52 protein-coding genes and 4 pseudogenes (1 of these 56 only partly in view) are annotated in these 56,214 nt (G+C 71.7%); 25 read left to right on the top strand and 31 right to left on the bottom strand.

Annotation, left to right across the window (positions count from 1 at the left end):
• From ACZ418_RS18925 to ACZ418_RS18910, 4 genes are all read left to right on the top strand, one after another.
• On the top strand, positions 1-1,729 hold the 3' portion of the coding sequence (locus tag ACZ418_RS18925) for a glycosyl hydrolase family 95 catalytic domain-containing protein (RefSeq protein WP_468363862.1). The gene continues 698 nt to the left of window position 1, outside the view; the window shows 1,729 of its 2,427 coding nt (coding positions 699-2,427); its start codon lies off the left edge, out of view; the stop codon is at positions 1,727-1,729.
• A gap of 98 nt (positions 1,730-1,827) precedes the next feature.
• A complete protein-coding gene (locus tag ACZ418_RS18920; protein ID WP_468363859.1) occupies positions 1,828-3,048 on the top strand; it encodes an SGNH/GDSL hydrolase family protein in 1,221 nt (406 codons plus the stop codon).
• 60 nt (positions 3,049-3,108) lie between these two features.
• Complete coding sequence (locus ACZ418_RS18915) at positions 3,109-3,456, top strand: hypothetical protein (protein WP_468363856.1); 348 nt, start codon at positions 3,109-3,111, stop codon at positions 3,454-3,456.
• A 99-nt stretch (positions 3,457-3,555) separates the two neighbouring features.
• Positions 3,556-3,855 carry a hypothetical protein gene (locus ACZ418_RS18910; protein ID WP_468363854.1) on the top strand — a complete coding sequence of 100 codons (300 nt, stop codon included), beginning with the start codon at positions 3,556-3,558 and terminating at the stop codon, positions 3,853-3,855.
• Between the two features lie 65 nt (positions 3,856-3,920).
• Here ACZ418_RS18910 and ACZ418_RS18905 read toward each other — a convergent pair.
• The 4 genes and pseudogenes from ACZ418_RS18905 to ACZ418_RS18890 form a co-directional block, all read right to left on the bottom strand.
• Positions 3,921-4,493, bottom strand: a pseudogene (locus ACZ418_RS18905) (class I SAM-dependent methyltransferase); the annotation flags it as partial.
• A 98-nt stretch (positions 4,494-4,591) separates the two neighbouring features.
• Entirely contained in the window at positions 4,592-5,644 is a 1,053-nt protein-coding gene (locus ACZ418_RS18900) for an XdhC family protein (protein ID WP_468363851.1), read from the bottom strand.
• Between the two features lie 22 nt (positions 5,645-5,666).
• Positions 5,667-6,710, bottom strand: coding sequence for a D-erythronate dehydrogenase (gene denD / locus ACZ418_RS18895; RefSeq protein ID WP_468363849.1), 1,044 nt, complete (start codon positions 6,708-6,710; stop codon positions 5,667-5,669).
• 215 nt (positions 6,711-6,925) lie between these two features.
• Positions 6,926-7,747, bottom strand: a complete 822-nt coding sequence (locus ACZ418_RS18890; protein WP_468363846.1) for a class I SAM-dependent methyltransferase — start codon at positions 7,745-7,747, stop codon at positions 6,926-6,928.
• A 73-nt stretch (positions 7,748-7,820) separates the two neighbouring features.
• Here ACZ418_RS18890 and ACZ418_RS18885 point away from each other — a divergent pair, with 73 nt between their 5' ends.
• Positions 7,821-8,411, top strand: a complete 591-nt coding sequence (locus tag ACZ418_RS18885; protein WP_468363844.1) for a TetR/AcrR family transcriptional regulator — start codon at positions 7,821-7,823, stop codon at positions 8,409-8,411.
• A 229-nt stretch (positions 8,412-8,640) separates the two neighbouring features.
• On the opposite strand, the gene ACZ418_RS18880 is transcribed toward ACZ418_RS18885, so the two are convergent.
• Positions 8,641-8,913 (bottom strand): hypothetical protein, encoded by a 273-nt coding sequence (locus ACZ418_RS18880; RefSeq protein WP_468363841.1) that lies wholly within the window; start codon positions 8,911-8,913, stop codon positions 8,641-8,643.
• A gap of 395 nt (positions 8,914-9,308) precedes the next feature.
• Between ACZ418_RS18880 and pyrF the strand changes: the two genes are divergently transcribed.
• From pyrF to ppk2, 7 genes are all read left to right on the top strand, one after another.
• Positions 9,309-9,998, top strand: coding sequence for an orotidine-5'-phosphate decarboxylase (gene pyrF / locus ACZ418_RS18875; RefSeq protein WP_468364394.1), 690 nt, complete (start codon positions 9,309-9,311; stop codon positions 9,996-9,998).
• A gap of 397 nt (positions 9,999-10,395) precedes the next feature.
• On the top strand, positions 10,396-11,364 hold the full coding sequence (locus ACZ418_RS18870) for a cyclase family protein (RefSeq protein ID WP_468363838.1): 969 nt from the start codon (positions 10,396-10,398) through the stop codon (positions 11,362-11,364).
• A gap of 81 nt (positions 11,365-11,445) precedes the next feature.
• Positions 11,446-14,289 (top strand): ATP-binding SpoIIE family protein phosphatase, encoded by a 2,844-nt coding sequence (locus ACZ418_RS18865; protein ID WP_468363836.1) that lies wholly within the window; start codon positions 11,446-11,448, stop codon positions 14,287-14,289.
• A gap of 125 nt (positions 14,290-14,414) precedes the next feature.
• The gene (locus tag ACZ418_RS18860; protein ID WP_468363833.1) at positions 14,415-15,962 is read left to right on the top strand and encodes a sugar ABC transporter ATP-binding protein; all 1,548 of its coding nucleotides are present in this window, start codon (positions 14,415-14,417) and stop codon (positions 15,960-15,962) included.
• A complete protein-coding gene (locus ACZ418_RS18855; RefSeq protein ID WP_468363831.1) occupies positions 15,959-17,050 on the top strand; it encodes an ABC transporter permease in 1,092 nt (363 codons plus the stop codon). Before ACZ418_RS18860 ends, ACZ418_RS18855 begins: the two co-directional genes overlap by 4 nt.
• 67 nt (positions 17,051-17,117) lie before the next feature.
• The gene (locus tag ACZ418_RS18850) at positions 17,118-18,281 is read left to right on the top strand and encodes a substrate-binding domain-containing protein (RefSeq protein ID WP_468363828.1); all 1,164 of its coding nucleotides are present in this window, start codon (positions 17,118-17,120) and stop codon (positions 18,279-18,281) included.
• 52 nt (positions 18,282-18,333) lie between these two features.
• Positions 18,334-19,137 carry a polyphosphate kinase 2 gene (gene ppk2, locus ACZ418_RS18845; RefSeq protein WP_468363825.1) on the top strand — a complete coding sequence of 268 codons (804 nt, stop codon included), beginning with the start codon at positions 18,334-18,336 and terminating at the stop codon, positions 19,135-19,137.
• 51 nt (positions 19,138-19,188) lie between these two features.
• Here the strand turns inward: ppk2 and ACZ418_RS18840 are convergent, their stop codons facing one another.
• The 4 genes from ACZ418_RS18840 to ACZ418_RS18825 all read right to left on the bottom strand — a co-directional run bounded on the left by ACZ418_RS18840 (position 19,189) and on the right by ACZ418_RS18825 (position 23,707).
• On the bottom strand, positions 19,189-21,573 hold the full coding sequence (locus ACZ418_RS18840; protein ID WP_468363822.1) for a phosphoketolase family protein: 2,385 nt from the start codon (positions 21,571-21,573) through the stop codon (positions 19,189-19,191).
• 183 nt (positions 21,574-21,756) lie between these two features.
• Positions 21,757-22,704, bottom strand: a complete 948-nt coding sequence (locus ACZ418_RS18835; protein WP_468363819.1) for a DNA-3-methyladenine glycosylase family protein — start codon at positions 22,702-22,704, stop codon at positions 21,757-21,759.
• A gap of 56 nt (positions 22,705-22,760) precedes the next feature.
• Positions 22,761-23,429: a hypothetical protein gene (locus tag ACZ418_RS18830; protein ID WP_468363817.1), complete on the bottom strand. Its 669-nt coding sequence runs from the start codon at positions 23,427-23,429 to the stop codon at positions 22,761-22,763.
• A complete protein-coding gene (locus tag ACZ418_RS18825) occupies positions 23,426-23,707 on the bottom strand; it encodes an SHOCT domain-containing protein (protein ID WP_468363814.1) in 282 nt (93 codons plus the stop codon). The genes ACZ418_RS18830 and ACZ418_RS18825 overlap by 4 nt, the downstream gene beginning before the upstream one ends.
• Positions 23,708-23,928: 221 nt before the next feature.
• On the opposite strand from ACZ418_RS18825, the gene ACZ418_RS18820 reads away from it, so the two are divergent.
• Genes ACZ418_RS18820 through ACZ418_RS18810 form a run of 3 tightly spaced genes read left to right on the top strand, consistent with a single transcriptional unit; the run spans position 23,929 to position 26,484 of the window.
• Positions 23,929-25,293: a rhodanese-like domain-containing protein gene (locus tag ACZ418_RS18820; protein WP_468363812.1), complete on the top strand. Its 1,365-nt coding sequence runs from the start codon at positions 23,929-23,931 to the stop codon at positions 25,291-25,293.
• A gap of 55 nt (positions 25,294-25,348) precedes the next feature.
• Positions 25,349-25,738, top strand: a complete 390-nt coding sequence (locus ACZ418_RS18815; protein ID WP_468363809.1) for a rhodanese-like domain-containing protein — start codon at positions 25,349-25,351, stop codon at positions 25,736-25,738.
• Positions 25,735-26,484: a sulfite exporter TauE/SafE family protein gene (locus ACZ418_RS18810; protein WP_468363806.1), complete on the top strand. Its 750-nt coding sequence runs from the start codon at positions 25,735-25,737 to the stop codon at positions 26,482-26,484. The genes ACZ418_RS18815 and ACZ418_RS18810 overlap by 4 nt, the downstream gene beginning before the upstream one ends.
• Positions 26,485-26,502: 18 nt before the next feature.
• On the opposite strand, the gene ACZ418_RS18805 is transcribed toward ACZ418_RS18810, so the two are convergent.
• Complete coding sequence (locus tag ACZ418_RS18805; RefSeq protein WP_076084014.1) at positions 26,503-26,790, bottom strand: metal-sensitive transcriptional regulator; 288 nt, start codon at positions 26,788-26,790, stop codon at positions 26,503-26,505.
• A gap of 81 nt (positions 26,791-26,871) precedes the next feature.
• On the opposite strand from ACZ418_RS18805, the gene ACZ418_RS18800 reads away from it, so the two are divergent.
• On the top strand, positions 26,872-27,453 hold the full coding sequence (locus ACZ418_RS18800; RefSeq protein ID WP_468363802.1) for a rhodanese-like domain-containing protein: 582 nt from the start codon (positions 26,872-26,874) through the stop codon (positions 27,451-27,453).
• Between the two features lie 70 nt (positions 27,454-27,523).
• On the opposite strand, the gene ACZ418_RS18795 is transcribed toward ACZ418_RS18800, so the two are convergent.
• Entirely contained in the window at positions 27,524-27,817 is a 294-nt protein-coding gene (locus tag ACZ418_RS18795; RefSeq protein ID WP_468363799.1) for a hypothetical protein, read from the bottom strand.
• 177 nt (positions 27,818-27,994) lie between these two features.
• On the bottom strand, positions 27,995-28,183 hold the full coding sequence (locus ACZ418_RS18790; RefSeq protein ID WP_468363796.1) for a hypothetical protein: 189 nt from the start codon (positions 28,181-28,183) through the stop codon (positions 27,995-27,997).
• A 243-nt stretch (positions 28,184-28,426) separates the two neighbouring features.
• Between ACZ418_RS18790 and ACZ418_RS18785 the strand changes: the two genes are divergently transcribed.
• Positions 28,427-28,870: a universal stress protein gene (locus ACZ418_RS18785; protein ID WP_468363794.1), complete on the top strand. Its 444-nt coding sequence runs from the start codon at positions 28,427-28,429 to the stop codon at positions 28,868-28,870.
• Between the two features lie 47 nt (positions 28,871-28,917).
• Here the strand turns inward: ACZ418_RS18785 and ACZ418_RS18780 are convergent, their stop codons facing one another.
• Both ACZ418_RS18780 and ACZ418_RS18775 read right to left on the bottom strand, forming a co-directional pair.
• Complete coding sequence (locus ACZ418_RS18780; RefSeq protein WP_468363791.1) at positions 28,918-29,919, bottom strand: Acg family FMN-binding oxidoreductase; 1,002 nt, start codon at positions 29,917-29,919, stop codon at positions 28,918-28,920.
• Between the two features lie 351 nt (positions 29,920-30,270).
• On the bottom strand, positions 30,271-31,152 hold the full coding sequence (locus tag ACZ418_RS18775; RefSeq protein ID WP_468363789.1) for a universal stress protein: 882 nt from the start codon (positions 31,150-31,152) through the stop codon (positions 30,271-30,273).
• Positions 31,153-31,458: 306 nt separating this feature from the next.
• Here ACZ418_RS18775 and ACZ418_RS18770 point away from each other — a divergent pair, with 306 nt between their 5' ends.
• Positions 31,459-31,863 (top strand): Hsp20/alpha crystallin family protein, encoded by a 405-nt coding sequence (locus tag ACZ418_RS18770; protein ID WP_468363786.1) that lies wholly within the window; start codon positions 31,459-31,461, stop codon positions 31,861-31,863.
• Positions 31,864-31,978: 115 nt separating this feature from the next.
• On the opposite strand, the gene ACZ418_RS18765 is transcribed toward ACZ418_RS18770, so the two are convergent.
• The gene (locus ACZ418_RS18765; RefSeq protein WP_468363783.1) at positions 31,979-32,680 is read right to left on the bottom strand and encodes a response regulator; all 702 of its coding nucleotides are present in this window, start codon (positions 32,678-32,680) and stop codon (positions 31,979-31,981) included.
• A gap of 6 nt (positions 32,681-32,686) precedes the next feature.
• A complete protein-coding gene (locus ACZ418_RS18760) occupies positions 32,687-33,352 on the bottom strand; it encodes a CBS domain-containing protein (RefSeq protein WP_468363781.1) in 666 nt (221 codons plus the stop codon).
• A 232-nt stretch (positions 33,353-33,584) separates the two neighbouring features.
• Between ACZ418_RS18760 and ACZ418_RS18755 the strand changes: the two genes are divergently transcribed.
• Both ACZ418_RS18755 and ACZ418_RS18750 read left to right on the top strand, forming a co-directional pair.
• Complete coding sequence (locus tag ACZ418_RS18755; protein WP_468363778.1) at positions 33,585-34,490, top strand: universal stress protein; 906 nt, start codon at positions 33,585-33,587, stop codon at positions 34,488-34,490.
• A 24-nt stretch (positions 34,491-34,514) separates the two neighbouring features.
• On the top strand, positions 34,515-35,399 hold the full coding sequence (locus ACZ418_RS18750; protein ID WP_468364392.1) for a universal stress protein: 885 nt from the start codon (positions 34,515-34,517) through the stop codon (positions 35,397-35,399).
• A 128-nt stretch (positions 35,400-35,527) separates the two neighbouring features.
• On the opposite strand, the gene ACZ418_RS18745 is transcribed toward ACZ418_RS18750, so the two are convergent.
• Entirely contained in the window at positions 35,528-35,917 is a 390-nt protein-coding gene (locus tag ACZ418_RS18745; protein ID WP_468363775.1) for an STAS domain-containing protein, read from the bottom strand.
• Between the two features lie 196 nt (positions 35,918-36,113).
• Between ACZ418_RS18745 and ACZ418_RS18740 the strand changes: the two genes are divergently transcribed.
• The 3 genes from ACZ418_RS18740 to ACZ418_RS18730 all read left to right on the top strand — a co-directional run bounded on the left by ACZ418_RS18740 (position 36,114) and on the right by ACZ418_RS18730 (position 39,952).
• Positions 36,114-37,184 carry a zinc-dependent alcohol dehydrogenase family protein gene (locus ACZ418_RS18740; protein WP_468363773.1) on the top strand — a complete coding sequence of 357 codons (1,071 nt, stop codon included), beginning with the start codon at positions 36,114-36,116 and terminating at the stop codon, positions 37,182-37,184.
• A gap of 204 nt (positions 37,185-37,388) precedes the next feature.
• On the top strand, positions 37,389-39,107 hold the full coding sequence (locus ACZ418_RS18735) for a sensor histidine kinase (protein ID WP_468363770.1): 1,719 nt from the start codon (positions 37,389-37,391) through the stop codon (positions 39,105-39,107).
• A gap of 143 nt (positions 39,108-39,250) precedes the next feature.
• Entirely contained in the window at positions 39,251-39,952 is a 702-nt protein-coding gene (locus ACZ418_RS18730) for a CBS domain-containing protein (protein ID WP_468363767.1), read from the top strand.
• 54 nt (positions 39,953-40,006) lie between these two features.
• On the opposite strand, the gene ACZ418_RS18725 is transcribed toward ACZ418_RS18730, so the two are convergent.
• The 11 genes and pseudogenes from ACZ418_RS18725 to ACZ418_RS18675 all read right to left on the bottom strand — a co-directional run bounded on the left by ACZ418_RS18725 (position 40,007) and on the right by ACZ418_RS18675 (position 51,908).
• Positions 40,007-40,660: a CBS domain-containing protein gene (locus ACZ418_RS18725; protein ID WP_468363765.1), complete on the bottom strand. Its 654-nt coding sequence runs from the start codon at positions 40,658-40,660 to the stop codon at positions 40,007-40,009.
• A gap of 24 nt (positions 40,661-40,684) precedes the next feature.
• Positions 40,685-41,140, bottom strand: a complete 456-nt coding sequence (locus ACZ418_RS18720; protein ID WP_468363762.1) for a cyclic nucleotide-binding domain-containing protein — start codon at positions 41,138-41,140, stop codon at positions 40,685-40,687.
• Between the two features lie 152 nt (positions 41,141-41,292).
• Positions 41,293-42,636 (bottom strand): D-inositol-3-phosphate glycosyltransferase, encoded by a 1,344-nt coding sequence (gene mshA, locus ACZ418_RS18715; protein ID WP_468363759.1) that lies wholly within the window; start codon positions 42,634-42,636, stop codon positions 41,293-41,295.
• Positions 42,637-42,743: 107 nt separating this feature from the next.
• Positions 42,744-44,126: an L-serine ammonia-lyase gene (locus tag ACZ418_RS18710; RefSeq protein ID WP_468363756.1), complete on the bottom strand. Its 1,383-nt coding sequence runs from the start codon at positions 44,124-44,126 to the stop codon at positions 42,744-42,746.
• Positions 44,127-44,242: 116 nt separating this feature from the next.
• On the bottom strand, positions 44,243-45,424 hold the full coding sequence (locus ACZ418_RS18705; protein WP_468363754.1) for an NAD(P)/FAD-dependent oxidoreductase: 1,182 nt from the start codon (positions 45,422-45,424) through the stop codon (positions 44,243-44,245).
• Positions 45,425-45,594: 170 nt separating this feature from the next.
• Complete coding sequence (locus ACZ418_RS18700; protein WP_468363751.1) at positions 45,595-48,390, bottom strand: SpoIIE family protein phosphatase; 2,796 nt, start codon at positions 48,388-48,390, stop codon at positions 45,595-45,597.
• Between the two features lie 115 nt (positions 48,391-48,505).
• Positions 48,506-49,639: an aromatic ring-hydroxylating oxygenase subunit alpha gene (locus ACZ418_RS18695; protein ID WP_468364389.1), complete on the bottom strand. Its 1,134-nt coding sequence runs from the start codon at positions 49,637-49,639 to the stop codon at positions 48,506-48,508.
• 20 nt (positions 49,640-49,659) lie between these two features.
• Positions 49,660-49,866: pseudogene (locus ACZ418_RS18690) on the bottom strand (FAD-dependent oxidoreductase); the annotation flags it as partial.
• Positions 49,865-50,209: pseudogene (locus ACZ418_RS18685) on the bottom strand (FAD-dependent oxidoreductase); the annotation flags it as partial. The pseudogenes ACZ418_RS18685 and ACZ418_RS18690, both read right to left, overlap by 2 nt.
• A complete protein-coding gene (locus tag ACZ418_RS18680) occupies positions 50,206-50,826 on the bottom strand; it encodes an MBL fold metallo-hydrolase (protein ID WP_468363748.1) in 621 nt (206 codons plus the stop codon). The gene ACZ418_RS18680 and the pseudogene ACZ418_RS18685, both read right to left, overlap by 4 nt.
• Positions 50,823-51,908: an S-(hydroxymethyl)mycothiol dehydrogenase gene (locus ACZ418_RS18675; RefSeq protein WP_468363745.1), complete on the bottom strand. Its 1,086-nt coding sequence runs from the start codon at positions 51,906-51,908 to the stop codon at positions 50,823-50,825. Before ACZ418_RS18675 ends, ACZ418_RS18680 begins: the two co-directional genes overlap by 4 nt.
• A gap of 555 nt (positions 51,909-52,463) precedes the next feature.
• Here ACZ418_RS18675 and purU point away from each other — a divergent pair.
• Both purU and ACZ418_RS18665 read left to right on the top strand, forming a co-directional pair.
• A complete protein-coding gene (gene purU, locus ACZ418_RS18670; protein WP_468363742.1) occupies positions 52,464-53,336 on the top strand; it encodes a formyltetrahydrofolate deformylase in 873 nt (290 codons plus the stop codon).
• Positions 53,337-53,460: 124 nt separating this feature from the next.
• Positions 53,461-54,258, top strand: a complete 798-nt coding sequence (locus ACZ418_RS18665; protein ID WP_468363740.1) for an IclR family transcriptional regulator — start codon at positions 53,461-53,463, stop codon at positions 54,256-54,258.
• Positions 54,259-54,289: 31 nt separating this feature from the next.
• Here the strand turns inward: ACZ418_RS18665 and folP are convergent, their stop codons facing one another.
• From folP to ACZ418_RS18650, 3 genes and pseudogenes are all read right to left on the bottom strand, one after another.
• Positions 54,290-55,129 carry a dihydropteroate synthase gene (folP, locus tag ACZ418_RS18660; protein WP_468363737.1) on the bottom strand — a complete coding sequence of 280 codons (840 nt, stop codon included), beginning with the start codon at positions 55,127-55,129 and terminating at the stop codon, positions 54,290-54,292.
• Positions 55,130-55,322: 193 nt separating this feature from the next.
• Entirely contained in the window at positions 55,323-55,703 is a 381-nt protein-coding gene (locus tag ACZ418_RS18655; RefSeq protein WP_468364386.1) for a bifunctional 3-phenylpropionate/cinnamic acid dioxygenase ferredoxin subunit, read from the bottom strand.
• A gap of 175 nt (positions 55,704-55,878) precedes the next feature.
• Positions 55,879-56,091, bottom strand: a pseudogene (locus tag ACZ418_RS18650) (chorismate-binding protein); the annotation flags it as partial.
• Positions 56,092-56,214 lie beyond the last annotated feature (123 nt).

Here is a 56,214-nt window from a genome sequence, read left to right as displayed (position 1 = left end):
GCTCAAGTACGGCGCCGCCGTCACGGCTCGCAGCAGCAGCGGCACGGTCACCGTCGACGGTACGTCGATCTCCTTCAGCGGCTGCAAGGACCTCACCGTCGTGGTCAGCGGCGGCACCAACTACGCGCCGGACGCGGCCGCCGAGTTCCGTGACCCTGCCCTCGATCCGGAGCGCCTGGCCCGGACCAAGGTCATGAACGCGGCCGGTCACTCCGCCGGCACACTGCTGCACACCCATGTCGCCGACTTCCGCCCGGTGTTCGAGCAGTTGGACATCGACCTCGGCACGTCGTCCGCCGCACAGCGCAGGCTGGACACCTGGCAACGGGTGCAGGCCCGCTACCGGGACGACGTCCCCGACCCCGAACTCGAGGCCGCCTACCTGCAGTTCGGCCGCTACCTGATGATATCCGGGTCGCGGGGCACGCTGCCGATGGGCCTGCAGGGCCCATGGCTGGACGGCAACGACCCGGACTGGATGGGCGACTACCACACCGACATCAACCTCCAGATGAACTACTGGATGGCCGACCGCGCCGGCCTGTCCGACTGCTTCGACGCCTTCGCGGACTACTGCCTGGCGCAGCTGCCCTCCTGGACGGACGTCACACAGCGGCTGTTCAACAGCCCGGCCAACAGATACCGCAACTCCAGCGGGAAGCTCGCCGGCTGGACCGTGGCCATCTCCACCAACCCCTACGGCGGTGGCGGCTGGTGGTGGCATCCGGCCGGCAACGCCTGGCTGTGCCAAAGCCTGTTCGAGCACTACGAGTACACCCAGGACCGGGCCTACCTCCAGAAGATCTACCCCCTCATCAAGGGTGCCGTGGAGTTCTGGGAGGCCCGTCTCATCACCACGACCGTCACCGACGCCTCCGGAGCCTCGCGGGAGGTCCTGGTCGCCGACAGCGACTGGTCGCCCGAACAGGGGCCGCTGGACGCCAAGGGCATCACCTACGCCCAGGAACTGGTGTGGAACCTCTTCGGCAACTACCACACCGCGACCCAGGTGCTCGGCAGGGACATCTCCTACAGCGCGACCATCGACGGCTTGCGCGGGCGCCTGTACCTGCCCGTGGTCAGCCCCGAGACCGGCTGGCTGGAGGAGTGGATGTCGCCGGACAACCTCGGCGAGACCACACACCGGCACCTGTCTCCGCTCATCGGCCTCTTCCCCGGCGACCGGATCCGCCCGGACGACTCCACCCCGAAGGACATCCTCGCCGGCGCGACGGCCCTCCTGACCGCGCGTGGCATGAACAGCTACGGCTGGTCCAACGCCTGGCGCAGCCTGTGCTGGTCGCGGCTGAAGAACGCGGAGAACGCCTACCGGCTCGTCGTCAACAACCTCAAGCCGTCGGTGAACGGCAGCAACGGCACCGCGCCGAACCTCTTCGACATCATGGACATGGGACAAGGCCGTGGCATCTTCCAGATAGACGCGAACTTCGGCACGCCCTCCGCGATCATCGAGATGCTGCTCTACTCGCGGCCGGGTCACGTCGAGTTGCTGCCCGCGCTGCCGGCCGCATGGGCGGCATCGGGCTCGGTGTCCGGCGTCGGAGTCCGCGGCGGCTTCGTGGCCGACCTCGGATGGAAGAACGGCAAGGTCACACAGGTGACGCTCAGGAGCGTCGGCGGCCGGGACACGACCGTGTTCGCGGGCGGCGCCTCGCGAAGGATCAGCCTCAAGCCCGGTGAGTCCGTCACGCTGGGCACCTTCGGCTGACGGTGCGGACCACGAGAAGAGTGGAGAGAACGACGATGACCCCGGAGAACGGAAGCACGGCGGCGGGTCGCCGACCGCATCGTAGAACCCTGCTGTCCGTGTTCGCAGCGATAACCGGCTTGGCCCTGACGGCAGTTCCGCTGAGCACCGCTCATGTGGCAAGCGCCGCCACGTCCGCGTCCCCGGCCAAGGGCACACGGGTCAGCGCCTGGTCGCCCAGCATGACGACCGGCGGCCCGTCCTTCACCGACCAGACCATCCGAATGGTGGTGCACAGCAGCGTCTCGGGCTCGGGCGCCCGCATCACCCTGTCCAACCGGTACAGCACCACCCCGCTCGACGTCAGCACTGTCGACCTGGCCGTCCAGGCGAGCGGTGGCGAGGCGACGCGCGGCACCACGCGGAACATCACCTTCGGCGGATCCCGCCACCTCACGATCCCCGCCGGCGAAGAGGCGGTCAGCGACATCGTCCCCATCTCGGTCGGCGCCGGGGAGAACCTGCTCGTCAGCCTCTACCTGCCCGGTACGACGGGGATGTCGACCTGGCACTCCGACGCGTTCGACACCACCTACCTCGCCTCCGGAAACCACACCGGTGACGACAGCGCCGCCGCGTTCGGCACCACCACGACCTCCTGGTACTACCTCGCAGGGCTGGACGTCGTGGCATCGACCGCGCGGGGCACCGTCGTCGCCTTCGGTGACTCCATCACGGACGGCTACCACTCCTCGACCGGCACCTACAGCCGATGGCCCGACTTCCTCGGACGCCGGTTGGGCGCCGGCCCGGGTCCGCAGAGGCTGAGCGTCGTCAACGCCGGCATAGGCGGCAACCGGGTCCTCACGGACGTCCCGAACCTGTGGCAGGGCGTCAGCGCTCTCAAGCGGTTCGGGCACGACGCCCTGGGCCGGCCGGGCGTCAAGGACGTGATCCTCTTCGAGGGCATCAACGACATCGGCAACAACGCAGGCCCCGACGGCCGGCCGCTGACCGCCCAGGACCTCGTCAACGGCTATCGCACCCTGATCGACGAGGCCCATGCCGCCCACGTCGGCGTCATCGGCGCGACCCTCATGCCGGACGAGGGCAACGGGTACTACACACCTGCCGCCGAGGCGATCCGCCAGAGCGTCAACCAGTGGATCCGCACCGGCGGCGCCTTCGACGGCGTCATCGACTTCGACCGGACCATGCGTGACCCCGCGAACCCGGCCGCCCTCAACCCGGCGTACGACTCGGGCGACCACATCCACCCCGACGACGAGGGCATGAAGGCCATGGCCGACGCGATAGACCTGCGTCTGCTGCGCGCCTGACACCTGTCAGCGGTTGAGAATTCGGGTGTCTTGGCGGTGAGGCCGTGCGAGCATCGGCGGATGATCGACAATGCGGAGCTGTCCGGAGCCGACCTGATCGGGAAGCGACTGCTGAAGGTGACCACGGCTTGGCATCACCACTCCGACGGGGCGTCGTCGCTGGTGCATCTGTGGCTTCATCTGGAGGAGCTGGGCCCGGTTCTGTTCCACACGCCGTCGACCGGCTTGTCGCTGTTCATCCACGAGCCGCACGGACCGTACTCGCTGGAGGAGCACGGCAGCGTCTCAGTGGTCGACGATTCGCCGGATGTTCCGGTGACCCGGTTCGTAGGACAGTCGATCCGCTCGGTTCGGGAGATCGGCTACGGCGACGACCGGGTCGACTTCACGGCCGGCCTCACGCTCTAGTTCCCCGGCGGGAGCATCCGTCTGCTCGGTCTCGACGACGACCTCCTCATCGCCCACGATCAGCACCTGGGTGCTGTCGAGGCCCACCTGCACGAGGACGTGACTCTCGCGCGGGTGGTACAGACCTGCTCGGGCAACCCGTCGCAGTGGGATGCCTGGACGACGAGGGGTCAGTACCTGTACCTGCGGTACCGGCACGGCGAAGGGACCGTCGAGCAGCACCCGAGCGAAGACACGGACACCTGGGACGGTGAGAAGTCGAGGCTCTGGACCAGCTGGGACGACGGAACCGATGGCGGCTCGATCGAACTCGACGGCTTCCTCGCCATGGCCGGCCTGCGGCTGGCGCCGGACGCCGAGGTCCGCACCACATCGTCGAAGAGCGACGGGAGAACCTGAGGTTACCTGGAACTGGACCTCGTCCGGGAGCAACGGACCCTCGTGACCGCAGTCGTGCCCGACGGTCACCGACGCCGCGACACGCCCAGATCGATGAGGTAGCGCTTGGTCACCCGGCCGCCGTACCGCCGGTCGATCAGCGCCGCGATGCAGTCCAACAGTCCGGTTCTGGCGGCATCCGGAAGAGCACGGTGGCCGGAGTAGGTGCGCAGGAGCTCGAGATAGTCCCCCGTGGTGTAGGTGAGCTCCCGCTCGTAGCGGCGGAACACGGTGGGGCCGAACCGGCCGCTGCGCACCACCGCATGGTCCGAGCCGTCGATGTCGGCGGCCGCGGGAGGCCGCAGCCCGGGCGGCGTCCCGGGGTCGAAACGCTCGTAGCAGCGCTGGACCTCCACGAAGAACTCCTAGGTTCCGCCCCGCACATGCTGGGTGCGCACCACGGCGAGCGCGCCACCGGGACGCAGCGCGTCGGCGGCCTTGGCCATCCGGACCGCCGGGTCGATCCAGTGGAACGCCGTCGCCGAGACGACCGCGTCGAACGGCTCGTCAGGCAGCGGCCACTTCTCGAACTCGGCCGTCACCACCTCCACCGCCCCGGCCCCGGCCAGGTTGCGGCGGGCGAGCGCGGCCCGCAGGGCCGGTTCGGCGCGGTGCCCGAGGACTTCCCCGCGTGCGGTCGTCGGTCCGCCCGTGACGACCAGGGTCACCATGTCGTCCACCGTCTCCCGAACCCTGGTCAGGGGTTGATCGGACCGGCGCCCTCGCGCACCACGCGGACCTCGCTGCCGTCGAGGGTGGCGAGTACCTCGGCGCAGATGGCCAGTGCCGTCTCGGCCGGGGTGCGCGCGCCCAGGTCGAGGCCGATGGGGCCGTGGATGCGCCCGAGGAGTTCCTCGTCCAGTCCGGCCTTGGCGAGATCCGCGGCACGGCGGGCCTGGGTATGGCGCGAGCCCAGCGCACCGACGTACGGGATGCCGGTGGTCAGCGCGGCGGACAGCACGGGGACGTCGACGTCCGGTTCATGGCTGAGGACGACCAAGCAGGCGGCGGCCGGACGCCGCCCGAGCAGCCGTACGGAGTTCTCGGCGGCGGACTCCACCGTGGCGTGCCAGTCCAGCAGGCGGGCCTGCGCGGCGAGCAGCTCGGCGAGTTCGCCGCCTCCCACGATGACCAGGTGGGGTACGGCCGGGAACGTCTCGATGAGGACGAGTCCGTCGTCCATCGAGCGGATGTCCCGGCCGGCGCGGCGGCGGCTGAGCAGTTCCCGAGCACGTTCGACGGCCTCGGCGGGCCCGTCACCACCTTCCGGCGCGGGTGTCGCCACGGTGCTGGTCACCCGCGTCCGCGCCTCGTCCAGCCGGGTGATCAGCGCGGCGTCGGCTCCCTCAGCCAGCAGGTCCCACCAGCGGGCGGGGACCGTGTGCAGGGACTGCAGCAGCACTTCGGCCCGGCCACCGCAGGTCAGGCCCGCCCGCTCCACCTCGTCGTCGTGGACGGACACCTCGCGTACGCCCGCGGTGTGGTCCGCGGGCAGGGCAGCGGCCTCCGCCGCCAGGTACGCGTCGAACGCACCGCGGTAGAGCGTGCCGTGGCAGTGCCCGTCCTGGTCGATCAGGAGGGCGTCAGCGGGGCGCCGGGGACCGAAGCCCCGTTCGGTGAGGGGGCGGGCGAGGACGCCGGCACGTCCCTGAGCCGCCCACTGCCCTGCTGTCTCGGCCAGTTCACGCATGATCGCGACCCTCCTCGTGGTGGGGTCGGCACCGGGGACCGTCTGGTTCAGCGTCGGCACCGTGACCGGAATTCTTGCATGATCACCAATCTCGGCGCGGTACCTGCCAGGAGGGAAGGCCGACGCGGACGGCGTCGGCGTGCTCGGCGATGTAGTCCTGTACGACCGACCGGAAGCCCGGGTCGGGCTCAAGACCGAGTGCGGCGGCGCGTCTGTTGTCGAAGACGGCGGGCCATGAGGCGACGATGGCTTCGACGGCCGGGTCGGGCGTGATGGTCACGAGGTCGGCGACGGCATCGCCGGCCATCTGCCGCAGGGTGGCGAGCATGTCGGCGACCGAGACCGTGAGCGCGGGAAGGTTGACCGGCGCCGTGCCGTCGAGCCGACCGGGCCCGGTGCCACGCTCGGCCTCGGCGATACGGAGCAGTCCGTGGACCGTGCGGCCTGGTGAGGACAGGGCCACCCGTAGGCCGGGGCGCACCGGGCAGGTCGCCGGGAGTCCCGCCAGCGGTTCGCGGATGATGCCGGACAGGAAGCCGGATGCGGCGGCGTTCGGTTTCCCGGGCCGTACCGAGACGGTCATCAGGCGGGCGATGCGTCCGTCGAGGAAGCCGTGGCGGGTGTAGTCGGCGATCAGGTGCTCGCAGATGAGCTTCTGGGTTCCGTAACTCGACTGCGGCAGCGGCAGGGTCGATTCATCGACCACCGGGGGCAGGGGCAGCTCGGGCCCGCCGCCGTAGACGGCGAGGCTGCTGGAGAACACCACCCTCGGCAACGGGCCGCCGGTGGCCGTCTGTGCCCGGGCCGCGTCGAGCAGGGCGCGGGTCGTGTCCACGTTGGCGCGCATGCCGAGGTCGACGTCGGCCTCGCACTCGGCCGACACCGCGGCGGCGAGATGGAAGAGCACATCGACCGGCTCAGCGAACACGTCGTCCAGCCGGCCCATGAGGTCGCCGTGCACAACGTCCACGAGGGGGTCGGTCGCCGGTGGTGAGCCGGGCTGTACGGTGCGGTCGGCGAGCACCAGTCGTTCGATCGGTGCGCCGCCGAACGTCCGCGTCCGCAGCAGCGCGGTGGCCAGCCTGTGCCCCAGGAAGCCGAATCCACCGGTGATGACGACCCTCACGTGACGACTCCTCGGTAGTGGCCCGGCCGGCCGAGCCCCTCATGGTGATCTGCCGCGCCGACCATCGCCGGCCGGCCATCCGCGCGGTGCGTGCCGGGGTCGGGAAACCCGCTCGGCACGGCGCCTCTGTACTGTCTGCCCGTCCACGCCCAGCCGCAAGGGCGTCCGGTCGACCGTACGGGCGGCTTCCGCCCTGCGGCGGGCCCGAGCGGCCTTCAGCCGGAGCGGACGCTGGTGAGCACCAGTGCGGTGTAGTGCATGGTGAAGGCGCCGCCCATCGAGTCGACGGCGTCGCCGATGCCGGTGAGGAGCGCGTCCAGCCGGTCCGGCGGGAGTTGACCGTGGCCGCCGAAGGTCGGCACCTGGTCCAGCCAGTCGTCGCGGGTGTAGTCGCGGTCCCAGCCGAAGTGCCACTGCGCGGGCTCGTCGAACGCGCCCGACTGCGCGAGCCCGTCGGACGCCCTGGCGACCACACCGGCGTAGCTCTCCGGACCGGCCATCGCCAGCCGGTAGACGGGTGAGTCGGGCAACACCCGGGCGTAGACCGCGCCGAACGCCTCGGCCACGTCGGGGGCGGGCTGGAATGCGTTCCAGAAGAGCGCGAGCCGGCCACCGGGCCGCAGTGTGCGGGCCGCCTTGACGGCGCCGGCCACCGGGTCGATCCAGTGCCAGGCCGTCCCGGCGATCAGGGTGTCGAAGCTCCGATCGGCCGGGTCCCAGTCCTCGAACCTGGCGACCTCGACCTCAAGGCCCTTGCGGCGGGCGAACTCGGCCATGCGTGGGTCGGGTTCGACCCCGAGGACGGTGCAGCCCGCGGTCTGGAACGCCAGCCCGGCGATGCCGGTGCCCGCGCCCACGTCGAGGACGTCGCGGCCGGGGCTGGTGGCGATGATGCGCTCCACCAGGGCGTCCGGGTAGCGGGGCCGGGTCCGGTCGTAGCGTTCGGCGTCCTCGCCGTACGACTCGGCTACTTTGCGCTGTGCGTGTGCGTGGTTCTCGGCGAGACGCCCTTGGCGCTCGGGAGGTAGAGTGGGCATGCGCCCACCCTAAGTGGGCGCATGCCCACTCGCAACGGGGTGAACTTGAATCGACGAAGGATCGAGGTGTGCCGTGCCGACTGGTATCGCTCTGCGTGACGCGCGTGAGCAACTGTTCGCCGCCGCGGAGCGCGTACTGCTCCGGGACGGGGCGAACGCGCTGACCAGCCGCGCGGTCACCACCGAGGCGGGAGTCGCCAAAGGTCTGCTGCACCGGCACTTCGCGGACTTCGACGACTTTCTGACCCAGTTCGTGCTCGACCGCATCGGCCGGATCGAGATCCAGGCCGCCGCGCTGCGGGACTCCGCCGGCACCGGCAGCGTCGTCTTCCATCTGACCCACGCATTGACCGACCTGTTCGGGTCGATCGCCCTGAGAATCGTCGGCCTGGTCATCTCCCGCGACGCCGTACGTACACGACTGCGCGAACTCACCGGAGGTGGCGTGCCGGTACTGAGGGAGGCCACTCTCATGATCTCCTCCTACCTCGACGCCGAGCGCGAACTGGGCCGGATCGCGGCCGACGCCGACATCGACACGCTCGCCCCCACCCTGATCGGGGCCGCCCACCTGCTGTTCGCCGACCGGGAAGGCACATCGCCGGCGCCCGCAGATGTCGAGAAGGTCGTCACCACGGTCATCGCGGACACCATGACGTGCTGAATCCGGTCGCTCGAGCGGCCACGGGTTGGAGGCCGCTGTCGCGGGAGCACGGCAACTGGCACTGCCACGCGTCACCATGCCGGCGGAGGAGTACCGCCGCGCCGTACTGACCGCGGAGCTCGCATGGCTCGACGCGGTCACCTCCGATCTCCGCTCCGGCGCGCTCACCTGGGACTTCGAAACCCTGACAGCGCCGGCACGGGCCACGTCCCGAGGCGGCCGTCAGCCGTCACGGTGCGTCTCCGTCCCAGTCGAAGTGGCGGGGGTCGCCGGGGCGTGGGGCGTACGTCGCCCGGCCGCCGGCACCGAACTGCCCCAGCTCGGTGCGGAGGGCCGCGCCGGTGCCGAGCTCGGCCTGTGTCCAGCCGGTTATGTCGAGCAGGAGCCCGTCCAACGGCCCGCCGACCAGTTCGGCGTACCGGCGTCCCGGCCGCGGGCCCGCTTGGTCGTGATCCTGACCGTAGACCCGGCCGCGCAGCAGTTGTTCATCGTTCCTGTCCATATGGCCAGCCTTGCAGCCACCACTGACATCGCCATGCGCCGGACTCGATGGGGGACGGACGCCGACGCACCTCCCCCGCCCCGCGCGCCGAGCGGCTCACGCTTGGGCTGGGCGCCGGACCGCAGAGCACCATGATGTGACGCTCCATCGTCTCCTGCAGCCGACCGGCATCGAGGCAGGACGGGCGCAGCCGGAGCGTCAGATCCGTCACCACGCTGACCCCGACACCGGCCTCATGTCCCTGGTCTCGGCGAGGGAGACCCTGTGCCGGCCGGACAGGGTTCCGCTGGGAGCGGCGATCGGGAACCGCTCCCTGGAGCCCTGGTACCGACCGCTGAAAGCCGTGCAGAGTGGAGGAGGGGGCCACCGGTGGCAGGCACAATGGCGGCGTGGACATGCGCAACCGGATCATCGTCGCCCTGGACTGCGACAACCGTGCCGCCGCCGAGCGCATCGTCGATCAGCTCGGCGACGAGTGCCGCTTCTACAAGGTCGGCCTGGAGTTGCTCACCGCGGCCGGTCCCGACTTCGTCAAGCGCCTTGTCGCGCAGGGCAAGGAGGTCTTCCTGGACCTCAAGTTGTTCGAGATCCCCAACTCGGTCGCCGGTGCGGTCCGCGCCGCGGGGGCTCTGGGCGTCTCCGTGGTGACGGTGCACGCCATGGGTGGCCTGGGCGTCATGACCGCCGCTGTCGACGCCGCCCGTGCCTTCCCCGGACTGCGGATTCTCGCGCTGACCGTGGTCACCAGCATGACCGACGAGGACCTCACCGACATCGGGATCGAAGGCTCGACCGAGCAGCAGGTGCTCAGACTGGCCCGGCTCGCGGGCAAGGCCGGCTGTCACGGGCTGATCGCCTCGCCTCAGGACGTCACGGCCCTGCGCAGCACACTGGGGTCCGATCTCCTGATCATCACTCCGGGAGTCACTCTGCCCGGCGACTCCCCGGCCGAGCACGCCCGCCCCGGAACCCCACGCGCCGCCATCGCCGCCGGCGCCTCGCACGTCATCGTGGGGCGCACGGTCACACGCGCCCCCGATCCGGCAGCCGCGTTCCGTCTCGTCCGCACCAGCGTCATCCCGTAACCCCTGGGCAGAGCATTTGACGGCAGGCTGCCACGCTGAACCGACTGGTGGGACGAGGCGGACGTCGCACCCGTGTTCCCGGTCCGGTCCCCGACGGCTGGGACGACCAGCCCTGCTCCTACCTGCTGTTCGGCCCTCCGTACGACGGCCTGGCCGCCGAGGCACGCGCACGCGGCTGGCGTGCGGCCCACCTGCCCGGCGCATTCAACACGACCACGTCCGGACGAGCCCCAGACACAGGCCTTCGAGGACAGGCCGACGGACTTGTGAGCCAGCGATTCGGTGCGGGTCGTGCCAAGCTGGGAATCCGGTCGACGGGCACGCGCGGCAGTATCCCGGCCGTCGGAGCGGTGCCCCGTTGCCGGGGCCGCGTCGACGCTGGGAGCGGTGAGTACGAATGAGCCCGAGTTCCGCGAACGGCCCGGATCCCGGGCCGACCGGTGCCGGCAACGGGCCTGCCGTCTCCCGTCGGGAGTTCGACGCGCTCTTCGAGGCGGTCCGCACATGGGGCCGCTGGACCCCGGCCGACCGCGGTGCCTGGAACCGGGTGACCGCGGAGCATGTGCGGCGGGCCACGGCCGCGGTGCGGTCCGGGCAGGTCGTCCCGCTGGCGCTGCCCTGGAACACTCTGCCCGGCCCCGACAACCCCAGGCCCGCTCTGCACCACATGACCGATCTCGGTGACGTCCAGAGCCCGGAACCCTCCACCCACAAGGACTTCATCGCCGCCGACTACCACGGCAAGGCCGTCTCCCATCTCGACGCCCTGTGCCACGTGGCCTATCGGGGGCAGCTCTACGACGGGCGGACGGCAAAGGACTTCGTCGGCGCGGGAGGTGCCCGGTTCGGAGCGGTGTCGGCGCTCGGTCCCCTCGTCACGAGGGGAGTTCTCCTCGACCTCCCCGCCGTCCTGGGGGTCCGCTGGCTGGAGCCTGGGCAGGCGGCGCACGCGAAGGACGTCATCACCGCGGAGAAGGCACTCGGTGTGAGGATCGGCGAGGGCGACGCGGTGCTGTTGCGCTCCGGGCACGTCCGCCGCCGCAGGGAGCTCGGTGCCTGGGACTCCGACTCGGCAAGCGCGGGCCTCCACGTGGACGCCGTACCGCTGCTGGCCGAGCGCGGCATCGCGCTGCTCGGCGGCGACGGCGACAGTGACGTACGCCCCTCACCCGTCGAGGGCGTGCACTCGCCCGTCCATGCCCTGGTCGTCGCCGCGATGGGCGTGCCGCTGCTGGACAACCTGGATCTGGAGGCCCTGTCGGCCGCGACGGCGGAGGCAGGGCGGCATGAGTTCCTGCTCGTCGTGGCGCCGCTGAACGTCCCGGGCGGGACGGGCTCGCCCGTCACTCCGGTCGCCGTCCTGTGACCATACGCACCTGATGTCCGTATTCTCATCGATGTCATATTGTTTGGAAGACGGACTCTGCGGGCGCGAGTGAGGCGAAGCATGGTTCGGCCCAGCGGAAGAGCGATACCGGCAGCGCGTGCGACAGACGGCACGGGGCCCGCCCGTTCCCGTGAGCATTTCCTGGCGGGTGAGCCGGTCGAGGCCTGCGTGCGCGCCGCCATCTCGAACTCGTGGCAGCGCTGCCGGGCGCTCGGGCTCTCGCCCGACCAGTCCAGCCCTCCCTTCCGGGCCGACTTCGAGCGTGATCCCCGTATCGTCCGAGCGGCCGTGCCGGTGCTCGACCGGCTGCAGTCCTGGTTCGCCGGCAGCAAGATGAACATCTCCGTCGCCGACGCGAGCGGGACGGTCCTTCTGCGCCGCTTCGGAGAGGCGTCCCTGGCCAGAAGCCTCCCGGAGTTCCAGCGCGAGCCCGGATTCGTGTTCGCCGAGCAGTACGCCGGCACCAACGGCATCGGTCTCGCCCTGGCGGAGCGACAGCTCATCCAGGTCTACGGCGCGGAGCACTTCGCGGAGCGCTCCCAGGGAAACGCCTGCCGCGCGCTTCCCGTCCGCGACCCGGTCAGCGGCCGCATCGAGGGCGTGCTGTGCCTCGGCTATCCACGCAGCGCCGAGGACCCGGCGCTGGCCACCGTGCTACGCAGGGCGGCCCGCGCCATCGAGAGGCGGCTGCTGGCACAGAGTTCCGAACGTGAGCGCGCCCTGCTGCGGGCGTACCTGGGCACCACGGCCGAAACCGCCGCCGGCCCTCATCACAGCGTCCGGGTCGGCGATCTGGCCCTCGGGCTGCACCCCCATGACCGAGCGATCCTCATGGAAAAGGCCGTCGAGCTGATCTCCTGCGCGCAGCTGGCCGCTGTCCGCGTTCCCCTGTCCGACGGCCGGTGCGTCGCACTGGTGAGCCGTCCGATGCAGAGTGCCACCGGGGTGGAGGGCTTCGCCATCGAGGCCATCCTGCCCGGCCCCTCACCGCACGAGCCCCTCACCGTCCCGCGGTCGGCCGAGAAGCCACAGCGCCACCCCGCCGAAGCCGCCGCCACCGCCGTCCCGCCGTCCGGGGCCGTTCCCCGCGTCACGGCGCCCGGCCTCGTGCCGGGCCGGGCCGACACGCCCGGCAGAGGCGGAACGGGGGGCGGGCCCGGCGACACGGCGGGCGGTCACCCCGGCTCCACGCCCCCGGCGAGGGGGCTCGTGCTGGTGGGTGAGCCGCACGTGGGGCGGTACGCCCTCGCCGCGCGCCGCCGCCTGGAGTTGCTGACCGACGCGAGCACGCGCATAGGCACCACCCTGGACGTGCGCCGTACCGCCCAGGAGCTCGCCGACACAGCGGTACCGCGACTGGCCGACTACGTCACGATCGACCTGCCCGAGGCCGTACTGCGCGGTGAAGAGGCCGCCGACCCCCTCACCGACCTGTGCCGAACGGTGGTCCACGGCATCCGCGACGACTGTCCGTTCCACCCGGTCGGCAAAAGCGTCGACTACGGCCCGACGACTCCGCAACTGCGCTGTCTGACCAGCGGCCAGGCCGTGCTGGAACCGGACCTGAAGACCGCCGCGGGCTGGCTCGCCCACGACCCCGAGCGCACCGAGGAGCTGCTGGCCCACGTCCACTCGCTCATCGCGGTCCCCCTGGTCGCCCGCGGCGTCGTCCTGGGCGTGGCCGCCTTCTACCGCGGGCAGGATCCCGCGCCCTTCGGTGACGACGACCGTTCCCTCGCCCATGACCTCGCCACCCGCGCCGCCCTGTCCATCGACAACGCCCGGCGTTACACGCGCGAGCGCACCATGGTGCTGGCCCTGCAGCGCAGCCTGCTCCCGCAGGGTCAGCCCGACCAGGACGCCGTCGAGGTGGCGCACCGCTACCTGCCCGCGGAGTCCGACGTGGGCGGGGACTGGTACGACGTCATACCCCTCTCCGGCACCCGAGTCGGCCTCCTGGTCGGCGACGTCGTCGGCCACGGCATGCTCTCCGCCGCCACGATGGGCCGGCTGCGCACCGCCGCACGCAGCTTCGCCGAACTCGACTTCCCCCCGGACGAAGTCCTCACCCACCTCGACAACCTGGTGGGACGCCTCGACCGGGAGGACCCCGACGCAGGGGAATCGGGCATCATCGGCGCGACCTGCCTGTACGCCGTGTACGACCCGACCACACAGCAGTGCGCCATGGCCCGCGCCGGTCATCCTCCCCCGGCCCTGGTCCGCCCCGACGGCACGGTGTCCTTCCCCGATCTGCCCGCCGGGCCCCCGCTGGGCCTGGGAGGCCTGCCGTTCGAAGCCGCCGAGGTCGACCTCCCCGAGGGCAGCGGGCTGGTGCTCTACACCGACGGGCTCATCGAGGACCGGAACCGCGACGTCGACGTGGTCCTCGACCGGCTGCGCGGCACCCTGGCCCATCCGGAACGCACACCCGAGGAGATCTGCAAGGCGGTCCTGGACACGGTGGCGCCGGCCCACCCCCATGACGACATCGCCCTGCTCGTCGCCCGTACCCGCGCTCTGGACCCTCATCGGATCGCCACCCGGGACCTGCCCGCCGACCCTTCCCTCGTCAGCGAGGTCCGCGCCTGGGCCCTGCGGCAGCTGGCCGACTGGGGGCTCGAGGAGACCTCCTTCGCCGCGGAACTGGTGCTGAGCGAACTGGTCACCAACGCCATCCGCCATGGCTCCGGGCCCATCCGCGTACGTCTGCTGCGCGACCGTACCCTGATCTGCGAGATCTCCGACACCAGCAACACCGCTCCGCACCTGCGCCGGGCAGCCACCACCGACGAGGGCGGCCGGGGACTGTTCCTCGTGGCCCAGCTGGCACAGAGCTGGGGTACGCGCTACATCCGGCAGGGCAAGGTCATCTGGGCCGAATGGGAACTCGACGGCGCCTGAGGCCACCGGCGCGGCTGACCCGTTGGTGTCACAGCAGGCGGCAAATCCGGAATACCGCGATGTGCTCGACTAGCATCACTGCGAAAGTCGGGAAGCAATCGCCATGCCGACCCCCGGAGATGTCCGTGCACGACCCTCCCGACACCTCTGCGAACGCGGTCAGGGCCTTCGAGGCCGACCCCCTGGTCCGCATCCGCGGGCTGGTCAAGCGGTTCGGCGGGACCCTCGCACTGGACGGGGTGGACCTCGACGTCCGGGCCGGCAGCGTTCTCGCCCTGCTCGGCCCCAACGGTGCCGGGAAGTCCACGCTCATCAGGGTGCTGGCGGGCGTCCACCACGCCGATGCGGGCCGGATCACGGTGGACGGGCATCCGCTCGGCAGTCACAGCGCCTCCCGCAGCATGTCCTTCATCCACCAGGACCTCGGGCTCGTGGAGTGGATGACGATCGCCGAGAACTTCGCCCTGACCATCGGATATGCGCGGCGCGCCGGACTGATCTCCTGGCAGCGGACCCGGGAGCAGTGCGCCGACGCTCTGGGAACCGTCGCCGGACACCTCGATCCCGACACGCCGATCGCCCGGCTCGGCCCCGCAGAACGCTCGCTGGTCGCCATCGCCCGCGCCCTGGCGGCCCGCGCGAAGCTCGTCGTCCTCGACGAGCCGACCGCCCGTCTTCCCGCCGCGGACTGTGCCCGGCTCTTCCGCGTCCTGCACGCCCTGCGCGACCGGGGGCACGGCATCCTCTACGTCACTCATCGCCTGGACGAGGTGTACAAGGTCGCGGACGCCTTCGCCGTCCTGCGCGACGGCCGGCTCGTCAGCCACGGCCCGCTTGCGGGCCACAGCCCCGCCCGGCTGATGCACGACATCGTCGGCGAGGAACCGACCCGCCATCGCCCCGTTGCCGGCCCCGCGGGCGGCCCCGCCGTCCTCGTCCTCGACGGCGCACGGACCGCCGGCACCGGAGCGGTCACCCTCGAACTGAGGGCCGGGGAGGTCCTGGGCCTGGTCGGCCTCTCGGGCGCCGGGCACATGGACCTGGGCCGCGCTCTCGCGGGCGCGCGGCCTCTCCTCGGCGGGCGGGTACTCCTCGGCGGCAGGCCCTACAGCCCTCGCACGGTCGCCGACGCCGTCGCTCGCGGCGTCGGCTTCGTGCCCGGTGACAGACAGCGGGAGGGCTGCGCCGCGGGGCTGACCGTACGTGAGAACCTCATGGCCAATCCCCGTGCGGGAGGTCTGCCCCCACCGCGCTGGATCGGTCCCCGCCGTGAACGCGCCCTGGCCGCGCAGCTGATCGGACGGTTCGCGGTGCAGCCCCGCGACAGCGAGGCCCCCCTCGCCACTCTGTCCGGCGGAAACCAGCAGAAGGTCCTGATCGGCCGGTGGCTGCGGGTCGACCTGCGTCTGCTGATCCTGGAGGAGCCGACCGCGAGCGTGGACGTCGGAGCCAAGGCCGCGGTCTACCGCCTGCTCGACGAGGCGCTGGCCGCCGGCCTCGCGGTCCTGCTCGTCTCGACCGACTTCGAGGAGGTTGCGGACGTGTGCCGCCGCGCCCTGGTGTTCGTCCGCGGATCCGTGACGGCCGAGCTGAGCGGTGCGGGCCTCACGGTCGCGGGGCTGACCCGGGCGGCCTCGGCCCTGCCGGCCTCCGGCACCGCCCCGAACTCATGACCTCCCCGCCCTCGCTCTTCCCACGCCGCTCCCGGCCGCGCCGACGGAGCACGGCCTGGCACCTCGTGAGCGCCTACGGCCTTCTGGTCCTCACCGCCCTGCTCTTCCTGGTCTTCTCCCTCACGCTGCCGCATACCTTTCCCACCCGGGACACCGTCGACTCGATCCTGTCCAACCAGTCGATCCCGGCCGTCCTCGCGCTCGCCGCCATGGTCCCCATCGTGACCGGCTCGTTCGACCTCTCCCTCGGCTACGGCCTCGGCCTGGCGCACGTCATGGTGCTGCAACTCATCGTCAACGACGGATGGCCGTGGCCCTGGGCCTGCCTCGTGGTGCTCGCCGGAGGGGCGGTCGTGGGCGTCCTCAACGGTGTCGTCGTCGAGTTCGGCCGGATCGACTCCTTCATCGCCACCCTCGGAACCGGCAGCATGCTGTACGCCGTGACCGGGTGGGTCACGGGCGGCGGCCGGATCGTCCCGGGCCCGCACGGTCTGCCGGCCGCCTTCACCGGCATCTACGACTCCAGGGTCCTCGGCCTCCCGCTGCCCGCCCTGTACGTGCTCGCCCTCGCCGTCGCCCTCTGGGTGGTGCTGGAGCGGCTGCCGCTCGGCCGGTACCTGTACGTCATCGGTTCCAATCCACGCGCCGCCGATCTGGCCGGCATCCCGACGCGCAGGTACACCGTCTACGCGTTCGCCGCGTCGGGGCTGATCGTCGGCTGCGCGGGGGTGCTGCTGGCAGCTCAGCAGGAGATCGGCAATCCCAGCGTCGGCCTCGACTATCTCCTGCCGGCCTTCGTGGGCGCCCTCCTCGGCTCGACGGCGATCAGACCCGGCCGTCCCAACGCCCTGGGCACGGTCGTCGCCGTCGCCGTGCTCGCCGTCGGCCTCACCGGCATCGGACAGCTGGGTGCCGACTTCTGGACGATCCCCCTGTTCTACGGCGGCACCCTGCTGCTCGCCGTCGGGCTGGCCGGCTACTCCGCCCGCCGGCTGCGCACCGGGGCCGACGCGGCCCGCGATGCGCCGGCCGCAGCGCAGCAGCCGCCGTCGGCGCCCGGAGGCGGAACCGCCGACATTCCTCCATGACCTGCACCAGGGCCGGACCCCGGACACCGGCCGCGCCCTGACGCTCGCCCCTCCGCGAGGAGCACCCGTGCACCCAATCCGCAAGGCCACCCCCCGCGCCGTCACTGCCCGGTCCGTCGCGATCGCGCTGCTGGTCGCGGCAACCGCCTTCACCGGCTGCGGGCGCGGCTCGTCGAACGGCCCCACGCCGTCCACCAACGGCCCGGGCGGCTGCCCCGCGGTCCAGACCGGGTCCCAGGCCGCCGTCGCACGAGCGGAGCAGACCGACACCGCCTGGAACGGGCCGACCAGCGGCCCAGCGGCGGTGTCCGGCAAGACGATCGTCTACGTCGCCCAGACCATGACCAACCCCGGAGTCGCAGGCGTCGTAAACGGCGTGCGGGACGCCGCGAGAGTCATCGGCTGGAACGTCCGGGTGATCGACGGTGGCGGCAGCCCCGCCGGCATCCAGGCCGCCATGAGCGAGGCCGTGGCTCTCAGACCCTCGGGCATCGTCATCGGCGGCTTCGATCCTGGTTCGACCTCGCAGCAGGTCGCTCAGGCCAACGCGGCCGGCATCCCTCTCATCGGCTGGCACGCGGTCGCTTCCCCCGGCCCCAGCAGGCGGCCAGAGCTGTTCACCAACGTCACCACCCGGGTCGAGGACGTGGCCCGCATCAGCGCGCAGTGGATCATTTCGCTCTCCAACGGCCGGGCCGGGGTCGTGCTCATCAGCGACGCCTCGATCCCCTTCGCGAGGAAGAAGTCCGATCTGATCAGAAAGGAACTCGCCACCTGTTCCGGCGTGCGGCTGCTCGCGTACGAGAACATCCCGATCCCGGACGCGAGCAGCCGCACCCCGCGTGAGATCTCCACCCTCCTCTCCCGCTTCCAGAGCAGGTGGACGTACTCCGTCGCCATCAACGACCTGTACTTCGCCGACGCCGCCCCCGCCTTCCGGGCCGCCGGCAGGCCGTCGGCGGGCCCGCCTTTCAACATCGGCGCCGGCGACGGTGACCCGTCCGCCTTCCAGCGCATCAACGACAGGCAGTACCAGGCCGCCACCGTTCCCGAGCCGCTGTCGCAGCAGGGCTGGCAGATCGTCGACGAGTTCAACCGCGCCTTCTCCGCTCGTCCCGCCAGCGGCTACGTCGCCCCCGTCCACGTCTCGACCGCCGCCAACAGCGCCGGTGCCACGACCTGGGACCCACCTGGCTACCGGGAGGCGTACCGCAGGATCTGGGGCAGATGAACCTCAGTTGTGTGGTGCCGTGGAGGCCGGGTGGCCGGGAGAGAATGGCCCCATGACGGACAAGAAGGCGGCGACGCTGTCACGCAAGACCTACGAGGCCGAACTGCTGCGGCTGCAGACCGAGTTGGTCAAGATGCAGGAGTGGGTGCGCGCCGAGGGTGCCCGGCTGGTCGTCGTCTTCGAGGGGCGGGACGCGGCCGGAAAGGGGGGCGCCATCCAGCGCGTCACCCAGTACCTCAACCCCCGTGTCGCCCGGATCGTGGCGCTGCCCAAGCCGACGGAGCGCGAGCGCACCCAGTGGTACTTCCAGCGGTACGTCGAGCACCTCCCGGCCGCCGGGGAGCTCGTGCTCTTCGACCGGTCCTGGTACAACCGGGCCGGCGTCGAGCGCGTCATGGGCTTCTGCACCCGGGAAGAGCACCAGCTGTTCCTGCGCCAGTGCCCGATCTTCGAGCGGATGCTGGTCGAGGACGGGATCCTGCTGCGCAAGTACTGGTTCTCGGTGAGCGACGCCGTACAGCAGGAGCGCTTCCAACGCCGCCTGCAGGATCCGCTGCGACGCTGGAAGCTGTCGCCGATGGACCTGGAGTCGATCACCCGTTGGGAGGAGTACTCCCGGGCGAAGGACGAGATGATGGTGCACACCGACATCGCCGAGGCGCCCTGGTACATCGTCGAGAGCGACGACAAGCGGCGCGCCCGGCTGAACATGATGGCCCACCTGCTGTCGTCCGTCCCGTACCACGAGGTGCCGCCACCCGTGCTGGAGCTGCCGCAGCGCCCTCCGGCCACCGGCTACGAACGACCGCCGCGTGACCTGCAGACCTATGTCCCGGACCACGCGGCACACCTGTGAACCCGCCCCCGCCACGGTCCGGGCGGGGGAACGCCGCAGTCCCGGGCCCGTTCAGCCGTCCCACGACCAGTCGGCCACCTCCGGCAGGTCCGTGCCGTGTTCCCGGATCCAGAGGTGGTGCCGCTGCCGGGTGTCCTCCATCCGCTGGCGTACGGCGGCCCCACGCACCGCCAGACCGGGGACGCGGTCGATGACGTCCATCACGAGGCGGTAGCGGTCCAGGTCGTTGCGGACCACCATGTCGAACGGCGTCGTGGTGGTGCCGATCTCCTTGTAGCCGCGCACGTGCAGGTTGTGGTGCCCGGTGCGCCGGTAGGCGAGGCGGTGGATCAGCCACGGATAGCCGTGGTAGGCGAAGAGGACCGGCTTGTCTGCGGTGAAGAGGCCGTCGTACTCGAAGTCGCTCATTCCGTGCGGGTGTTCCTCGCTCGGCAGCAGCCGGGCGATGTCCACGACGTTCACCACGCGCACCGTCAGCTCGGGCAGCTCGCGGCGCAGCAACCGGGCCGCCGCCAGCACCTCCAGTGTGGGCACGTCGCCCGCGCAGGCCAGCACCACATCGGGTTCGCGGGTGCCGTCCTCGGTGCCGGCCCACTCCCAGATGCCGGCGCCGCGCGCGCAGTGGGTCTTCGCCTCTTCCATCGACAGCCAGTCGAAGCAGGGCTGCTTGCCGGCCACGACGACGTTGACGTAGTCGCGGCTGCGCAGCACATGGTCGGCCACCGACAGCAGGGTGTTGGTGTCCGGCGGCAGATAGACCCGTACCGCCTCCGGGCTCTTGTTCAGGATGTGGTCGACGAACCCGGGATCCTGGTGGGAGAAGCCGTTGTGGTCCTGTCGCCACACATGGGAGGTGAGCAGGTAGTTGAGGGAGGCGATGGGGGCACGCCAGGACAGGCGGCGCGTGGTGCGCAGCCATTTGATGTGCTGGTTGACCATCGAGTCGACGATGTGCACGAACGCCTCGTAGCAGGAGAACAGCCCGTGCCGCCCGGTGAGGAGGTAGCCCTCCAGCCAGCCCTGGCAGGTGTGTTCGGAGAGGATCTCCATGACCCGTCCGTGCCGGTCGAGGTGTTCGTCGACGGGCAGGGTCGCGGCCTGCCAGGCCTTGCCGCTGGCGCCGTAGACGGCCTGCAGCCGGTTGGAGGCCGTCTCGTCGGGGCCGACCAGGCGGAAGTCACGGCGGTCGGCGGTGGCCGCCATGACGTCCTGGAGCAGGTCGCCGAGGACACGGGTCGGTTCGTGCAGGGTGGCGCCGGGCTTGTCGACCGCCACGGCGTACCGCTCCAGCGGCGGCAGGGGCAGCTCGCGCACCAGGAGCCCACCGTTGGCGTGCGGGGTGGACCCGAGCCTGTGGGTTCCCTCGGGGACGCAGGCGAGTACGTCCGGGCGTGGGGCGCCGTGCTCGTCGAACAGTTCTTCGGGGCGGTACGACCGCAGCCACTGCTCCAACCGCCGCAGGTGCTCGGGGTTTTCCCGGACGGCGGCGAGCGGCACCTGGTGGGAGCGCCAGGTGCCCTCGACCGGCAGCCCGTCGACCTCGGCGGGGCCGGTCCAGCCCTTCGGCGTACGGAGCACGATCACCGGCCAGCGGGGCCGGTCCGTGGCCCCGCCCTCGCGGGCGGCCCGCTGCAGGGCGGTGATGCGGTCCACGGCGGTGTCCATGGCCGCGGCCATCGCGCGGTGTACGGCGGCCGGGTCGTCGCCGGTGACATGGATGGGATCGTGGCCGTAGCCCCTGAGCAGGTCGTCGAGTTCCGGTTCGGGGAGCCGGGCCAGCACGGTCGGGTTGGCGATCTTGTAGCCGTTGAGGTGCAGGATCGGCAGGACGGCGCCGTCGTGGACCGGGTCGAGGAACTTGTTGGAGTGCCAGGAGGCGGCCAGCGGTCCGGTCTCCGCCTCGCCGTCGCCGATCACACAGGCGACCAGCAGATCCGGATTGTCGAGGGCGGCGCCGTAGGCGTGTGCGAGGGAGTATCCCAGCTCGCCTCCTTCGTGGATCGAGCCCGGGGTCTCCGGCGCGACATGGCTGGGCACCCCGCCCGGGAAGGAGAACTGCTTGAACAGCCGGGCCATGCCCGCGGCGTCCCGGGTGACGTCCGGATAGGTGTCTGTGTACGACCCCTCCAGCCAGGAGTTGGCCAGGACGGCGGGACCCCCGTGGCCCGGTCCCCAGATGCACAGGGCGTTCAGGCCGCGGGCCTTGATCAGGCGGTTGAGGTGGGTGTGCACGAGGTTGAGGCCGGGTGAGGTGCCCCAGTGCCCCAGCAGGCGCGGCTTGACGTGCTCCGGGCGCAGCGGTTGGGTCAGCAAGGGGTTGGCCATGAGGTAGATCTGGCCGACGGAGAGGTAGTTCGCGGCGCGCCAGTGGGCGTCCAGCGTGGCGAGCTCCTCGTCCGTGAGCCCGGCGGGCGCCTGCTGCGTGTCGACGGACATCGGGATTCCTTCCGGATCGGACGGCGGTCGGGGCGTGAACGCGTGCCCGGGCGGGCACACAGCACCCACCATCCGGCGGACCACCGGGTACCCGACAGGGCCGTTCGGTCCACGGCCGGCGGCAAGGCGGTCCCTTCGGACCGGCCCAGGGCTGAGGTCCAGCCCGTACAGCGTCCGTCCTTCTCAGTACAGCGGCCGGCGCAGGGGTGCGCGGGGTGCCCGGCGGGGAGCCGGGCAAGCGTTGAGTTCGATCAGCCGGACGACCCGGTAGCGGTGTGGCCTGAAGGGCTCGTAGAACTCCTCGATCTCGTCGTCCGCCAGCGGCCGGCCGAGCAGGGCCATCCCGGTCATACGGCCGAGGCGGTAGTCGCCCAGCGGCAGCGCGTCGGCGTCGCCGAGAGCCCTGTGACCGACCTGGGCGGCCGTCCAGGTGCCGACGCCGGGCAGCTTGGCCATCAGCTCGTAGGCCCGGGCCGGGTCACCCGCGGCCTGGTCGAGCCGTGCGGCGTGGCGGGCGGTCCGGATGACGGTGCGGGAGCGCTGCAGGTCGACGCCGGCCCGGCGCCATTCCCAGCTCGGGACGGTCCGCCAGACCTCAGGCGCGGGCGGAACCCGCATGCCCACGGGCGCCGGACCGGGCGCCGGCTCCCCGTGGGCCCGGACCAGACGGCTGAAGGACGCGGCGGCGTCCAGGCCGATCACCCGCTGCTCGATGATCGCCGGGACGATCGCTTCGAAGAGGCGGCCGGTACACGGCACACGCAGGCCGGGCATACGCCGGCAGGCGGCCCGGAGGAGCGGATGCCCGGGCCGGAACAGTTCGGGCTGGTCACCCGCGCCCAACTCGGTGCGGATGCCGTCGACGAGCTCGGCGGCCCCGGCTCCCCAGGCATCGATCTGAAGGTCGTCCAGGCGCTGCTGCCGGATGCGGTACGTCACCGGTCCGGAGGCCGTCAGCGCCGAGCGCCACAGGGCGCCGTCAGCCTCGACGCGGTGCGTGGGGTCGTCGTGTCCACGGCGCAGACTCTCCAGGGTCAGCCGCGCGTCCACGGCGAAGCCGGGCTGCCAGTGCAGGGACCGGTCGGGGGCCGGTGCGTGTCTCGCCTGCGTGCGTGAGCGGGAGCCGGTCACAAAGCCATCGTTTCACGAGGGAGGCCGCGGTCGGCCGCCATCGGGCCCAAGCCTGATCACTTCGCGGTGGAGGTCGTCGCACGGGCGCCCGGCGCCGTGCGGTCGGGGGATTCCCGCATCTGGAGGAAGCGGCCGTGCCATGAGTGGTACCAGACCGCGCCGGTGGTCGCGTTGACGGAGAGCATGCCGACGACGTGCTGATCGCGCAGGGTGTGCAGGGTGTAGTAGCCGGGGAACCGATCGGCTTCGGCGGCGTGCAGTCCGGTGTGGTGATCGCTCAGCCACTGGTCGGCGATGCGTACCGCCTGGCCGGGTCCGACTGCCGGTGCGCCGCTGCTGCGGGATGCGCCCATCATTCCGTAGACCGTGTTCCACATCATGGCGGGGCCGAACTCCAGGTGCACGGTGCCGCTCCTGGGGTCGATGAGGACTTCGGTGGCAGGACGGCCGTCGGGGTCGACGAGTTCCGCGTAGTAGCCGTTGCTGAACCGCATGACCTCCCCGACCCGCAGGCCCCACCGGTCGGCGAAGCGTCCCGCGGCACGGTCCGCGTCGGCCGTGCTGCGGACGGGGCCCGCGCGGGCAGCGGCGCCCGTCATCACCCCGGGGCCCGGACGCCATGGCCCGGAACCGACGCCCATGACCCACACGAGCGAGGCGATGAGCGCGGCCACCGCGGCGACCAGCACCGTCAGGAAGAGCCCTCGGCGGGTCAGCCCGGTCATCGGGGCCCCGGCTTGTGGGCGGCGAGGCGTTGGCGCGCCTCGGTGTATGTGTCCGCGTCGATCTCGCCTGTGGCGAAGCGCCGGTCGAGGATCTCCTCCGGCGTCTCTCTCGGTTCCGGAGTCCGGTGGGTGCCCTCGCCACGTGTTGTGGTGCCGTCGCCGCGCGTCGTGGGGTGGTGGGCGAAGCGGATTCCGGCCCACACGGCCACAGCGATCAGCGCGATCCACAGCAACGGCATGAAGGCCATCCACGCCCAGCCGCCATCCCAGTACATCATCGCAGCTCACCTGCCCAGAAGGGGTCCTGCTCCCCACTCTTCCCAGGAGCGGCGAACGGCGGCAGGGGCCCTTCGGCCTCATCGCAGGACCTGTTGGGCACCTGTGTGCCGGGTGCAGGTCGGGCATGACGCGGTTCGCGGCGCCCCGAAATACCCCCGGGGGTACTCGTGCTACCGTCGACATATACCCCGGGGGGTAATTTCACCGGAAGGGAGTCCCCGTGTTCTTCGTCGACACGATCGAGGTGGCCGGGCTCGGCAACCGCAGCTATCTGGCGGGCGGCGAGCGGACGGCCGCGGTGGTCGATCCACCCCGTGACATCGACCAGGTGATCGGCGCCGCCGCACGGCGCGGGGTGCGGATATCCCACGTCGTCGAGACGCACCTCCACAACGACTACGTCACCGGCGGGCTGGAGCTGGCCCGGATCACGGGCGCCACCTACCTCGTCCCCGCCGCTGCCCGGGTCTCGTACGAGCGCGTACCGGTGCACGACGGCGACCGCCACGAGATCGACGCCGACGCCGCACTGGTGCTGCGCGCGATCGCGACGCCCGGCCACACCCCGCACCACACCTCGTACGCGCTGGAGGAGAACGGCACGGCCGTCGCCGTGTTCACCGGCGGCTCACTGCTGATCGGCACCGTGGGCCGGCCCGACCTGGTCGAACCACGGCTGACGGCGGACCTCGCCCGGGCCCAGCACGCCTCCGCGCACCGTCTGGCCACCGAGCTGCCGGACGACGCCGCCGTGCTGCCCACGCACGGCTTCGGCAGCTTCTGCTCGGCCGCCCGGGCGGAGGGCGCGGCCACCACGATCGGCAAGGAGAAGGCGTCCAACACGGCCCTGACCCGTGATGTGGACGGCTTCGTCGCCGATCTGCTCGCCGGTCTCGACGACATTCCCGCGTACTACGCCCACATGGGCCCGGCCAACGCTGCGGGGCCCGCGGCGCTCGACCTCACCCCGCCCGCCCTCGCGGACGCCGACGAGATCGCCGGCCGGCTCGCCGCCGGGGAGTGGGTGGTCGATCTGCGCAACCGGGTCGCCTTCGCGGAAGGGCATGTCGCCGGCTCGTTCAACTTCGAGGCCGAGGGACAGCTCGCCACCTACCTGGCCTGGCTGATCCCGTGGGGCAAGCCGGTGACCCTGCTCGCCGAGTCCGCCGGACAACTCGCCGCCGCCCAGCGCGAGCTGACCCGGGTCGGCATCGACCGCCCGGCCGCCGCGGCCACCGGAGATCCGGCGCGCTGGGCACGGGAGGGCGAAGCTCTCGCCTCGTTCCCGCGGGCCACGTTCGCCGACCTCGCACAGCACTCCGAAGACGGCATCGTCGTACTGGACGTCCGCCGCGACTCGGAGCGGGCGTCGGGCCATGTGGCGGGATCGGTCCACATCCCCGTCCACGTCCTGCACCGCCGCCTCGACGAGGTCCCCGGCGGGCAGGTGTGGGTGCACTGCGCGGGCGGCATGCGCGCCGCCATCGCCGCCTCCCTGCTGGACGCCGTGGGCCGTGACGTCGTCGCGGTCGACGACCGCTTCGAGTCGGCCGAGCGGGCCGGGCTCACCGTCCACACCCCCTGACGACGTCCGCCGCAGCGCATCGCAACCGAGAAGACGAACAGGAGCGAGAACCACGATGAGCCTCTTCGGACGTGGCCGGGGCGGCCCGGCGCGGGTGACCGTGCAGGAGGCCGCCGCCCGCACGGACTGCGCGCGGGCGGCCGGAGTCAGCGGGCCGTCCGTGCTGCTCGACGTACGGGAAGCCCACGAGTGGCAGGCCGGCCACGCCCCCGGCGCGATACACCTGCCCCTCACGGCACTGGCCGCCGGTGCCGGGCTGCCCGCCGAGGCGCAGGCGCGGCCGGTCGTCGTGATCTGCCGTTCGGGCCGACGCTCCCGGCGGGCCGCCGAACTGCTGCGGGCCAGGGGCGTCGAGGCCGTCGACGTCCTCGGCGGCATGCAGGAGTGGGCCGGGGCGGGGCTGCCGGTCGTGGACGCGCGGGGCGGGAACGGAACCGTCGCGTGAGCGCTGTGATACTCGCGCTGATCGCCGGGGCCGTCATCGGCCTCGCGCTCGGCGCCCTGGGCGGCGGAGGCAGTGTGCTGGCCGTACCCGCCCTGATCTATCTGCTCGGATTCACCCCGGTCGCGGCCACCACGGCCAGTCTGGTCATCGTCACCGTCACCTCCGCCACCGCCCTGTCCGTGCACGCCCGCGACGGACAGGTCCGCTGGCGTACGGGGCTGCTGTTCGCGGCGGCCGGGATCGGCCCGGCCGCGCTGGGCGGCGCGCTCGCCGGACGCCTGCCGGCAGCCGCGCTGACCGTGGCCTTCGCCGTGGTCGCGGCCGTAGCCGCGGTACGCATGCTCAGGCCCCGCTCCGACGCGGACAGCACCGTCCACGTACGGCAGGGGCGGGCGGCGGCCGCGGGAGCCGGACTGGGTGCGGTCACCGGCGTGCTCGGCGTGGGCGGCGGCTTCCTCGCGGTCCCCGCCCTGGTCAACGTCCTCGGCATGCGGATGCGGGCGGCCGTGGGCACGAGTCTGCTCGTCATCACCGTCAACTCACTGGCGGCGCTGGCGATGCGCGCCGGTACGGCCGACGGCCTGGACTGGTCGGTCATCGGACCGTTCGCCGGGGCGGCGATCCTGGGCGCCTGGGACGGCAAACGCCTGTCGGCGAAGCTTTCCGGGCACACCCTGCAGCGGGTCTTCGCTCTCGTCCTGCTGGCGGTGGCGGGCTTCATGCTGGTCGATGCGGCGGTGGGATGACCGCCCGACCGCCTTTCCCTACGCCAGCGACAGGAACAGCTTCTCCAGCCGCGCGCGCATCGCCTCGGTGTCCTCGCCGTTCTTGCGGCCCGATTCGATGTCGGCCACACACTGCTGCAGTCCGGTGGCGATGATCGCGAACCCGGCCCGGTCGAGTGCCCGCGAGGCGGCGGCCAGCTGCGTGACGACGTCCTCGCAGTCCCGCCCCTCCTCGATCATCCGGATCACGCCGGAGATCTGGCCCTGCGCACGCCGCAGCCGGTTCAGCACGGCCCTCAGGGACGCGCCCTCAAGCTCCAGTTCCACGCTCACTCCTCGAAAAATACCCCTAGGGGTACTGTACGTCCCGGTTCGGGACGGCGGCGACCATCAAGGATCACATCTGCCATGACCACCACTCCCCTCACCCTCGACACCGACCAGGCCCGCGCCCGGCTGGACGAACTCACCGTCATCGATGTGCGCACCCCCGGCGAGTACGCCTCCGGCCACCTGCCCGGCGCCCTCAACATCCCTCTGGACCGGATCCGGCGCGCGCTGCCCGAGCTACGGCACGCCGCCGGACGCGGCGACGTCCTCGTGGTGTGTGCCTCCGGCGCCCGCTCTGAGAGGGCGCGCCGGCTGCTGGCCGAGGAGGGCATTCCGACGGCCACCCTCACCGGCGGCACCAGCGCCTGGGCCGGCGATGGACACGAACTGCACCGGCCGGCCGCCTGCGACACGCGGGCCGGCTGGAGCATGGAGCGGCAGGTGCGCTTCACCGCGGGCACGGTGGTACTTCTGGGCCTGCTCCTCGGCCTGCTGGTGCATCCGGCCTTCCAGATCCTCTCGGCCGGTATCGCGGGCGGCCTCGTCTTCTCCGCGCTCACCGACACCTGCGGCATGGCCGTGGCACTGGGCATGCTGCCGCACAACCGTCCCCGCCCGGCGGACCTCGCCGCGACGCTCGCCGCACTGCGCCGAGGCTGAGCGCCGCCGCCCTGACAGGTGGGACGACCGGGAGCCGCACGGAGGCGACACGGCACGGCCGACTCCCTTGTCAGGAAGTGCCGTTGCGCAGCCGGGCGTCGGCGGGCTGCTCGGCCGCGCCGACCCGCTGAAGAAGCAGGCGGGCCAGTCCGCGAGCCTCGTCCGGGGTGAGTGCCGCCCAGACTCCCGGTTCGCCACCCTGGTCCTCCCCCACGTCCAGGGCGATCCGGCTGACCGGCCGGTCCGGGTGTCCGAGCAGCAGGCACCGCACTTCGATCCTGCGTCCGCACCTGGTCACCAGGAGGGTCTCGTCGGTTCGGCTCCCGTCGTTCGTGCACAGCCGCTCGTCCGCTGCCGTCGCCATCGGGCTCACACTCCTCCGCCGCGCGATTCCGTCCCCCGCGGCCCCTATACCCGCCGGGGTATCAGAAACAGCGCTTCCTGCGCGGGAGTTGTTCCCTCTCGGCCCTCTCGGCCCTCTCGAGGGACTCAGTGGTGGATCGCGGTGCCTCGGCTTCGGGCGGGGCACCGCGTGGTGCTGTCAGCCGAACAGACTGCGCACCCTGATCGTTTCGACGTGCCGCCACGAGCCGCCCGGCAGCAGCAGCCAGTCGCCCTTCGTCGACGAGGCCCTGCGGACGACGGCGGTCCGTTCCGCCCTGCGCGTCGGCAGCCGGGAGCCACAGCCCTTCGCCTTGGCCCGTGGCCGGGCCCGTGCCCCCTTGCTCATGGCTCCTCCCGCGACATGAGGCGCGGTACGTCACCCGCGTTCGTCTGCATGAGCACCCACTCCCCGAATATCATCGTCCTTTTCTCAGCGGATCGCCCTCGGACGGCACAGCGCGGGCCCGCTGCACGCACTGATCGCTGCACCCGGGACGCGTTGCCCTGGCGAGAACGCGGGACCGCGTGCAGCGTGGAGAGGAAGGTGGCCGATCGACGGGGTGGGAGAGCCGTAGGAGAGGTGGGACACATGGACAGGGATGCCTCCGAGCCCCGGGTGGTCGTCGGTGTCGACGGATCGCCGTCCTCGTACGAGGCCCTGCGCTGGGCCGTCCGGTACGCGGGCTTCATCGGCGCCACCGTGGACGCGGTCGCGGTGTGGGAACTGCCGGGCCGCTACGGCTGGTCGGCGCCCGCCGTGGACATGGACGTCGACGCGGAGGAGGCCCGGCAGCGGGTGCGGAAGGAGCTGACCGACGTGCTCGGCGCGGACGCGGCCGACTCGGTCCGCAGTCATGTGGTGCACGGCAACGCCGCCGACGTGCTGCTGCGGGCCGCCGAGGGAGCCGAGGCCCTGGTGGTCGGCAGCCGGGGCCGGGGCGGATTCGCCGCCGCCCTGCTCGGCTCGGTCAGCCAGCATGTGTCGCAGCACGCGAGCTGCCCGGTCGTGATCGTGCACGCTCAGAAGCAGTGACCCGGTGTCCGACCAGCACCGACGTCATCCACCCGTCCCATGGGCTCTCATACGACGTCCAGCACGTCGGCGACGGGCCGACGGGGACTCGGACGGCCTTCGGGCCCGTAGCCGAGCCGGATGACCATCTGGACGTGCGCCATGGCCGAGACGGGGTCGCGGACCGCCCATCGCAGCTCGGCCCACTCCAGGGGCTGTGACGTCAGCGAGGCGACCAGCCCGTCCGTCGTGGCCTGGAGCAGGACCCGCTCCAGCGCCTGGCCCGCGCGCAGCCAGTCCACCGGCCGGTCGTGGGCGGTGCCCAGCAGGCCGATCTGCGGGTTGCGTTCGAAGGCCGCCCAGCTGCGGCCGGGCACGGCACGACCCGCGGCGAAATCGCGTACCGGAGCGGCAGCCCGGCGGCTGCGCGGCCCCAACGCCTCGGCGGGGATGCCGTCCGAGGCCGCAGTGCCGCTCGTCGGTTCCGTCGGTTCCGTTCTGGTCCAGCGGGCCGTCTCACCCCGTACACGGGGATCCAGCGCCTCCCGGCCCTCGGCGTCCTGCACCAGCTCCAGGAGCGACACCACATGCCACGGGCCCGGGAACAGCAGCTCCGCTCCCTCGGCGCGGGCCGCCTCGCACAACCGGTCCTTCAGCGCGCCCGGTATCCCCTCCTCGCGGTAGGGATGACGGCTGGAGTGCCGGCGGCGGATCGCCGGCTGCAGCACGGCGAGGGCCTGATCGGGCTGAGCCCGGCCGCCGCCGAGGTCCAGTTCGGCCAGCAGCAACGGATCGGCCGGGTCGGGGAGCAGCCGGACCACCGGGTCCAGGCCGGCCGCGGCGGCGGCCACGCGCAGGTTGAGCAGCGCCGCGCCACATCCGAGGTGCAGGCCGCGGTTGTCCGGATCGGTTCGCGGCAGGGCGCGCTCCGGGTCGGCGTAGAGGCGAAGGACACCGCTGTCGCGCCGGTAGCGGAAGTGCCAGGGCTGTGCGTTGTGCAGTGAGGGGGCTGCCTCGGCGTCGGCCACGAGGGCGGTGATGTCGTACGTGGCGAGGGGTGGCGTGATCACGATGGCCTCCCTGGGGTTGCTGGCCCGACCGCCGCGCGTCGCGGGTGACGACCCGCACCGTGCCGCGGGACGGCATACGAGCCTGTCTCCAGCCTGGGTGGCGCTCCCTGTCCGCGACAGGGGCCGCCCGGACCCGACCCGGGGCCGAGTGGGCCCCTCGGGCGACCGGCACCGTGCGCCCCGGCCGTCGGACGACATCGTCGCATCGCGGGCACGCGCGGCCGGGTGGTACTCGCTGCCGGCGAACCCGGCACGAGCGGCATTGCGACCGGCTTCGCGGTCCGCGAGCTGCCGACGGTCCGCGGCCGCGGCCCTCCTGGTCGTCGAGGTGGCCGCCGGTTGCGCGGATGCTCAGGTCCGCTTCGGTGGAACGACGAGGACTGGGCAGCGGGCGTAGTGCAGCACTCCCTGGCTGACCGAGCCCAGCAGCATCCCCGTGAAGCCACCGTGCCCTCGCGTACCCACGACCAGGCCCAGAGCGTCGGCGGAGGCGTCGGTGAGGGCCTGCACCGGATGCCCGACGGCCAGTTCGTGCCGCAGATCCACGTCGGGATAGCGGGCATGGCGACCGGCCACGGTCTCCGAGAGCAGCCGCCGGCACTGCTGCTGAACTCCGTACTCGTCGAAGATCCTCAGCGGTCCCGGCTCCCAGACATACAGTGCCCGCACCTCGGCACCGCGCAGTGAGGCCTCCTCGAACGCCAGGTCCACGGCGGCGGTCGAGTGCTCACTGCCATCGACGCCGACGACGTAGAACGCGGGCTCCCGGGCGGCGTGCTCCGCTTCCGGCACTACCACCACGGGGCAGTGCGCCCGGGCCATCAGGGGCAGGGCGACCGCAGCGGAGCCGAACACCTCCTGCGCCCGGCTGAGGTGCTGCGAGCCGAGCACGACGGCCCTGGCGGTACGGCTCTCCTCGCCCAGCACCCACACGGGGTCGCCTTCGGCGAGTACGGCGTCCACCTCGACCTCGGGATGCCGGTCCGCGACGAAGTCCACGGCCTCGGCGAGGACCTGCTTTCCGCTCCGGTGCAGCCCCTCGTTCCACTCCTCCCAGGACGGCGGGACGTCCGGCCTCCGCTGCCCCCTGGTCGGCACACCCTCGGCGCGGACCGGCCGCAGCGGCACCCGCCGGCGGGCCGCCTCGTCGGCCGCCCAGGCCAGCGCCGACCGCCGGGTGGAGTCCGTCTCCACACCGACCACGATCGGCCGGCGCTCACTCGGCCCGGACATGATCGTCTCCAGCCGGGAAGTCGCTTCGCTGTGGCCGTGCGGGCGTGGTCATGGTCCTCGCCTCCTCGCTGCGGTGGCGGGGACCGTGCTGCGGTCCTGCCGCCGCCGTCCGATCCCATGCAAGGCGCGCGTCGTACGAGGTGCCAGGGGCCGTTGGTCCCTGCTTCGGGCAGGTCGGCCTCACCGCCCTTCCTGGTCACCGGGCAAAAGGGACCTTGAGCACCCATGTCATGGGCTGTTCGGCCTCAGCACGGGAGCGTCGGGCGCGCTTCACTGAAAGCAGGCGAAGACCGAGGAGGTACGGCCATGGGCACACTCACCCGCAGGCAGAGGATCCCCTTCCCGGACATGTCGGACTGGTTCGAGACCCTTCCGAGCAAGTTCGCGATGCCCTCCGTCCGAATCGAGGACTACACAGAGAACGACCGCTACATCATGCGTGCCGAGCTTCCCGGCATGTCTGCCGAGGACATCGACGTCGTCGTCGGCGACGGGATGCTGACGGTCAGGGCAGAGCGCACCGAACGGGATGTGGAAAAGCACCACAGCGAGATCCGCTACGGCGCGCTGAGCCGCAGCGTGACGCTGCCGACCGGTGCCGACGAGGACGACGTCACGGCCGACTACACCGACGGCATGCTGACCATCAGCGTGGGCCTGAGCGCCGAGAAGGCGGAGGCCAGGCATGTCGAGATCCGGCACGGCAGCTGACGAATCCGTTCACTCACCGGCGGGCTCGATGCGGGCACGCCGGTGCGTCGCGCTCCGCGGGAACAGCCCTGTCGAGCCGTCGGCCGTCCCCGCAGGCTCGCTGCACGGTTCGCCCTCAGTGGTCCGAGCGTTGCCCGTTGCTCTGCGGCTCCAGGTGGGATGCGAGGACCGCCGCCTGGACCCGGCGCTGGACTCCCAGCTTCGCCAGCATCCGCGAGATGTGGTTCTTGACGGTCTTCTCCGACAGGTACAGCCGCTTGCCGATCTCCCGGTTGGTGAGACCGTCGCCGATCAGGGCGAGGATGTCCCGCTCGCGGGGCGACAGGCTCGCCAGTTCGGACGGCACCGAAGGGGTCTGTGCCGGTTCGGTGCGCAGGGAGCGCATCAGGCGGGCCGTGGTCGCCGGGTCGAGCATCGACTGTCCCGAGGCGACGGTACGCACGGCGGAGACGAGGTCCGAGCCCTTGATCTGCTTCAGCACATAGCCGGAGGCCCCGGCCATGATGGCGTCCAGCAGCGCGTCCTCGTCGTCGAACGAGGTCAGCATCAGACAGGCCAGCTCCGGCATCCCGCTGCGCAGCTCCCGGCAGACCGAGATGCCGTCGCCGTCCGGAAGCCGCACGTCGAGCACGGCGACGTCCGGGCGCAGCGCGGGCCCGCGAGAGAGCGCGTGCTCGGCGGTGTCCGCGTCGCCGACCACGGAGATGTCCGGTTCGGCGTCGAGCAGGTCGGCCAGGCCGCGTCGTACGACCTCGTGGTCGTCCAGCAGGAACACCCGGATCGGATTCTGCTCCGTGAAGGTGCGTGTCTCGGTCATGACGACCTACTCCCTGGTCACTCCCTGATCGTCGCGGGCGAGGTCGAACTGCACGTCCACCACGCCTTCCACGGCCCGCACCAGGCGCGCGGCCACCGGGACCAGCGCGGTGTCGCGGATCCGGCCCGTCAGCGTGACGACTCCGTCGTGCACGTCCACCTGGATCGCCGAGGCCGGCGGGGGGAGAAGGTACGCCACGGTCTCGCGCCGGACCTCCTCGGCGATGGCGTCATCGTCGCGCAGGAAGACCTTGAGCAGGTCGGCGCGACTGACGATGCCCGCCAGCAGTCCGGCCTCGTCCACCACCGGCAGCCTCTTGACCCCCTCGCGTGCCATGATGCGCGCGGCTTCGGCCAGGGTGGCGTTCGCCCGGACCGTGACGGCGGGCGACGACATGAGGTCATCTGCGGTGAGGCCGCCTGCCTTCGCCATGTCGACCGGCCGGCGAAGCCGGAGGTAACCGGCCTCCGGGGCGTCCCGCAGTTCCTCCGTGGGCAGCAGGTCGGCCTCGGAGACCACGCCGACCACCCGGCCCTCGCCCTCGATCACGGGCAGGGCGCTGACCTGCCAGTCCTGCATCAGCTGGACGATCTCCTTGAAGGGGGCGTGCCGCCCCACGGCGGCGACCGTGAGGGTCATGACATCGCTGACGATGTGCGGGATGCCGTACATGGTGACCTCCGTGAGCCGTGGTGGCCGGTCCGTTCTCAGCATGTGCCGGTGCCCGGGACCCGGCCAGGGGCCACCCGTCCCCCAGGTGGGCCGTTCGGCTCCGCGGAAGCGCACGGGGAGGTTCGGGTCCTCGGGGCCTGTCGGTCCCCTGCAGGGACTTGCGGCCTCTCACCCCGCGAGCGCGGCGGCGCCACGCTGGAAACCGGATTCCTCGTGCCGGGAGGTGTACGCGATGACGGGAACGGTCACGGTAGGTCTCGACGGGTCGCCCGAGAGCCGGGCCGCCGCCGAATGGGCGGCGCGCGAAGCAGCGCTGCGCGGTCTGCCGCTCAAGATCGTCCATGTCTGGGAGCCGGTGCCCGAACCCATGGCCCAGGCCCCGCTGCTCGGCGGCGAGACCCAGCAGCACTGGACCGAGGAGGTTCCCCGTGAGGCCGCCGAGGGGCTGCGGCTGCGCCATCCCGGTGTCGAGGTGATCACCGACCGGTTCACCGGGAATCCGGCCCGCGCCCTCACCGAGGCGGCGGACTGCGCCGAGCTGATGGCGCTGGGCTCGCGCGGCTTCGGCGGGCTCGCCGGCTTCATGGTCGGCTCGGTCAGCCTGGCCGTCCTCGCCCACGCCGAACGTCCTGTGGTGCTGGTCCGGGCCGGCGAGCAGGCCGCGGACGAGCACAAGGCGGACCCGGCGGGCGTACCGTCCGCCGCGACCCCCTTCCGGCCCGTCGTCCTCGGCCTCGACATCGCCACCCCCGACGAGACGCTGCTCGGGTTCGCCTTCGACGCCGCCGCCCGCCGAGGCGCGTCCCTCCGGGTCGTGCACGGCTGGAGCGAGCCGCCCACCTCCTTCTACCGTTTCTACGGTGACGCCGAGCTCTACGACGAGCTCGCCCGTGGGCAGGCCAAGGCCCTGACCGAGGTCCTGCGGTCCTGGCGGCAGAAGTTCCCGGACGTGGAAGTGATCGAGGCGAGCCGGTGCGGCGGCGCGGCCCAGGTTCTCGTCGACGCCTCCCGCGAGGCCTCGCTGGTCGTCGTGGGCCGGCGCGTCCGCACCAGCCCGCTCGGCGCCCACATCGGCCATGTCGCGCATGCCGTACTGCACCATGTCGTGGCCCCGGTCGCCGTGGTTCCGCACGACTGATCCTCCGAGAGAGCGGTGAGCACGTTGGACCTTCCGATCGTCGTAGGCGTCGACAGTTCCGAGCCGAGCCTGCGGGCAGTCGACTGGGCGGCCGACGAGGCCGCCCTGCGCGGGGCCCCGCTCCGGCTGGTGTACGCCTCCCTGTGGGACCGCTACGAAGGCGCCCTGCTCGCACAGGAACTCGACAAGCCGCTGGAGGAGGTGATGGCCCGGGACGTCGTCGGTACCGCGGCGGAGCGGGCCCGACACCGCCGGCCGCAGTTGAAGATCACCACCGATGTGCTGCCCGAGGAGCCGGAGCACGGACTCGTACGGGAGAGCGGCACCGCCCTCGCCATGGTGCTGGGGTGTCGTGGCCGCAGCGGCATGGCCGAGGCGCTGCTGGGTTCCGTCAGCCTCGCGGTCGCCGCCCATGCACGGTGCCCGGTGATCGTCCTGCGCGGCAGCCCCGACGGCGGCCCGGACAGCCGGGCTCGCGCCGGGATCAAGGGACGGATCGTGCTCGGGGTGGGCGAGCAGCCGACCGGCTCGGCCGCCGTGCGGTTCGCCGTCGAGGAGGCGTCCCTGCGCGGCGTCCCCCTGGAAGCCGTGCGGGCCTGGCGGCGCCCCGCGCACGCGCACACCGGTCACCAGTTGCTCGTCGGCGAGCCGGCGCACCTCAGGGAGCGGCAGGCCGTCGAGTTGCTGGAGCAGGCCCTTCGCGACGCACCCGCCGGGCTGGAGGTGGACCGCCACACCGTCGAGGGCCACGCCCGCGACGCCCTGATCGCCGTCTCGCGCGCGGCCGACCTGCTCGTCGTCGGCGCCCGGCGCAGGCACGGTCACTTCGGCCTCCAGCTCGGCCGCGTCGCCCACGGGGTGCTCCACCACGCGCCCTGCCCGGTGGCCGTCGTACCGGAACCCGCCTGACGTTCCTGGGGCCGTACACGTGGCTACGGCACATCCCCGAACGCCCCCAGCGGGTGGGCCTCGGCAGCCGTCCGTCGTCCAGGGGGCGCCCCGGCCCCGGACACCGGGGCGGCGACGCCGTACTCCGCTCAGCCCTGGGCCCCCGGCAGCGGCTGAGGGAGTCGTGTGTGCACCTCGAAGACGTCCCCCAGCCCCGTGACCCGCAGGAGCCGCCGGAGGCTCGCGCTCTCCGTGATCAGCCGCAGTCGGCCCCGCCGGGCCAGCGTCCGGTTGCGAGCACGGCACAGGACCCCGATTCCGGCGCAGTCGATGAACGTCACCGGCCGCAGGTCGAGTACCAGGTCGAGCTCGGGGCTGGTGGTGAGCGCGTCGAGCCGTAGCGACAGCGCGGGGGCGGTCAGCACGTCGATCACGCCGTGCAGGGACACGACGGTTGCTCCGCCGGCCACGCGGTGGGCCACGTGCACTTCATGTGCAGTGTGTTGCCCGGCGACATGAGCCGTGTCGTTCTCGGACATGGCACGAGCGAACCGGGCGGGCCCGACGGGGCGGTAGGGCCATCCGGCCCTGACTGCCATCCGTACGGGACACTGCTGGGCCTCACGACGACCGCGGGACGAGGGCCGGACGGCCCAAGCGGCACCACTCCCCCACTCGCGAAGCTGAAAGGGCGGGCCGTTCCGCCATCGTACGAAGAGGCGACGAGGAGCTGCCATGAAGGGCTTCGTTTTCCACGGTCCGGGGCAGGCGTCCTGGCAGGAGGTCCCGGACCCCGCCATCGAGGAGGCCACCGACGCCATCGTGAAGGTCGGCGCCGTGACCATCTGCGGGACGGACCTGCACATCCTCAAGGGCGACGTCCCCGAGGTCCGCTCCGGCACGGTGCTCGGGCACGAGGCGGTCGGCGAGGTCGTCGAGGCCGGCAGCGACGTGCGCACCGTACGGCCGGGGGACCGGGTGCTGGTGTCCTGCATCACCTCGTGCGGCCGGTGCCGGTTCTGCCGGGACGGCTCCTACGGCCAGTGCCGGGGCGGCGGAGGATGGATGCTCGGCCACCTGATCGACGGCACCCAGGCCGAGTACGTCCGCGTGCCCTACGCCGACCTGTCCGTGCATGCGCTGCCCGCCGCCCTGCGCAGCGAGGACGCCGTCCTGCTCGCGGACATCTTCCCGACCTCCTACGAGGTCGGTGTCCTCAACGGGCACGTGCGCCCCGGTGACACGGTCGCCATCGTCGGCGCCGGACCCATCGGACTCGCGGCCGTCGTCACGGCGCGGCTGTTCGCCCCGGAACGGATCATCTCGGTCGACATGACTCCGGCCCGGCTGGAGGTCGCGCGGCGGCTCGGTGCCGACGCCGTCGCCGACGTCCGCGAGGAACCCGCCCAGCTGGTCGCCGATCTGACCGACGGGCTCGGCGCGGACGTGGTCATGGAGGCGGTGGGTGTCCCGGAGAGTTTCGAGCTGTGCACCCGCATGGTCCGTCCCGGCGGGCACGTGGCCAACATCGGCGTGCACGGCAAGCCCGCGACGCTGCACCTCGAAGACCTCTGGATCAAGAACGTGACCATCACGACCGGCCTGGTGGACACCCGCTCCACGCCCACCCTGCTGCGGATGGCCGCCGCCGGCCGGCTGCCGATCCGGCAACTGGTGACCCACACCTTCCCGCTGGACCACATGGAGGAGGCCTACGACGTCTTCTCCCGGGCCGCGGAGACCGGCGCGCTCAAGATCGTGCTCGGCGGCGAGCAGCATGCGGAGGTGGCCGTCCCGGCGGCATGACGGAGACGGGGCGTGACGGTCGTGGCCGAATCGAGGAGAGCGCCCGGCGACCGAGGCCGCGACACCTTCAGCCACCAGCGTCCGGCAGGCGCGCACCCGGGGCGATCGGTTGCCGGATCGCACCTCCGCGCGTCCCGGGAGGGGATACCGTTTGGAGAAACCCATCGGTTCGGAGCCCGGTGCTGATGGGAACTGGAGGACCTGGTGGACGGTACGGAGGAACCGCGCGTACGACTGCCGCAGCTGAAGCTCGACGAGCTGCTGGAGGAGCTGCAGGCCCGGATCAACGCGGCGCGTGGCACGCAGAACCGGGTGCACAGTCTGCTGGAGGCCGTCCTCTCCGTCGGCCGGGAGCTGGACGTGGAGCAGGTCCTGCGCTCCATCGTGGAGGCAGCCGCGGTGCTCGTGGACGCCGAGTACGCCGCCCTCGGCGTCATCGCGCCTGACGGCACCAGGTTGGCCGCCTTCCACACGGTGGGCGTCACCAAGGAGCAGATCGCCGCGATCGGCCCCTTTCCGGAGGGCCACGGCATCCTGGGCGAGCTGATCCGGCACCCGCATCCGCTGCGGATCCCGGAGATCTCCCGGCACCACGCCTCGTACGGCTTTCCGCCGGGCCACCCGCCGATGAAGAGCTTCCTCGGTGTCCCGATCCGGGTCCGCGACCAGGTCTTCGGAAACCTCTACCTGACCGAGAAGCGCGGCAGCGTGGAGTTCGACGAGGAGGACGAGTCGGTGCTGTCCACGCTGGCCGTGGCCGCCGGGGTGGCCATCGACAACGCGCGCCTGTACGAGGACTCCCGGCTGCGCGAGCGATGGCAGCGGGCGAACGCGGAGATCAGCCACAGCCTGATGTCCGGCACCGACCGGGCCGAGTCGCTGGGGCTGATCGCCGAGCGGGCCCGGGAGATCTCGGGCTCGGCCCTGGCGGCCGTCGCCATGCCCATGGAGGGCACGAAGTCGCTCACGGTGGAGATCGCCGTGGGAGTGGACGCGGAGGCACACCGGGGACTGGTGCTGCCCATGGACGCAAGCCTCATGGGGCTGGCGTACACCGCAACCGCACCGGTCACCAGCGGCGATGTCATGCACGATGCACGAATCACCCCCGAGCCGCCGCGTTTCGAGGGGCTCGGCCCCGCCGTGGCCGTCCCGATCGGCACGGGTGAGCGCGGAGTACGTGGCGTGGTCCTGGTGGCCCGCGAAGCCGGCGGGCCCGCCTTCCTCCAGCAGGAGACCGAGTTGCTGCAGGGGTTCGCCGCCCAGGCCGCGATCGCGATGGAGCTGGCCGACCGCAGGCAGGACGCCCAGCAGATCGCGCTGCTGGAGGACCGCGACCGCATCGCCCGGGATCTGCACGACCTCGCCATCCAGCGGCTGTTCGCCACCGGGATGACCCTGCAGAGCGCGGGCCGTTTCATCGAGCACTCCGAGGCATCCGAGCGGGTGCTGCGGGCCGTGGACGACCTCGACGAGACCATCAAGATCATCAGGTCGACGATCTTCGGGCTGCGGTCCCGTGCGGGCACCGCCGACAGCGGCCTGCGAGCGAGGGTCGTCCGCGCGGTCGGCGACGCCGCCCCCGTGCTGGGCTTCGCCCCCAGCGTCCGCATGGAAGGCCTGGTCGACACCGATGTGCCGCCCGAGACCGCCGACCACGTCGTGGCCGTGCTGACCGAGGCCCTCACCAACATCGCCCGGCACGCCCACGCCGACCGGGCCCAGGTGGTGCTGACGGCCGACGGCCGCGAGGTGCGTCTGAGGGTCTCGGACAACGGCGTGGGCATCCCGTCCGGCGGCCGGCGCAGTGGGCTGCTCAACATGGCCGAACGGGCGGAGAACCTCGGCGGACGGCTCGAGGTGACGAGCCCCGAGAGAGGCGGTACCGCACTCGACTGGCACGTCCCGCTGCCCGCCGAGTAGGCCGCGCCCGTCCTCGGCCCCCGCCGCGGAGCGCGCAGGGCCGACGGGGCAGGGGATCGGGACCACTCGGCCCATGCCGCGAACGGATCCGCCGCCGCAGCCTGAAAGTGTCCGCGACGGCACTCACTCCTCTGGAGGACGCCATGAACGGCACTCCGGCCCTCGTGAACGACGTGATGACGCACCGGGTCGTCGCCCTGCGCGCGGGGGCGGCCTTCAAGGACATCGTGAAGGTCATGCGGGAGTGGCAGGTCAGCGCCCTGCCGGTGCTGGACGACGCCGGCCGTGTCGTCGGCGTCGTCTCCGAGGGCGATCTGCTGGCCAAGGAGGAGTACCGGGACGGTGACATCGGCCGGTACGGAGAGATTCGGTACCCCGCCGAGGTCGGTAAGGCGGACGCCGTGACCGCGGGCGAGCTGATGACCGCCCCGGCCGTCACCGTGGCGCCCGACGCGACGCTCGCCCACGCCGCGCGCCTCATGGCCCGCACCGGGGTCAAGCGGCTGCCGGTCGTCGGCCGTGACGGTACTCTGCGTGGCATCGTCAGCCGCTCCGACCTGCTGAAGGTCTTTCTGCGGGACGACGAGGAGATCGCCGAGGAGATCGGGCGCGAGGTCGTCGTACGCCTCTTCGGCCCGCGCACCGCCACGGTCCGGGTGGAGGTGCATGACGGTGTCGTCACGCTGGCCGGGCGGGTTCGTGAAACAGCCCTGATCCCGGTCGCTGCGCGGCTCGCACGGGCCGTGGCGGGCGTGGTGGACGTGCACTGCGCGCTGGCCGGACCGCCCCGCCGTCCGGTCCTCGACCCCGACCTCCCCGAGGCCGGCCGGGTGCACACGCCCTGAGGGACGGCGTCGGCCGGGCGACAGGATGCGGCCGTCGGTCGACGGCCGCGTATCTCACTCGGCGTCGGCCGCGGTGAGCCTGCAGTCCACGCCCACGACACCCTCCACACCGCGCGCCAGGCGTGCGGCGAGCGGAATCCGTGCGCCGTCCTGCACCCGCCCGGTCAGGGTCACGACGCCTTCGGTGACCATGACGTGGACCGGCTCGACCGGGGCCGGGAAGAGCGGGTCAATGACATTGCGCCGGATCTCGTCGGCCAGGTCGTTGTCCGGCCGCAGGAACACTTTCAGCAGGTCCCCGCGGCTGACCACGCCTTCCAGCACGCCCTCTGCGTTCACGACGGGCAGCCGCTTGACGTGCCGCAGCGCCATGATGCGTGCGGCCTCGGCCAGCGTGGCGTCGGCGTGCACGGTGACGGCCGGTGTGCTCATCACTTCGTCGGCGCACACGGCTCCCGCCTTGGCGAGGTCCGACAGCCGGTGCAGCTGTGTGAACCGGTCCGGATCGCTGTCCCGGAACTCCTCCTTGAGCAGCAGGTCCGCCTCGGACACCACGCCGACCACCCGGCCGTCGCCCTCCAGCACCGGCAGGGCACTGACCTGCCACTGCTCCATGCGCTCGACGATGTCCTTGAACGGAGCCTTGCGGCCCACGGCGACGACGGCTCGCGTCATCACGTCGCTCACCCGGTGCGGGCTGCTGTCCATGGCGTTCTCCTCACAGAACCGGGGTCACGTCAGATCACCGCTGCCGTAGGGGGCGTAGAGGTCGAGCAACCGGACCCGGGAGGCATGCAGCCGTTGGGCGACCACGCGTCCGACCCAGCCGGCCATCGCCCGGCCGAACCCGGGGTCCTCGGTGCACATCGCCCGCACGGCCCCGGCGTCGAACTCCCAGGCACGCACCGGGCTCAGGGCCTCGCCGCCCAGGTGCCACAGGTACGGCGGGATGTGCCAGGACCAGCCGATCAGCTCGCCCGTCCCGAGGGTCTCGACGAGGGCGGCCCGGCGGCCCGGTACGTGCAGGTCGAGGGCGACGGTGCCGGTGCGCACGATCCAGAACCGGTCGGCGCGCCGGCCCTCTTCGAACAGGCGGGACCCGGCCTGGAAGGAGACCTCGTGGGCCTGGCGCATCAGCTGTTCGCGGTAAACGGGTTCCAGAGCCGCGCTCATGGTGGTGGAGGTCATCGCACCGGCTCCCTTCGTGGCCTCTGCTCCCAGCGTGGTCGCGTCCGGCCGGGGCCGCCACCGGCCACTCGGGCCGGGCCTGGGGTCCTTCGGCCCGAGCCCGTCCCCGGCGCGGCAGCCGATGGTCAGGGTGGGTTCTCCCTCCGGTCGCTTCACCTGTGGAGGCGGCGCTCGTGCAGCGCCGCCGCGTACACGTCCGCCGTCGTCGCCGCGGCCGTGTCCCAGCCGAAGCGACGGGCGTGCCGGGCCGCGGCCGCGCCCATCCGGGCGGAAAGTGACGGGTCGTCGGCGAAGGCGCACAGCGCCCGTGCGTAGTCCACCGGATCGTGCCCTCGTACGAGAACGCCGCTCACGCCGTTTCTCACCGCCACCGGAAGACCGCCCACCTCGGCGGCGATCACCGGTGTGCCGCAGGCCTGTGCCTCGATCGCGACGAGGCCGAAGGACTCGCTGTAGGACGGCATGACCAGAACGGACGCCGCCCGGTACCAGTCGGCGAGCCGGTCCTGGCCGACCGGCGGGCGGAACAGGACGACGTCGGAGATGCCGAGCCCGGCCGCCAGCTTCTGCAGTCCTTCCGGCTTGGCCAGACCGCTGCCGCTCGGCCCGCCCACCACGGGCACCCTGATCCGCTCGCGGAGCCGTGGCCGGTCCGCGAGCAGCCTGGCCACCGAGCGCAGCAGGATGTCGGGCGCCTTCAGCGGCTGTATGCGGCCGGCGAAGAGCGGGATCAGGGCGTCCTGCGGGAGGCCGAGGCGGGCCCGGGCGGCGGCCCGGCCGGCCGCGATGCCGGACGTGTCGGGCCGGAACCGCTCCAGGTCGACCCCCGGGTGGACGACGGCGACCCGGTCGGTGTCGGCGTCGTAATGGCGCAGGAGTTCCTCCGCCTCCCGCTCGGTGTTCGCTATCAACCGGTCGGCGGCCCGTACGACTTGTGTCTCGCCGGTCACGCGGTTCGTGGGCTCGGGGGTGTCTCCCACGGCGAGGGAGGCGTTCTTGACCTTGGCCATGGTGTGCATGGCGTGCACCAGCGGGACGCCCCAGCGTTCGGCGGCGAGGCGGCCGACGTGGCCGGAGAGCCAGTAGTGCGAGTGGAGCAGGTCGTAGTGACCGGGGCGGTGGTCGGCCCAGGCCTGCGTCACCCCGTGCGCGAAGGCGCAGAGCTGGGCGGGAAGGTCCTCCTTGGCCAGGCCCTCGTAGGGTCCGGCGGTCACGTGCCGTACCAGGACTCCTGGTGCCAGTTCGACGCTGGGCGGGAGTGCGGCGGAGGTGGCCCGCGTGAAGATCTCCACCTCGATGTCGATGGCGGCGAGGCGCTTGGCGAGCTCGACGATGTAGACGTTCATCCCGCCGGCGTCGCTGGTGCCCGGCTGGTGCAGCGGTGAAGTGTGCACGCTGAGCATCGCGATGCGCCGGGGCCGGCTGTGCGCGCCGGACGGCCGCGGCCTGGGCGGGCCGATGCGCAGCACACTTCCCCGCTCGGTGACCGGTGCCATCGCCTCACTCCCGGTCCTGTAGCTGCTGGTTGCCGAAGTCGTGACGTCCCGGGGCGTCGGCCCGGCGCTCCGCGTGGATCGGCCTGCTCCTGCGCGAACCGGCCTCCTCAGCACTCGATGACATTGACGGCGAGTCCGCCGCGGGCGGTCTCCTTGTACTTGACCTTCATGTCGGCGCCGGTCTCCTTCATGGTCTTGATGACCTTGTCGAGCGAGACGTGGTGGCGGCCGTCGCCACGCAGGGCCATCCGGGCGGCGGTCACGGCCTTGACCGCGGCCATGCCGTTGCGTTCGATGCACGGGATCTGGACGAGGCCGCCGACCGGGTCGCAGGTCAGGCCGAGGTTGTGCTCCATGCCGATCTCGGCCGCGTTCTCCACCTGCTCCGGGCTGCCGCCCAGCACCTCGGCGAGGCCGCCCGCGGCCATCGAGCAGGCGGAGCCGACCTCGCCCTGGCAGCCGACCTCGGCGCCGGAGATGGAGGCGTTCTCCTTGAAGAGCATGCCGATGGCGCCGGCGGCGAGGAGAAAGCGGACGATGCCGTCCTCGTCGGCGCCGGGGACGAAGTTGATGTAGTAGTGCAGGACCGCCGGGATGATGCCGGCCGCGCCGTTCGTCGGAGCGGTCACGACCCGGCCGCCGGCGGCGTTCTCCTCGTTCACCGCCATTGCGTAGAGCGTCACCCACTCCATCGCCCGGCTCGCCGGGTCGCCCTCGCTGCGCAGTGCCCGGGCCGCCGCCGCGGCCCGCCGGCGGACCTTCAGGCCGCCGGGGAGGATGCCCTCGCGGGACAGGCCGCGGGAGACGCAGCATGCCATGACCCGCCAGATCTCCAGCAGACCCGCGCGGATCTCGTCCTCGCTGCGCCAGGCCTTCTCGTTCTCCAGCATCAGCGCGGAGATGGACAGGCCGGTCTCGCGGGCGAGTCCCAGCAGTTCGTCACCGGTGCGGAACGGGTGGGCCAACTCGCTGTCGTCGGGCTTGATCCGGTCGTGCCCCACGGCATCCTCGTCGACCACGAAGCCGCCGCCGACCGAGTAGTACGTCTTCTCCAGCAGCGGCAGACCGTCGGCGTCGTACGCGAACAGGGTCATTCCGTTGGCGTGGTACGGCAGTGCGCGCCGGCGGTGCAGGATGAGCTGGGTCGAGGCGTCGAAGTCGATCTCGTGGGCGGAGCCGATCTCGGCACCGAGGAGGCGGATACGCCCGGTGGTGCGGATCCGCTCGACGTCCAGGTCGGCCTGGGCGACGTCGACCGTGTGCGGTTCGTTGCCCTCCAGGCCGAGCAGGACGGCCTTGGGGGTGCCGTGTCCGTGGCCGGTCGCGCCGAGGGAGCCGAACAGCTCGGCTCGTACCGCGGCGGTCTGGGCCAGTACGCCGTCCTTCTTCAGCCGGGCGGTGAACATCGCGGCGGCGCGCATCGGGCCGACGGTGTGCGAGCTGGACGGGCCGATGCCGATGGAGAACAGGTCGAAGACGCTGATTGCCACGCCATACTCCATGGGATGGGTGGAGCGTGCCGGGCATCTGCCGGCACGCCCTGGGGGCGGGGTTGTCGGTTACAGGCCTGGGCGGCGAGGGCGCTGGACGGAGGGTCCCCCTCAGCTCATGAAGTGGCGGGCACGGCGGCGGGGGTGAGGGTGCGGCGGAGCCGGTTGAACAGCTTCGGCTGGTTCAGGGAGAGCACCGCGACCGGCGTGTCCTCGCGCCGGTAGACGGCAGTGAAGGAACGGCTGTCCAGGTCGCCGTCGACGACCTGGGGCTCCGCGCCGGGAGCGACGTGTCCGGCGAGTTGAATGCGCACCTGGTACTGGTCGGACCAGAAGTACGGCGCAGTGACCGGGGCGGGGGCCGACACGCCCGAGAGCAGCGTGCGGGCGGCGGTCGTCGCCTGCTCCGTGGCGTTGCTCCAGTGCTCGATGCGCGCGTGCCGCCCGGTGAACGGGTTGGGGCAGCGGGCGACGTCTCCCACGGCGACCACGCCCGGGACGCCGGTGGCACAGCCGGCGTCGCACACCACGCCGTCGTCCACCTGGACGCCGGAACCGGCGAGCCAGTCGGTGGCGGGCCGTACGCCCACCCCGACCACGACGATGTCGGCGGGCAGCACGCGCCCGTCCGTCAGCCGTACGCCGGTCACCCGGCCGGTGCCAGCGAGTCCCGCCACGCCGGTTCCGCACAGCAGGGCGACCCCGTGGTCACTGTGGAGCGAGGAGCACACCAGCCCCATCTCGCGGCCCAGTTGGCGTTCCAGCGGCACGTTCAGCGCTTCGACGACGGTGACGTGGAGCCCGAGCCGGTGGGCGGTGGAGGCCACCTCGGCGCCGATGAAGCCGGCGCCGATGACGACGACGCGCGGCAGACCGTTCAACAGCTCGGCGCGCAGGGCCTGGGCGTCGTCCAGGGTGCGCAGGGTGTGGACGCCGGCCAGTCCGTCCGCACCGGGGAGCGTCCGGGGAGCGGCGCCAGTGGCGACGACGACGCCTTCGGTGCGCACATGCCGCCCTCCGGCCAGAGTGACGGTCCGGGCAGCGGGGTCGAGCCGCACGGCGCGCTCGCCGAGCAGCCACTGCACGTCGAGATCCTCGTATTCGTCCGCGTCGCCGAGCGCGAGCGCGTCGGCGTCGAGATCGCCCTTGAGGAAGTCCTTGGACAGCGGCGGGCGGTCGTAGGGGGCGTGCCGCTCCTCCCCTACGACGACGATCTCGCCGTCGTAGCCCTGTGCGCGCAGCGCGCGGACCGTGCTCAGGCCTGCCAGCGACGCGCCGACGACGGTGATGCTCCTCATGCGGGCTCCCCGAAGAGACTGTCTCGAATGACACAACAACGATCGCTATACGCAACATGCTTTCTGCCCCTTCGGGCCACTGTCAAGGGGACGGGATACACCAGTCCCCTATGGCGAAGAAAATTGCGCATTGCGCAACGGATGGTCACCGAAGCGGGCGGGGGCCGATGTCAGAGGGCAGGCTCGTCCCACTGGTCCAGCAGGGCGTCGCCCATGGCTTCCGCAGGCCCGCCCTCGGCGGTTTCCAGTGACTGTTCGCACCAGATGACCTTGCCGCGAGCGGTGTACCTGACCCCCCAGCGGCGGGCGAACTGGGCCACGAGGAACAGGCCTCGGCCGCCCTCGTCGGTGGTGGCCGCGCGGCGCATGTGCGGTGATGTGCTGCTGCCGTCGGCGACCTCGCAGATCAGACTGTCCTGGCCGAGCAGCAGACGGAGCCGGATGGGTTCGCCGCCGTAGCGGATGGCATTGGTCACCAGTTCGCTGAGGATGAGTTCGGTCGTGTAAGAGATCTCGTCCAGACCCCAGGACTCCAGGCGGCGGGCGCAGGCGGCGCGCAGGGGAGCGATGGCGGCGGGATCGGAGGGCACGTCCCAGTCGGAGACCCGGTCCGGATCCGTGAGCCGGGTGCGGGCGACCAGGAGGGCGATGTCGTCACTGGGACGGTCGGGCAGCAGGGCGTCGAGCACGGCCTGACAGTCCTGGTCCGGTGTCCGGTCGGGTTCGGCCAGGGTGCCGGCGAGGAGCCGGAGGCCGGTGTCGAGGTCGCGGTCACGGTTCTCGAGGAGTCCGTCGGTGTAGAGGGCGAGCCGGGAGCCCTCGGCCAGGTGCAGTTCGGCGGTCTCGACGGGCAGACCGGAACACAGGCCGAGCGGCGGTGAGACGGGAACGTCGGGAAAGGTGACCGTGCCGTGCGGGCCGACGAGGGCCGGCCCCGGATGACCGGCCCGGGCGACGCAGCAGCGGCCGGAGACGGGATCGTAGATCGCGAAAAGGCAGGTGGCACCGGTGATGCCGGCGCCCTGGTCCTCGGCGGTCTCGGTCTCGTCGATCTGTGCGACCAGCTCGTCCAGATGGCCCAGGAGTTCGTCGGGGGACAGATCGAGGGCACAGAAATTGTGGACCGCCGTGCGCAGGCGGCCCATGGTCGCGGCGGCGTGCAGTCCGTGGCCGACGACATCACCGACGACGAGGGCGACCCGGGTCCCGGGCAGGGGGATGACGTCGAACCAGTCCCCGCTCGCCCCGGCCTGAGCGGGGAGGTAGCGGTAGGCCACGTCCAGGGCCGACTGCTGGGGCAGGGCACGGGGCAGGAGGCTGCGTTGCAGGGTGGCCGCCATGGTGTGCTCACGGGTGTAGCGGCGGGCGTTGTCGATCGCGACCGCCGCACGGGCCGCCAACTCCTCGGCGACGGCGAGATCCTCCTCCGTGAACGGATCCGAGTCCGAGCGCCAGAAGTCGGCCACTCCCAACGCGATGTCGCGGGCCTGCAACGGCACGGTGATCAGCGAGCGGATGCCGAAGTCCAGCATGCGCCGCGCGCGCTCGGGGTCCTGCGACCGCCAGCTTCGCGTCGCACGCAGATCGGGCTCCAGCACGGCGTGGCCACGGCGCAGCCCCTGTGCCTGCGGCGTCTCCGGCAGCCAGGTGATCATCTCGTCCACCCGGTACAGCGGATGGTCGTCGCGAATGCCGCGTACGGCCGTACGGTGCATGCCGAGGCTTGCATCGTCCGGTTCCTCACCCCGGCGTACCGCCTCCAACAGCGCGACGCTGGCGAAGTCCGCGAACCTGGGCACGGCGATCTCGGTCAGTTCCTCCGCCGTGCGCACCACGTCGAGTGTGGTACCGATCCGTACCCCGGCGTCGTAGAGCAGTTGCAGACGCTCCCGCGCGATCCGGGCGCGGCCGGCCAGCTCGCGCAGTTCGGTGGTGTCCCGCAGGGTCGCCACGCTGCCGCCCGGTCCGCCGTGCGGGGCGGTCGGACGCACGTTGACCGCCAGCAGCCGCTCCCCCGCCAGGACCACCTCGTCGCTCACGGCCCGGTCCGAGGCGAGCAGCGTCGCGGCACGCGGGGACAGACCGAGCTCGGTGATGCGCCTGCCCGTCGCGTCCGGGGGCAGATCCAGCAGGCGGCTCGCCTCGTCGTTGGCCAGCTGCAGCCGCTCGTCCCCGTCGATGACGAGCACGCCTTCGCGGACCGAGTGCAGGACCGCGTCGTGGTGCTCGTACATCCGCGTCATCTCGGCCGGTTCCAGACCGTGCGTCTGCCGCCGCAGTCGCCGGCTCACCAGGGCCGATCCGCCCGTGATCAGCACCAGCCCGACGGCGGCGGAACCGAACAGCAGCGGCATCTGCTTCATCACCATGCGGTCCACTCGCTGGACCGAGATGCCGACGGAGACCAGTCCGACGACCTTGCCGTGGCCGTCGGTGACCGGGACCATCGTGTCCACGGCACGGCCGACTCCGGGCGTGTTGTACGTGGCCTGGTGCACCTTGCCCGCCAGCGCGTCGGCGTAGGAGCCGACGACGTGCCTGCCGATGAGGTGCGGGTCGGGGTGGGTCCAGCGGATGCCGGTCGGACTGAACGCGATGACGTAGTTGACCCTGGCCAGTTTCCGGGCCTCCTCCGCGCGCGGCTGCAGCAGTGCGCTGGGGTCGGCGGATTTCATGGCGGCCACCGTCCCCGGGGCGTGCGCGAAGGTCTCGGCGCCTACGAGTGAGCGGGCCCGGGCCGCCTGCAGGCTGGAGTTGCGGGCCTGCAGCCACAGGGCCACCACCGCGGCGACGACGAGGAGCAGCACGACCCCCACCTGGAGGATGAGGACCTGGCCGGCGATGCTGTGCGCGTTGAGGACGGAGGGCAGCCGTGCCGGTGGCGGCCGCGAGGCCTGCCCCTCGTCGCTGGGCCCCGCCGCCGGTGCGGTGCCTGGCCTTCGGGTCGCACGCCGTTGCATGGCCATATGTCCAGTATGGGTGGCTGCCCGCAGGACCCGTCCGAAGCGGACCGCAGACGGCGCGAGCCCACCTGCCGGGAGGCCGGGCGGCAGGTGGACGGGCGGAACCGGGTGGGCGGGGTCAGCGGGCGGGGCGGACGTCGAGCCTGTCCTGCAGCCAGGTGTGGAAGGCACCGATGTGGTGCTCGCTGGGCACCAGCACGCCTCCCTTGGCGTAGGCCCGCGAGCTCATGCCCGGCTGGGTTCGTTCACATGCGTCGAAGTCCTGCTGGTTGACGCGGTGGAACAGCTCCACCGAGCGGTCCACGTCCTTGCCGCTCTCCACCACGTGCGGCAGGTACAGCCAGTCGCACTCCACCACCGTGCGGTCGGCCGCCAGCGGGTACATCCGGTGGAAGATCACGTGGTCCGGCACCAGGTTGATGAACACCTGCGGCTTGACCGTGATCGCGTAGTACCGGCGGTCCTGGCCCTCGGCGACGCCCGGGATACGGTCCAGGCCCTCGCCGCCGTCGACCGTGAAGCCCTTGACCTCCTCACCGAACTCCGCGCCGTGGCCGACGTAGTACTGCGCCGCGTAGCCGTCGGCGAACTCCGGCAGTACCTCGGTCAGTTCGGGGTGAATGGTCGCGCAGTGGTAGCACTCCATGAAGTTCTCGATGATCAGCTTCCAGTTGGCCTGCACGTCGTACGTGATCCGCCGGCCGACCTGCAGATCCTCGATGCCGTAGTTCTCGATCGACTCGGTGTCGCCGAGCCGCTCGACCACCGCGCCGATCACGTCCTGCTCGAAGGACGGCGGGGTGTCGGCCAGGCACACCCACACATAGCCGAGCCATTCACGGACATGCACGTTGATCAGGCCGTACTCGGTGCGGTCGATGTCCGGCATGGACGTGAGGTTCGGCGCCGCGACCAGCTTGCCGTCCAGGCCGTAGGTCCAGGCGTGGTACGGGCACTGGAACGCGCGCTTGACCTCGCCGGACTCCTCCAGGCAGAGCTTCGCGCCGCGGTGCCGACAGATGTTCAGGAACGCCTTGACCGAGCCGTCCCGGGAGCGGGATACCAACACGCTCTCGCGGCCCACCTGGACGGTGCGGAACTGGCCCGGCTTCGCCAGCTCCGAGGCGCGGGCCACGCAGAACCACATGGCCTCGAAGATGCGGTCCTGCTCCAGGGCGAAGACCTCGGGATCGGTGTAGTACTCCCCGGACAGCGTGGCGATCAGGCTGGGGGGAAGGCTGGTCGTGGTCATGGTCATCACCTCGGAATGTGTCAGACGCGCACGCGGCGCGGGTCGAAAAGGGCGATGGGGTGCTCGGTGGTGCCCTGGATGGCCAGGTCGGCGATGATCTCGCCGATCACGGGCACGAACTTGAAGCCGTGCCCGGAGAAACCGCAGGCCACGGTCACCTGCGGGTGGTCCGGATGCCGGGCGAGGACGAAGTGCTCGTCGGGGGTGTTGCTGTACATGCAGGCGGAGTTCCGCGAGCCGCTCGGGGCTGGTGGCCACTTCCAGGCCGCCGACCTGCTGGAAGCACCACTGCCCGTCCAGGGTCAGCGTGCTGTACTTCTCGACCGTGTACCGCCCGAACTCGGTCATCGTCCTGGACCCGTTGGTCTGGAAGACCAGTCCGGGGGCGTGCGAGGTGGAGCCGCCCGTGGCGAACAGCGGGCCCTGCTCCAGTACGGTGACGTCCGTCCAGCCGCGTGCGGTCAGTTCGTCGCTGAGTGCGCACCCGACGATGCCGGCGTCGATGATGACCTCCCTTCGGCTGTGCCGCCATGGTCTTCCTCCAGGTTCGTGTCGTGGCGGGCGGCTCAGTGCCCGCGGGCGATCCAGGCGTCGAGCCGGGGGGCTTCGGCTCCGATCGAGGTGTCGTCGCCATGGCCGGTGTGCACGGTGGTGCCGGCGGGAAGCGTCAGCAGCCGGTCGCGGATGGACGCGATGATGGTGTCGAAGTCGGAGTAGCAGCGGCCGGTGGCGCCGGGGCCGCCCTTGAAGAGGGTGTCGCCGGAGAACAGCGCTCCCAGCTCGGGCACGTACAGGCAGACCGCTCCGGGCGAGTGCCCCGGGGTGTGCAGCACGTGCAGGGCGAGGCCGGCCACGGTCAGCTCCTCGCCGTCGATCAGTTCCCAGTAGCCGGGCTCCCGTGGGGCGTGGGCCGCCTTCCACAGCACCTCGTCGGCCGGGTGCAGCAGGACGGGCGCCCCGGTACGGGCGGCCAGCGCCGGAGCGGCGTTCACGTGGTCGTTGTGGGCGTGGGTGCAGACGACGGCGACCAGGCGCCGCCCTGCGACGGCGGCGGCGTCGTGCGCGGCGTCGATCACGATGACCTCGCGGTCGTCGCCGATCAGCCAGACGTTGTTGTCCACCTCCCAGCTGCGTCCGTCGAGTTCGAGGGTTCCGGAGGTGACCAGGTGCTCGATCCGCGCGGTCACAGGACGACCACCGAGCGCAGGACCTCACCGCGGCGCATCTTGTCGAACGCCGCCTCGACCTCGTCCAGGGCGATCGTCTCGGTGACGAACTCCTGGAGGTCGAAGCGGCCTTGGAGGTAGAGGTCGATCAGGGCGGGAAAGTCACGGGAGGGCAGGCAGTCGCCGTACCAGGAGGACTTCAGCGCCCCGCCGCGGCCGAAGACGTCCAGCAGGGGCAGCTCGACGGTCAGCTCCGGGGTGGGTACGCCGACCAGGACGGCGGTGCCGGCCAGGTCGCGGGCGTAGAAGGCCTGCTTGTAGGTCTCGGGGCGGCCCACCGCGTCCACGACGACGTCGGCGCCGAAGCCGCCGGTGAGGCTGCGGACGGCCTCGACGGCGTCGGTCTTGGAGGAGTCGACGGTGTCGGTGGCGCCGAACCGCTCGGCCCACTTCAGCTTCCGCTCGTCGACGTCCACGGCGATGATGCGGCCGGCACCGGCCACCTTGGCGCCCGCGATCGCGGCCATGCCCACACCGCCGCAGCCGATCACGGCGATCGAGTCCCCGCGGCCGACGCCTCCGGTGTGGACCGCGGCGCCGAACCCGGCCATCACGCCGCAGCCGAGCAGCCCCGCCGCCGCTGCCGAGGCGGTCGGGTCCACCTTGGTGCACTGTCCGGCGGCGACCAGGGTCTTCTCGGCGAAGGCGCCGATGCCCAGGGCCGGGGACAGCGGCGTGCCGTCGATGAGGGTCATCGGCTGGGCGGCGTTGTGTGTGGCGAAGCAGTACCACGGCCTGCCCTTGCGACAGGCACGGCACTTCCCGCACACGGCACGCCAGTTGAGGACGACGAAGTCGCCGGGCGCGACATCCGTGACGCCCTCGCCGACCGCCTCGACCACGCCGGCCGCCTCGTGGCCGAGCAGGTACGGGAACGCGTCGCCGATCCCGCCCTCGCGGTAGTGCAGGTCGGTGTGGCAGACGCCGCAGGCCTGCACCTGCACCAGCGCCTCTCCCGGGCCGGGGTCCGGCACCAGGACGGTCTCCACCGAGACCGGGGCGCCCTTCTTCAGGGCGACGACGGCGCGTACCTCGTGTGTCACTGCCGATCTCCTAGCTGAGGGGAGGCCGAGTGCGGGCTTCGGCCGGTGTTCTGGAGGGAGAAGAGATGTCCGGATCGACGTGCCCGGAGCCTGGGGAAGGCCGAGAACGAGCCGCCACAGATTGTTGCGTATTATGCGATGAGATTCATCATGAGAAACAGTCACACTGTCATGCCTGTGGGTGACCAGTGTCAAGAGGTCGGCGCAGAACGCGTGCGGCGCACGGGCGCCGTCAGGATCGTTCGAGGTCGCGGCGCCTGTCAGCCGTCACGGGCCGGGAGGTTCCGGGCAGGGCACTGGTCTCGGCGAGGGTGCGTCGGGGCCGTCCTTCCGGCTGAGCGTGCAGCGTCTGCGGGAGGTCGCCGCCCTGGTGCGGACCGCAGCCAGGACATCTCCAGCCGGCTCGGCCACCTCGGCCGACCCGGAGGCCGGGTGTTGCGCATGGCGCATCTTCAGGCGCGTTTGTGCACAAGCCTCTTGACCGACCGCCGTCCACACCGGACCATGTTGCGTATCACTCTCATCGTTGCGTATTACGCACTAACGGAGGATGTCATGTCCCCTCGCCCGCAGCCCGGCCGCGAGTTCGTCCTCACCCTCTCGTGCCCCGACCGGGCCGGCCTCGTCCACGCGGTCACCAGCTTTCTCGTGAGCCACTCAGGCAACATCCTCGAAAGCCAGCAGTTCGACGACCGCCTGCAGGACCGCTTCTTCATGCGGGTGCACTTCGAGGTCTCGCATCCGGCCACGTCCCTGGAGCAGCTGCGCACCGACTTCGGCCCGGTCGCCGAGGCGTACCGGATCACCTGGCAGCTGCATGACGCCTCGACGCCGACGCGCGCGCTGATCATGGTGTCGAAGTTCGGCCACTGCCTGAACGACCTGCTCTTCCGCCAGTCCACGGGCTCGCTCAACATCGAGATCCCGGCGATCGTCTCCAACCACCGCGACTTCGAGCCGCTGGCCCGGAACTACGGCATCCCCTTCCACCACATCCCGGTGACCCGGGAGACCAAGGCCGAGGCCGAGGCCCGGCTGCTGGAGCTCGTCGGCGAGCTCGACATCGACCTGGTGGTGCTCGCCCGCTACATGCAGATCCTCTCCGACGACCTGTGCAAGCGGCTCGACGGCCGGGCCATCAACATCCACCACTCGTTCCTGCCGAGCTTCAAGGGCGCCCGGCCGTACGTGCAGGCGCACCAGCGCGGGGTCAAGCTCGTCGGGGCCACGGCGCACTACGTCACCCCCGACCTCGACGAGGGCCCGATCATCGAGCAGGACGTCGTCCGGGTGAACCACTCCCACACCCCGGACGAGCTGGTCACCATGGGCCGCGATGTCGAGGCCCGGGTCCTGTCGCGAGCCGTGCAGTGGCACAGCGAGAGCCGGGTGCTGACCAACGGCAACTGCACGGTCGTCTTCCGCTGACACCGCCGGTCGCACAGCCCGCCAGAACCACCGACGACGACGGCTCCCCTGCCCGCGGAGCCGTCGTATACCCTCCCTCTGCGAACCACGGGACCCAGCGGCCGCCAGTGCGTATAGTTGCGCTATGAGCAACTACACCGCAGATGGCGAAACGACAGCTCCGGCGGTGAGCGGGGTGCAGTCCGTCGACCGCGCCGTCAGCGTCCTGGAGATCCTCGCTCAGCGCGGGGAGGCGGGTGTCAGCGAGGTCGCCGCCGAGATCGACGTCCACAAGTCGACCGCGTTCCGCCTGCTCGGGGCGCTGGAGGCGCGCGGTCTCGTCGAGCAGGCGGGCGAGCGCGGCAAGTACCGGCTCGGCTTCGGGATCGTGCGCCTGGCCGGCGCGGTCACGGGGCGCCTCGACATCACGCAGCAGGGCCGGGAAGTGTGCGAGCGGCTCAGCGAGGAGATCGGCGAGACCGTCAACATCGCCGTCCTGCAGGAGCACTACGCCGTCAACCTCTACCAGGTGCGCGGCCCGGGCGCCGTCGGCACCCACAACTGGGTCGGGCAGCTCACCCCGGTGCACGCCACGTCCAGCGGCAAGATCCTGCTCGCGCACCTGTCGGCGAACGAGCGCGCCGAGGTACTCGCGGCCTCGGGACTGCAGAAGCTCACCCCGCACACCCTGACCGCGAGGACGAAGCTGGAGAAGAACCTCACCGAGGCCCGGGAACGCGGGTACGCGGTGACGCTGGAGGAGCTGGAGGTCGGGCTGCACGCCATGGCGGCCCCGATCCGTTCCCACCACGGCGAGGTCGTCGCCGCCCTCAGCGCCTCCGGTCCCGCGTACCGCTTCACCGAGGAGCGCATGCACGAACTGGCGCCCCTGCTCCTCAAGGGCGCGCAGGAGATCAGCCACCGGATGGGATACGTGGGCTGAGTCGCAACGTCGACGTGCCGGGGAACCGCCGTCACACGCCCAGGCGTTGCAGGGGCAGCGGTGCCGTGGCCGGCGCCTCGGCGCCCCAACGGGCCGTGACCCGTACCGCGTCGAGGGTGGAACCCACGTCGTGCACACGCAGGCACCAGACGCCCTGTGCGGCGGCGAGCACGGACACCGCGGTGGTCGCGGCGTCCCGCAACGGCGCCGGGCGCGGTCGGCCCGTCGTCGGATCGGCCAGCACCTGCCCCAGGAACGACTTGCGGGAGGCGCCCACGAGAACGGGTCGGCCCAGCGCGCGGACCTCCCCCAGCCGGGCCAGCAGCTCCCAGTTGTGCCCGGGCTCCTTGGCGAAGCCCAGCCCCGGATCGACGATCAGGCAGCCGGGCGCGATTCCCGCCTCCAGTGCGGCGTCGATCCTCAGGCGCAGCTCGTCGACCACGTCGGCGACGACGTCGTCGTAGCGGGCGTTCGCCCGCATGCCGGCGGAGTGACCGCGCCAGTGCATCAGGACATACGGCGTGTTCGCCCGGGCCATCAGCGGCAGCATCGCCGGGTCGGCGAGTCCGCCCGAGACGTCGTTGACCATCCGCGCACCGGCGTCGAGGGCATGTGCGGCGACCTCGGCCCGCATGGTGTCGACGCTGACGGTCGCGCCCGCCGCCGCGAGTTCCCGGACGACGGGCAGGACGCGCCGCAGCTCCTCCTCGACCGGTGGGCGAACCGCGCCGGGGCGGGTCGACTCGCCGCCCACGTCCACGATGTCGGCTCCCTGGTCCAGCAGAGCGAGTCCGTGTGCGACGGCAGCCTCCGTGGCGAACGAGCGCCCGCCGTCGGAGAACGAGTCCGGCGTGACGTTCACGACGCCCATGACCAGTGTCCGGCCGGGCCGCGGCAGCCCGTACGGATGAACTTCCGGTGTTCCAGGACGGGTTGACGCTCTGGCGCAGGCGGCGGCGTTCACGGTGACCCCGCCCTCCGCGCCGCCGCCGCGGCCGGCCGTCGGCGCCGGCACAGGAACGGCCGCCCCCGGTGCGCGCCGGGCACGGCCACCGCCACGGTCCTCACGCGCCGCCTCCGCTGATCGCGACGCCTCCGAGCCGGGCGGCGACGCAGGAGGGCGGAAGGTTCGGTGGGGCGTCGGAGAGCTTGACGTAGATCATGCCGTCCTCGACCAGGACCTGGTGGGTGCGCACGGGCAACCGGGCCGGCGGAGCGTCCGCGCTGCCGGTGCGCAGATCGAACTTCGAAGCGTGCAGCGGGCATTCGACCTCGCACCCCTCCAGCCAGCCGTCGGCCAGCGAGGCGTCCTGGTGGGTGCAGGTGTCGTCGATCGCGTAAACCTCGCCGTCCTCGGTGTGGAACACGGCGACAGGCGGGTCGTTCTCGAGCCGGAACGCCTCGCCTCGGGGCAGATCGGCGAGAGGGCACACGGGAATCATCAGGACCACCTCGGTGCGTATTACGAAACTTGATGCGTTTAGCGCAACGTCAGTCTGAGGTGGGCCCTCACCGTTGTCAAGAAGTCGCCCGGGCGTCCTCGATGATGCGCAGGGCAAGGGACTTGGGCGCACCGGTGACCGAGCCGGGCGGGAAGGCGGCGGCCGGCGGCTCGGGCCGACCGGCCCTGGGGCGCAGTCCGCCCCGCACGGTGGAGATTGCGGACCAGGTCAGTGCATCCACGTCCGCGTCGGGAGCGACGGGCGCGGGCAGCACCCGGCAGAGGTTGGCCTGGTAGACCTCGCCGGCCGCGACGTACGCGCGGATGCGCCGCACCCCCGCGGTGTACGCGGCACGGTCGAGGGAGGACGTCCAGTCTCCGGTGGCCGGCCCGGTGGTGGGTACGGAACGGCGGTGGGGGGGGGAGCGGTCGGGTTGGGCCGGGAACAAAAGGGGGGTTCCGCCTCCCTTCCCGGTGGTTTACCATGATTCTAAGGCCGCTGTTAACCACCAAGC

The sequence above is a fragment of the Streptomyces sp. NPDC030820 genome (assembly GCF_055572075.1).
The sequence above is the reverse complement of the archived record's forward strand: the minus strand, read 5'-3'. Positions and strand labels throughout refer to the sequence as shown.

What these genes read in the sequence shown, in the direction of transcription:
- ACZ418_RS18915 (WP_468363856.1), top strand. Translation starts at nt 3,109, where the DNA reads ATGATCGACAATGCGGAGCTGTCCGGAGCCGACCTGATCGGGAAGCGA.
- ACZ418_RS18890 (WP_468363846.1), bottom strand. Translation starts at nt 7,747, where the DNA reads ATGCCCACTCTACCTCCCGAGCGCCAAGGGCGTCTCGCCGAGAACCAC.
- ACZ418_RS18880 (WP_468363841.1), bottom strand. Translation starts at nt 8,913, where the DNA reads ATGGACAGGAACGATGAACAACTGCTGCGCGGCCGGGTCTACGGTCAG.
- pyrF (WP_468364394.1), top strand. Translation starts at nt 9,309, where the DNA reads ATGCGCAACCGGATCATCGTCGCCCTGGACTGCGACAACCGTGCCGCC.
- ACZ418_RS18870 (WP_468363838.1), top strand. Translation starts at nt 10,396, where the DNA reads ATGAGCCCGAGTTCCGCGAACGGCCCGGATCCCGGGCCGACCGGTGCC.
- ACZ418_RS18865 (WP_468363836.1), top strand. Translation starts at nt 11,446, where the DNA reads ATGGTTCGGCCCAGCGGAAGAGCGATACCGGCAGCGCGTGCGACAGAC.
- ACZ418_RS18855 (WP_468363831.1), top strand. Translation starts at nt 15,959, where the DNA reads ATGACCTCCCCGCCCTCGCTCTTCCCACGCCGCTCCCGGCCGCGCCGA.
- ppk2 (WP_468363825.1), top strand. Translation starts at nt 18,334, where the DNA reads ATGACGGACAAGAAGGCGGCGACGCTGTCACGCAAGACCTACGAGGCC.
- ACZ418_RS18840 (WP_468363822.1), bottom strand. Translation starts at nt 21,573, where the DNA reads ATGTCCGTCGACACGCAGCAGGCGCCCGCCGGGCTCACGGACGAGGAG.
- ACZ418_RS18830 (WP_468363817.1), bottom strand. Translation starts at nt 23,429, where the DNA reads ATGACCGGGCTGACCCGCCGAGGGCTCTTCCTGACGGTGCTGGTCGCC.
- ACZ418_RS18825 (WP_468363814.1), bottom strand. Translation starts at nt 23,707, where the DNA reads ATGATGTACTGGGATGGCGGCTGGGCGTGGATGGCCTTCATGCCGTTG.
- ACZ418_RS18815 (WP_468363809.1), top strand. Translation starts at nt 25,349, where the DNA reads ATGAGCCTCTTCGGACGTGGCCGGGGCGGCCCGGCGCGGGTGACCGTG.
- ACZ418_RS18800 (WP_468363802.1), top strand. Translation starts at nt 26,872, where the DNA reads ATGACCACCACTCCCCTCACCCTCGACACCGACCAGGCCCGCGCCCGG.
- ACZ418_RS18795 (WP_468363799.1), bottom strand. Translation starts at nt 27,817, where the DNA reads ATGGCGACGGCAGCGGACGAGCGGCTGTGCACGAACGACGGGAGCCGA.
- ACZ418_RS18790 (WP_468363796.1), bottom strand. Translation starts at nt 28,183, where the DNA reads ATGAGCAAGGGGGCACGGGCCCGGCCACGGGCCAAGGCGAAGGGCTGT.
- ACZ418_RS18785 (WP_468363794.1), top strand. Translation starts at nt 28,427, where the DNA reads ATGGACAGGGATGCCTCCGAGCCCCGGGTGGTCGTCGGTGTCGACGGA.
- ACZ418_RS18775 (WP_468363789.1), bottom strand. Translation starts at nt 31,152, where the DNA reads ATGTCCGGGCCGAGTGAGCGCCGGCCGATCGTGGTCGGTGTGGAGACG.
- ACZ418_RS18770 (WP_468363786.1), top strand. Translation starts at nt 31,459, where the DNA reads ATGGGCACACTCACCCGCAGGCAGAGGATCCCCTTCCCGGACATGTCG.
- ACZ418_RS18765 (WP_468363783.1), bottom strand. Translation starts at nt 32,680, where the DNA reads ATGACCGAGACACGCACCTTCACGGAGCAGAATCCGATCCGGGTGTTC.
- ACZ418_RS18760 (WP_468363781.1), bottom strand. Translation starts at nt 33,352, where the DNA reads ATGTACGGCATCCCGCACATCGTCAGCGATGTCATGACCCTCACGGTC.
- ACZ418_RS18755 (WP_468363778.1), top strand. Translation starts at nt 33,585, where the DNA reads ATGACGGGAACGGTCACGGTAGGTCTCGACGGGTCGCCCGAGAGCCGG.
- ACZ418_RS18745 (WP_468363775.1), bottom strand. Translation starts at nt 35,917, where the DNA reads ATGTCCGAGAACGACACGGCTCATGTCGCCGGGCAACACACTGCACAT.
- ACZ418_RS18740 (WP_468363773.1), top strand. Translation starts at nt 36,114, where the DNA reads ATGAAGGGCTTCGTTTTCCACGGTCCGGGGCAGGCGTCCTGGCAGGAG.
- ACZ418_RS18730 (WP_468363767.1), top strand. Translation starts at nt 39,251, where the DNA reads ATGAACGGCACTCCGGCCCTCGTGAACGACGTGATGACGCACCGGGTC.
- ACZ418_RS18725 (WP_468363765.1), bottom strand. Translation starts at nt 40,660, where the DNA reads ATGGACAGCAGCCCGCACCGGGTGAGCGACGTGATGACGCGAGCCGTC.
- ACZ418_RS18720 (WP_468363762.1), bottom strand. Translation starts at nt 41,140, where the DNA reads ATGACCTCCACCACCATGAGCGCGGCTCTGGAACCCGTTTACCGCGAA.
- mshA (WP_468363759.1), bottom strand. Translation starts at nt 42,636, where the DNA reads ATGGCACCGGTCACCGAGCGGGGAAGTGTGCTGCGCATCGGCCCGCCC.
- ACZ418_RS18705 (WP_468363754.1), bottom strand. Translation starts at nt 45,424, where the DNA reads ATGAGGAGCATCACCGTCGTCGGCGCGTCGCTGGCAGGCCTGAGCACG.
- ACZ418_RS18700 (WP_468363751.1), bottom strand. Translation starts at nt 48,390, where the DNA reads ATGGCCATGCAACGGCGTGCGACCCGAAGGCCAGGCACCGCACCGGCG.
- ACZ418_RS18695 (WP_468364389.1), bottom strand. Translation starts at nt 49,639, where the DNA reads ATGACCACGACCAGCCTTCCCCCCAGCCTGATCGCCACGCTGTCCGGG.
- purU (WP_468363742.1), top strand. Translation starts at nt 52,464, where the DNA reads ATGTCCCCTCGCCCGCAGCCCGGCCGCGAGTTCGTCCTCACCCTCTCG.
- ACZ418_RS18665 (WP_468363740.1), top strand. Translation starts at nt 53,461, where the DNA reads ATGAGCAACTACACCGCAGATGGCGAAACGACAGCTCCGGCGGTGAGC.
- folP (WP_468363737.1), bottom strand. Translation starts at nt 55,129, where the DNA reads ATGGGCGTCGTGAACGTCACGCCGGACTCGTTCTCCGACGGCGGGCGC.